General features: G+C 65.1%; 54 protein-coding genes and 3 pseudogenes. 38 read left to right on the top strand and 19 right to left on the bottom strand.

Translation table 11 applies throughout. The features are described 5' to 3' along the window. Positions 1-58: 58 nt before the first annotated feature. From AC5Y7D_RS18910 to AC5Y7D_RS18900, 3 genes are all read left to right on the top strand, one after another. Complete coding sequence (locus tag AC5Y7D_RS18910) at positions 59-679, top strand: DUF5134 domain-containing protein (RefSeq protein WP_499926643.1); 621 nt, start codon at positions 59-61, stop codon at positions 677-679. A gap of 257 nt (positions 680-936) precedes the next feature. Beyond that, positions 937-1,173, top strand: coding sequence for a hypothetical protein (locus AC5Y7D_RS18905; protein WP_499926641.1), 237 nt, complete (start codon positions 937-939; stop codon positions 1,171-1,173). A gap of 108 nt (positions 1,174-1,281) precedes the next feature. After that, complete coding sequence (locus AC5Y7D_RS18900) at positions 1,282-1,686, top strand: DUF4189 domain-containing protein (RefSeq protein WP_499926639.1); 405 nt, start codon at positions 1,282-1,284, stop codon at positions 1,684-1,686. 469 nt (positions 1,687-2,155) lie between these two features. Here AC5Y7D_RS18900 and AC5Y7D_RS18895 read toward each other — a convergent pair whose 3' ends face one another. Further along, the gene (locus AC5Y7D_RS18895; protein ID WP_499926637.1) at positions 2,156-3,742 is read right to left on the bottom strand and encodes a multicopper oxidase family protein; all 1,587 of its coding nucleotides are present in this window, start codon (positions 3,740-3,742) and stop codon (positions 2,156-2,158) included. A gap of 365 nt (positions 3,743-4,107) precedes the next feature. On the opposite strand from AC5Y7D_RS18895, the gene AC5Y7D_RS18890 reads away from it, so the two are divergent. Continuing rightward, the gene (locus tag AC5Y7D_RS18890) at positions 4,108-4,794 is read left to right on the top strand and encodes an Rv0324 family HTH-type transcriptional regulator (RefSeq protein WP_499926635.1); all 687 of its coding nucleotides are present in this window, start codon (positions 4,108-4,110) and stop codon (positions 4,792-4,794) included. Between the two features lie 70 nt (positions 4,795-4,864). On the opposite strand, the gene mddA is transcribed toward AC5Y7D_RS18890, so the two are convergent. Beyond that, positions 4,865-5,626, bottom strand: coding sequence for a methanethiol S-methyltransferase (mddA, locus tag AC5Y7D_RS18885; RefSeq protein WP_499926634.1), 762 nt, complete (start codon positions 5,624-5,626; stop codon positions 4,865-4,867). Continuing rightward, positions 5,623-5,829, bottom strand: coding sequence for a hypothetical protein (locus AC5Y7D_RS18880; RefSeq protein WP_499926633.1), 207 nt, complete (start codon positions 5,827-5,829; stop codon positions 5,623-5,625). Before AC5Y7D_RS18880 ends, mddA begins: the two co-directional genes overlap by 4 nt. Positions 5,830-5,911: 82 nt before the next feature. Here AC5Y7D_RS18880 and AC5Y7D_RS18875 point away from each other — a divergent pair, with 82 nt between their 5' ends. Next, positions 5,912-6,052 carry a hypothetical protein gene (locus AC5Y7D_RS18875; protein WP_499926632.1) on the top strand — a complete coding sequence of 47 codons (141 nt, stop codon included), beginning with the start codon at positions 5,912-5,914 and terminating at the stop codon, positions 6,050-6,052. After that, positions 6,049-6,576, top strand: coding sequence for a class I SAM-dependent methyltransferase (locus tag AC5Y7D_RS18870; protein WP_499926630.1), 528 nt, complete (start codon positions 6,049-6,051; stop codon positions 6,574-6,576). The genes AC5Y7D_RS18875 and AC5Y7D_RS18870 overlap by 4 nt, the downstream gene beginning before the upstream one ends. Before the next feature lie 13 nt (positions 6,577-6,589). Here the strand turns inward: AC5Y7D_RS18870 and AC5Y7D_RS18865 are convergent, their stop codons facing one another. Both AC5Y7D_RS18865 and AC5Y7D_RS18860 read right to left on the bottom strand, forming a co-directional pair. Then, positions 6,590-7,909, bottom strand: a complete 1,320-nt coding sequence (locus AC5Y7D_RS18865) for a cytochrome P450 (RefSeq protein ID WP_499926629.1) — start codon at positions 7,907-7,909, stop codon at positions 6,590-6,592. Further along, positions 7,906-8,328, bottom strand: coding sequence for a hypothetical protein (locus tag AC5Y7D_RS18860; protein ID WP_499926628.1), 423 nt, complete (start codon positions 8,326-8,328; stop codon positions 7,906-7,908). The genes AC5Y7D_RS18865 and AC5Y7D_RS18860 overlap by 4 nt, the downstream gene beginning before the upstream one ends. Positions 8,329-8,394: 66 nt before the next feature. Here AC5Y7D_RS18860 and AC5Y7D_RS18855 point away from each other — a divergent pair, with 66 nt between their 5' ends. Then, complete coding sequence (locus AC5Y7D_RS18855) at positions 8,395-8,991, top strand: TetR/AcrR family transcriptional regulator (RefSeq protein WP_499926626.1); 597 nt, start codon at positions 8,395-8,397, stop codon at positions 8,989-8,991. On the opposite strand, the pseudogene AC5Y7D_RS18850 reads toward AC5Y7D_RS18855, so the two are convergent. Continuing rightward, a pseudogene (locus AC5Y7D_RS18850) lies at positions 8,978-9,599 on the bottom strand (class I SAM-dependent methyltransferase). The gene AC5Y7D_RS18855 and the pseudogene AC5Y7D_RS18850 sit on opposite strands and share 14 nt — an antisense overlap. An 18-nt stretch (positions 9,600-9,617) precedes the next feature. After that, complete coding sequence (locus AC5Y7D_RS18845) at positions 9,618-10,349, bottom strand: TetR/AcrR family transcriptional regulator (protein WP_499926623.1); 732 nt, start codon at positions 10,347-10,349, stop codon at positions 9,618-9,620. Between the two features lie 77 nt (positions 10,350-10,426). Here AC5Y7D_RS18845 and AC5Y7D_RS18840 point away from each other — a divergent pair, with 77 nt between their 5' ends. Next, positions 10,427-11,593, top strand: a complete 1,167-nt coding sequence (locus AC5Y7D_RS18840; RefSeq protein ID WP_499926621.1) for an NAD(P)/FAD-dependent oxidoreductase — start codon at positions 10,427-10,429, stop codon at positions 11,591-11,593. Further along, complete coding sequence (locus AC5Y7D_RS18835) at positions 11,586-12,410, top strand: nucleoside phosphorylase (RefSeq protein ID WP_499926619.1); 825 nt, start codon at positions 11,586-11,588, stop codon at positions 12,408-12,410. The genes AC5Y7D_RS18840 and AC5Y7D_RS18835 overlap by 8 nt, the downstream gene beginning before the upstream one ends. Positions 12,411-12,652: 242 nt before the next feature. Here AC5Y7D_RS18835 and AC5Y7D_RS18830 read toward each other — a convergent pair whose 3' ends face one another. Next, positions 12,653-13,075, bottom strand: coding sequence for a TSUP family transporter (locus tag AC5Y7D_RS18830; RefSeq protein ID WP_499926617.1), 423 nt, complete (start codon positions 13,073-13,075; stop codon positions 12,653-12,655). On the opposite strand from AC5Y7D_RS18830, the gene AC5Y7D_RS18825 reads away from it, so the two are divergent. From AC5Y7D_RS18825 to AC5Y7D_RS18815, 3 genes are all read left to right on the top strand, one after another. Beyond that, complete coding sequence (locus AC5Y7D_RS18825) at positions 13,062-13,238, top strand: hypothetical protein (RefSeq protein ID WP_499926615.1); 177 nt, start codon at positions 13,062-13,064, stop codon at positions 13,236-13,238. The genes AC5Y7D_RS18830 and AC5Y7D_RS18825 overlap by 14 nt on opposite strands. A 287-nt stretch (positions 13,239-13,525) precedes the next feature. Next, entirely contained in the window at positions 13,526-13,879 is a 354-nt protein-coding gene (locus AC5Y7D_RS18820; protein ID WP_499926613.1) for a hypothetical protein, read from the top strand. Then, positions 13,872-14,822, top strand: coding sequence for an alpha/beta fold hydrolase (locus tag AC5Y7D_RS18815; RefSeq protein WP_499926611.1), 951 nt, complete (start codon positions 13,872-13,874; stop codon positions 14,820-14,822). The genes AC5Y7D_RS18820 and AC5Y7D_RS18815 overlap by 8 nt, the downstream gene beginning before the upstream one ends. A gap of 28 nt (positions 14,823-14,850) precedes the next feature. On the opposite strand, the pseudogene AC5Y7D_RS18810 reads toward AC5Y7D_RS18815, so the two are convergent. After that, a pseudogene (locus AC5Y7D_RS18810) lies at positions 14,851-14,990 on the bottom strand (alpha/beta hydrolase); the annotation flags it as partial. A gap of 727 nt (positions 14,991-15,717) precedes the next feature. Between AC5Y7D_RS18810 and AC5Y7D_RS18805 the strand changes: the two are divergent. Continuing rightward, positions 15,718-16,044 (top strand): hypothetical protein, encoded by a 327-nt coding sequence (locus AC5Y7D_RS18805; RefSeq protein WP_499926609.1) that lies wholly within the window; start codon positions 15,718-15,720, stop codon positions 16,042-16,044. Here the strand turns inward: AC5Y7D_RS18805 and AC5Y7D_RS18800 are convergent. The 4 genes and pseudogenes from AC5Y7D_RS18800 to AC5Y7D_RS18785 all read right to left on the bottom strand — a co-directional run bounded on the left by AC5Y7D_RS18800 (position 16,041) and on the right by AC5Y7D_RS18785 (position 20,833). Continuing rightward, entirely contained in the window at positions 16,041-19,007 is a 2,967-nt protein-coding gene (locus tag AC5Y7D_RS18800) for an AfsR/SARP family transcriptional regulator (RefSeq protein WP_499926607.1), read from the bottom strand. The genes AC5Y7D_RS18805 and AC5Y7D_RS18800 overlap by 4 nt on opposite strands. Before the next feature lie 358 nt (positions 19,008-19,365). Next, positions 19,366-19,609 (bottom strand): annotated as a pseudogene (locus AC5Y7D_RS18795) (integrase core domain-containing protein); the annotation flags it as partial. Positions 19,610-19,711: 102 nt separating this feature from the next. Further along, on the bottom strand, positions 19,712-19,906 hold the full coding sequence (locus tag AC5Y7D_RS18790) for a hypothetical protein (protein ID WP_499926605.1): 195 nt from the start codon (positions 19,904-19,906) through the stop codon (positions 19,712-19,714). A gap of 141 nt (positions 19,907-20,047) precedes the next feature. After that, complete coding sequence (locus AC5Y7D_RS18785; RefSeq protein WP_499926764.1) at positions 20,048-20,833, bottom strand: SigB/SigF/SigG family RNA polymerase sigma factor; 786 nt, start codon at positions 20,831-20,833, stop codon at positions 20,048-20,050. 309 nt (positions 20,834-21,142) lie between these two features. On the opposite strand from AC5Y7D_RS18785, the gene AC5Y7D_RS18780 reads away from it, so the two are divergent. The 15 genes from AC5Y7D_RS18780 (at position 21,143) to cysW (ending at position 41,425) form a co-directional block, all read left to right on the top strand. Beyond that, positions 21,143-25,195 carry a SpoIIE family protein phosphatase gene (locus AC5Y7D_RS18780; protein WP_499926603.1) on the top strand — a complete coding sequence of 1,351 codons (4,053 nt, stop codon included), beginning with the start codon at positions 21,143-21,145 and terminating at the stop codon, positions 25,193-25,195. Positions 25,196-25,212: 17 nt separating this feature from the next. Then, positions 25,213-25,527, top strand: coding sequence for an STAS domain-containing protein (locus AC5Y7D_RS18775; protein WP_499926601.1), 315 nt, complete (start codon positions 25,213-25,215; stop codon positions 25,525-25,527). Positions 25,528-25,532: 5 nt separating this feature from the next. Beyond that, on the top strand, positions 25,533-26,456 hold the full coding sequence (locus tag AC5Y7D_RS18770) for an NHL repeat-containing protein (RefSeq protein ID WP_499926598.1): 924 nt from the start codon (positions 25,533-25,535) through the stop codon (positions 26,454-26,456). Between the two features lie 152 nt (positions 26,457-26,608). Further along, positions 26,609-27,859 (top strand): KasA/KasB family beta-ketoacyl-ACP synthase, encoded by a 1,251-nt coding sequence (locus AC5Y7D_RS18765; protein WP_499926597.1) that lies wholly within the window; start codon positions 26,609-26,611, stop codon positions 27,857-27,859. Positions 27,860-27,906: 47 nt separating this feature from the next. Continuing rightward, a complete protein-coding gene (locus AC5Y7D_RS18760; protein ID WP_499926595.1) occupies positions 27,907-28,530 on the top strand; it encodes a mycothiol-dependent nitroreductase Rv2466c family protein in 624 nt (207 codons plus the stop codon). 37 nt (positions 28,531-28,567) lie between these two features. Then, complete coding sequence (locus tag AC5Y7D_RS18755) at positions 28,568-29,989, top strand: phosphatase PAP2 family protein (RefSeq protein WP_499926593.1); 1,422 nt, start codon at positions 28,568-28,570, stop codon at positions 29,987-29,989. Then, complete coding sequence (locus AC5Y7D_RS18750) at positions 29,986-31,410, top strand: WS/DGAT/MGAT family O-acyltransferase (protein ID WP_499926591.1); 1,425 nt, start codon at positions 29,986-29,988, stop codon at positions 31,408-31,410. The genes AC5Y7D_RS18755 and AC5Y7D_RS18750 overlap by 4 nt, the downstream gene beginning before the upstream one ends. Positions 31,411-31,415: 5 nt before the next feature. Then, positions 31,416-32,078: a DUF1345 domain-containing protein gene (locus AC5Y7D_RS18745; RefSeq protein WP_499926589.1), complete on the top strand. Its 663-nt coding sequence runs from the start codon at positions 31,416-31,418 to the stop codon at positions 32,076-32,078. Between the two features lie 19 nt (positions 32,079-32,097). Next, the gene (locus tag AC5Y7D_RS18740) at positions 32,098-32,511 is read left to right on the top strand and encodes a nuclear transport factor 2 family protein (RefSeq protein WP_499926588.1); all 414 of its coding nucleotides are present in this window, start codon (positions 32,098-32,100) and stop codon (positions 32,509-32,511) included. Positions 32,512-32,568: 57 nt separating this feature from the next. After that, positions 32,569-34,047 carry an MFS transporter gene (locus tag AC5Y7D_RS18735; protein WP_499926586.1) on the top strand — a complete coding sequence of 493 codons (1,479 nt, stop codon included), beginning with the start codon at positions 32,569-32,571 and terminating at the stop codon, positions 34,045-34,047. 49 nt (positions 34,048-34,096) lie between these two features. Beyond that, positions 34,097-38,191 carry a SpoIIE family protein phosphatase gene (locus AC5Y7D_RS18730; protein ID WP_499926585.1) on the top strand — a complete coding sequence of 1,365 codons (4,095 nt, stop codon included), beginning with the start codon at positions 34,097-34,099 and terminating at the stop codon, positions 38,189-38,191. After that, positions 38,191-38,514, top strand: coding sequence for an STAS domain-containing protein (locus AC5Y7D_RS18725; RefSeq protein ID WP_499926583.1), 324 nt, complete (start codon positions 38,191-38,193; stop codon positions 38,512-38,514). The genes AC5Y7D_RS18730 and AC5Y7D_RS18725 overlap by 1 nt, the downstream gene beginning before the upstream one ends. Before the next feature lie 210 nt (positions 38,515-38,724). Further along, the gene (locus AC5Y7D_RS18720) at positions 38,725-39,750 is read left to right on the top strand and encodes an extracellular solute-binding protein (RefSeq protein WP_499926581.1); all 1,026 of its coding nucleotides are present in this window, start codon (positions 38,725-38,727) and stop codon (positions 39,748-39,750) included. Further along, positions 39,747-40,604: a sulfate ABC transporter permease subunit CysT gene (gene cysT, locus AC5Y7D_RS18715; protein WP_499926580.1), complete on the top strand. Its 858-nt coding sequence runs from the start codon at positions 39,747-39,749 to the stop codon at positions 40,602-40,604. The genes AC5Y7D_RS18720 and cysT overlap by 4 nt, the downstream gene beginning before the upstream one ends. Further along, positions 40,601-41,425, top strand: a complete 825-nt coding sequence (cysW, locus tag AC5Y7D_RS18710; RefSeq protein WP_499926578.1) for a sulfate ABC transporter permease subunit CysW — start codon at positions 40,601-40,603, stop codon at positions 41,423-41,425. The genes cysT and cysW overlap by 4 nt, the downstream gene beginning before the upstream one ends. On the opposite strand, the gene AC5Y7D_RS18705 is transcribed toward cysW, so the two are convergent. Continuing rightward, complete coding sequence (locus tag AC5Y7D_RS18705) at positions 41,379-42,359, bottom strand: cupin domain-containing protein (protein ID WP_499926576.1); 981 nt, start codon at positions 42,357-42,359, stop codon at positions 41,379-41,381. The two genes, cysW and AC5Y7D_RS18705, sit on opposite strands and share 47 nt — an antisense overlap. Before the next feature lie 97 nt (positions 42,360-42,456). Between AC5Y7D_RS18705 and AC5Y7D_RS18700 the strand changes: the two genes are divergently transcribed. The 4 genes from AC5Y7D_RS18700 to AC5Y7D_RS18685 are packed head-to-tail and all read left to right on the top strand — an operon-like array spanning position 42,457 to position 46,067. Next, positions 42,457-43,134 (top strand): GntR family transcriptional regulator, encoded by a 678-nt coding sequence (locus AC5Y7D_RS18700; protein WP_499926574.1) that lies wholly within the window; start codon positions 42,457-42,459, stop codon positions 43,132-43,134. Beyond that, positions 43,131-44,507, top strand: a complete 1,377-nt coding sequence (gene hpnE, locus AC5Y7D_RS18695) for a hydroxysqualene dehydroxylase HpnE (RefSeq protein ID WP_499926570.1) — start codon at positions 43,131-43,133, stop codon at positions 44,505-44,507. Before AC5Y7D_RS18700 ends, hpnE begins: the two co-directional genes overlap by 4 nt. Before the next feature lie 13 nt (positions 44,508-44,520). Continuing rightward, positions 44,521-45,354, top strand: coding sequence for an SDR family oxidoreductase (locus tag AC5Y7D_RS18690; protein WP_499926569.1), 834 nt, complete (start codon positions 44,521-44,523; stop codon positions 45,352-45,354). A gap of 2 nt (positions 45,355-45,356) precedes the next feature. Next, complete coding sequence (locus tag AC5Y7D_RS18685; RefSeq protein WP_499926567.1) at positions 45,357-46,067, top strand: acetoacetate decarboxylase family protein; 711 nt, start codon at positions 45,357-45,359, stop codon at positions 46,065-46,067. On the opposite strand, the gene AC5Y7D_RS18680 is transcribed toward AC5Y7D_RS18685, so the two are convergent. After that, positions 46,068-47,564, bottom strand: coding sequence for a potassium/proton antiporter (locus AC5Y7D_RS18680; protein WP_499926565.1), 1,497 nt, complete (start codon positions 47,562-47,564; stop codon positions 46,068-46,070). A 104-nt stretch (positions 47,565-47,668) separates the two neighbouring features. On the opposite strand from AC5Y7D_RS18680, the gene AC5Y7D_RS18675 reads away from it, so the two are divergent. Together AC5Y7D_RS18675 and AC5Y7D_RS18670 are read left to right on the top strand one after the other, a co-directional pair. Further along, complete coding sequence (locus AC5Y7D_RS18675) at positions 47,669-48,367, top strand: potassium channel family protein (RefSeq protein WP_499926763.1); 699 nt, start codon at positions 47,669-47,671, stop codon at positions 48,365-48,367. A gap of 9 nt (positions 48,368-48,376) precedes the next feature. Further along, the gene (locus AC5Y7D_RS18670) at positions 48,377-48,754 is read left to right on the top strand and encodes a nuclear transport factor 2 family protein (protein WP_499926563.1); all 378 of its coding nucleotides are present in this window, start codon (positions 48,377-48,379) and stop codon (positions 48,752-48,754) included. 8 nt (positions 48,755-48,762) lie between these two features. Here AC5Y7D_RS18670 and AC5Y7D_RS18665 read toward each other — a convergent pair whose 3' ends face one another. Next, entirely contained in the window at positions 48,763-50,127 is a 1,365-nt protein-coding gene (locus AC5Y7D_RS18665) for a flavin monoamine oxidase family protein (protein WP_499926561.1), read from the bottom strand. Between the two features lie 115 nt (positions 50,128-50,242). On the opposite strand from AC5Y7D_RS18665, the gene AC5Y7D_RS18660 reads away from it, so the two are divergent. Beyond that, on the top strand, positions 50,243-51,229 hold the full coding sequence (locus tag AC5Y7D_RS18660) for an alpha/beta fold hydrolase (RefSeq protein WP_499926559.1): 987 nt from the start codon (positions 50,243-50,245) through the stop codon (positions 51,227-51,229). Here the strand turns inward: AC5Y7D_RS18660 and AC5Y7D_RS18655 are convergent. Beyond that, positions 51,224-52,570, bottom strand: a complete 1,347-nt coding sequence (locus tag AC5Y7D_RS18655) for a flavin monoamine oxidase family protein (protein ID WP_499926558.1) — start codon at positions 52,568-52,570, stop codon at positions 51,224-51,226. The genes AC5Y7D_RS18660 and AC5Y7D_RS18655 overlap by 6 nt on opposite strands. Before the next feature lie 73 nt (positions 52,571-52,643). Between AC5Y7D_RS18655 and AC5Y7D_RS18650 the strand changes: the two genes are divergently transcribed. Next, a complete protein-coding gene (locus AC5Y7D_RS18650) occupies positions 52,644-53,630 on the top strand; it encodes a TIGR03617 family F420-dependent LLM class oxidoreductase (protein WP_499926556.1) in 987 nt (328 codons plus the stop codon). On the opposite strand, the gene AC5Y7D_RS18645 is transcribed toward AC5Y7D_RS18650, so the two are convergent. Beyond that, the gene (locus AC5Y7D_RS18645; protein WP_499926554.1) at positions 53,627-54,742 is read right to left on the bottom strand and encodes an Rv3169 family protein; all 1,116 of its coding nucleotides are present in this window, start codon (positions 54,740-54,742) and stop codon (positions 53,627-53,629) included. The genes AC5Y7D_RS18650 and AC5Y7D_RS18645 overlap by 4 nt on opposite strands. Next, positions 54,742-55,860: a phosphotransferase family protein gene (locus tag AC5Y7D_RS18640; RefSeq protein WP_499926552.1), complete on the bottom strand. Its 1,119-nt coding sequence runs from the start codon at positions 55,858-55,860 to the stop codon at positions 54,742-54,744. Before AC5Y7D_RS18640 ends, AC5Y7D_RS18645 begins: the two co-directional genes overlap by 1 nt. A gap of 44 nt (positions 55,861-55,904) precedes the next feature. Here AC5Y7D_RS18640 and AC5Y7D_RS18635 point away from each other — a divergent pair, with 44 nt between their 5' ends. Both AC5Y7D_RS18635 and AC5Y7D_RS18630 read left to right on the top strand, forming a co-directional pair. Beyond that, positions 55,905-56,507, top strand: coding sequence for a TetR/AcrR family transcriptional regulator C-terminal ligand-binding domain-containing protein (locus AC5Y7D_RS18635; protein WP_499926550.1), 603 nt, complete (start codon positions 55,905-55,907; stop codon positions 56,505-56,507). Further along, positions 56,504-57,295 carry an SDR family NAD(P)-dependent oxidoreductase gene (locus tag AC5Y7D_RS18630; protein WP_499926547.1) on the top strand — a complete coding sequence of 264 codons (792 nt, stop codon included), beginning with the start codon at positions 56,504-56,506 and terminating at the stop codon, positions 57,293-57,295. The genes AC5Y7D_RS18635 and AC5Y7D_RS18630 overlap by 4 nt, the downstream gene beginning before the upstream one ends. Positions 57,296-57,301: the final 6 nt, after the last annotated feature.

Here is a 57,301-nt window from a genome sequence, read left to right as displayed (position 1 = left end):
CTTGTCCCATCGACTCACAACTGCATAATTCCCCCCGATCCACGCGGCCCGCTATCGCATGATCCACGACCTGCTGCTTCGCTGGATCGTCACGGTGTTGTTCGTCGTGGGCGCCATGGAATGTGGTCTGCCGATTCTGACCCAACGTCGCCCGTGGACGGTGGTGATCAATCACAGTGTGCATTTCCTGATGGCCGTGGCCATGGCTGCGATGGCCTGGCCGTGGGGCGCACAATTGCCGACAACCGGACCTGCCGTGTTTTTTCTGCTGGCAGCCATGTGGTTCACGACGATAGGGATCGTTGCGGCCCAATCGCCCGTCTCGCGAGTGCTGTACGGATACCACAGCCTGATGATGCTGGCGACGGCATGGATGTATGCGACCATGGAAGGAACTCTGCGACTGGCACATTCGAGCGACGCGCCGAGCACCTCGATGCCGGGCATGGGCATGGCCGCAATGAACGAACCGGCAAGCAGCGGAGCGCCCACATGGTTGACCACAGTGAACTGGATCGGCGCCATCATCTTCGCGACCGCAGCAGCTTTCTGGGCGTTTAGGCATTTTGTAGAGCGGCAGCACGCCACAACCCGCTTTCGGCTGTTGGGGAGCCTCGCCCAAGCGATGATGGCAGTCGGCATGTCAATCTTGTTCATTGCCAAACTGTTCGAAATCTGAGCTCGCAACCGGCCCGACAGTTGTAACGCCGGGCCACCAGGCCGGGATCCTCGCGCTGCGCACAACTTCCGGATGCGCTACTGGTGCCAGCCGCGCCCAATATTCGGGACTTTAGCCCCTACCCCCTAAGGGTATCAAGTGTGATACTTCATCGCATGACGCAAACACCAGAATCCGTCGAACCGCCAGCCGCAACAGGACTATCTCGTCCCTCGGATCTCTCTGAGTCCAGTCGAGTCGATCGACTCTGGACGATTGTGGCTATCGCCGCCGGTGTCGTCTTCATCGTGGCTGTCCTCTTTTTCTCCGGGTTCTTCTTGGGGCGGGTCACCCACGGCCCGTACGGCGGCCACCAAGTCTCCGGCGGGGGCGAGAGCACCTGCCCGATGATGGGCTCCGGCGGAGGCGTGTCACCCGGGATGATGGGCCCGGGAGGCTCCATGCAGCCGGGGCATACGACGATGCCGAGCACCCAGCCAGCGCCCCACCCCTAGTAGACCGTAAGCGTTGGTGCTCAACATATTTAGCTATATCGGCATCGTGCTAGAGCTCAACCGTCACAGACTTCCGCAATCCAGCGTTTGCAAGAAAGGGAGTTAGAAATGATGAATAGGCGAAAGCATCGAATCGCGTTCGCAATCGGCAGCCTGGCAGCGACAGCAGGATTCATGATCGTGGCGGTTCCGTTGGTCCCGCGGGTAACCGCGGGTGTGAGCGAGGAAATGCCCCCTCCGCATGTGATGCGCTATGGCGCAATCGCTTACGCCCCGAGTGGGGCGTGGGGTACAGCGCGGGGTTACCAAGTCAAGGCACAAGCAGAACGAGTCGCATTGGATCAGTGTGGCGATCAGGACTGCCGAGTAATCATCAGCTTCAACCTGTGCGGTGCGGTCGCTTCTGACGGTTCGAGTTACCAAGGCGGGACTGGCTTGACACGTGCGGCGGCCGAAAGTGCCGCCTTGAACAAGTTGGGCGGCGGGAGGATCGTCAGGTCGGTGTGCAACTAAGCTCGGTGAGACTTCTCCGTCAAGCTCCGGACACTCTTGTTGACAACTGTTCGACCGGCCTCAACGAGCGAAAAATAATGCAGGGCGATCTGCTGTGCTGACAATCTCCGTGAGGGATCAAATACGACACCGGATTTTCCTTCCGTCAACCGATACCCTGGCATGACGACCACCGCATCGGCTGATGACCGCCACAGCTTGGGACAGGTGCGGCTCACACAGGATGCATCCAAGAGTACGGACTGCACCTCAAGAGTGCGTGAGAAACCTAAAGGTTAGTGCACGAGTTCGGAACCAAACTCTGCGAAACCGCCCCAAACCAGCGCAATAGATCGCCGACCCCTCCGCGATTCCGCACTCCGGCGAGATCGTCGAGGTACTGGTCGCCCTCGGCGCGATCACCACCTCGTAGCAACAGTGGGTTATCCCACGCGGGGGATGACCGGCTGCGGTGCGGTGGCATGGGTAGTTAGCGGGTATGCGGGTGGCTCTCGGTGCCGCCCGTGTGCTGGTGACTTGTCAGCGGCGATTCCACCGAGGCTGTGTCGGTGGAATGTTCGACGATCATGTACTGGCCCATCATGCCCATGTCTTCGTGTTCGAGGATGTGGCAGTGGTACATGTACGGCGAATGCCCGTCCGAGTATGTATCGAATTTGGCGATTATCCTTACCCTTTCGAACGGTGCGACATGGACGGTGTCTTTCCAGCCTTGCTCGTAGTCCTGGGGAGGCCTGCCGTTGCGGTCAAGAATTTGGAACTGGATGTGGTGAATGTGGAAGGGGTGGTAGAACAGAGCTTCTTGGTTGTCGATTTCCCAGATCTCGGTGTCGCCTTTGGTGACGACTTCGTCGATCCGGGCGTGATCCATGGGTTTGCCATTAATGCTCATGCGGTCGGTGATGTGGAATGTGCGTGTGCGGGAAGCGTCTTGGGGACGTAGCGGCGTGATGGTGTTGAGCTTGTCAGGGATGGCGCTGCGCGGTGCCGGTGCGCCGGTGGGGCGCAGTTCCAGGATTTTGAAGCGCTGGTATTCGTCGTTGTCGCCGACGGTAAGGGTGCGCATGAGGTGGTAGATGTGGGCGTCGCCGGGCACTTCGTGACTCATCAGGGTGACCGGCGCGCCGGCTTCAGTCATGTCGAGGAGGATCTCGGCGCGTTCTCCGGGGCTCAACAGCATCCTGGTCCGCGGCACGGGTCTGGCAAGCAGACCGCCGTCGGTGGCGATCTGCTGGAAGGGGCGGTCATCGGAGAAGCCGAAGTTGTAGCGTCGGGCGTTGGAGGCGTTCAGGATCCGCAGCCGAACGAGTTTTCTCGGCACCTCGAAGTAGGGGGTGTGGGTGCCATTGACCAGAATGGAGTCGCCTAGCTCTCCGAAATTCTGTTGGGTGCGGTCGTAGTGGTAGGTCATACGTCTACCGGTGTCGAAGTTGCGGTCCTGCACCATCAAGGGAATGTCATCAACCCCGTACTGAGCGGGAAGGCCGGCCGCATCGCTGTTCGGGTCGTCGATGAGGAACATGCCCGCCAGACCCGAATACACCTGCTCGGCAGTCTTGCCAAGGGTGTGGGGGTGATACCACAGGGTGGCCGCCGAGTTCGCGATGGTCCAGTGCGGCGACCACGTCGCCCCTGGGTCGATGGGTTGGTGAGGGCCACCGTCCATTGCGGCGGGCACGTGCATGCCATGCCAGTGTACGGTCGTCGTCTCATCGAGCCGGTTTTTTACCTCGATGCGGACTCGGTCTCCGGTACGGGCCCGCAGGGTGGGGCCCAAGTAGCTGCCGTTGTAGCCCGCGGTGTCTGAGAATGCGCCAGGCAGCAGCTCGGTACGCCCGGAAGCCGCGGTGAGCGTGAACACCTTCTCCCCGTTGATGATCGCCGGTTCCAGCAATGGCGGGATGACGAGCCGGTGTTCTAGGACGGTGTGTTCGTTGACGTACTCAATGCCCCGCACGTGCGGGTAGATGAACGATGCCGTCAGGGCCAGGGCGCCGATGCTCACCAGGGATCCCACAATTATCGCGAGGGTGCGCCAGCGCATCAATCGAGTCATCTTTCCTCCGCAGAGGTTGCTGTCACTGGGGCCGCGCCGGGCATTCACAGGTCTAGGTCACCGTTCGGGGGTCATTGTGTGGCAGTGCTTCTGGCGCGGCCCTAAGTGCATTTCTGCTGCCGCGCCGGCGGATGTGGGTTGTTGTCCGGTGCCCTGGACGCGGAGTTGGCCCATCGCGCCCGAGGAGCATCACGCGGGCGATGCTACCCAAAGATATCGGTTAACGATATCGCTATTCGATACACCATGGCCAAAGCCCGATAGCCCTTGCTCGCTGCGCGCAGGCCAGGGCGCGGGGCAATCAGCGTTTGAAGTGGGCTCGGCTGTATTCTGTAATTACAACGAAAAATGGAATTGAGGACGTAGTGGGAGAACTAGAGGTCGCGCAGTCCAACCGCAAGGCAGCCCTGTTGGATCAGATAGCTCGGGTAGGAAAGGCCCTCGGGAACGGCCGGCGATTACAGATTCTCGATCTACTTGCCCAGGGGGAGCGAACGGTCGAGTCAATAGCGACCGCCACCGGGATGAACCTGACAACAGCATCGGCGAACCTGCAGACACTCAAGAGCGGCGGACTAGTTGAAGCGCGGCGTGACGGGACCCGTCAGTACTACCGGCTGGCCGGAGAAGACGTGGCACGGTTGTTCGCACTCGTGCAGATCGTCGCCGATGAGCATCTGGCTGACGTCGCGGTCGCCGCCGCGCAAGTGCTCGGCTCGCCCGAGGATTCAATTACTCGTGAAGAACTGTTGCGCCGCCGCGATGCCGGAGCGGTCACGCTCGTCGACGTGCGACCGTATGAGGAGTACCAGGCCGGCCACATCCCGGGAGCAATCAACATTCCAGTGGCCGAATTGGCCCAGCGTCTCGCTGAAATACCGGCTGACAGCGACATTGTCGCGTACTGCCGTGGTACCTACTGCGTCATGGCGCCGGATGCCGTCCGAATTGCACGAACCGCCGGTCGTGCAGCGGTGCGACTTGACAATGGGATGCTCGAATGGCGGCTGGCTGGCTTGCCGGTCGACGAGGGCGTGAACATCGGGATCTGAGTCGGGTAAGTCTCGTGTCGAAACCTGCTGGACTCCCCATTGCGCTGGCGATGTAATGGCTGATCAGTAATTAGTGTTGCAGCGCAGAGTTTTTCGGGCTCCTGCGCAGGCGCAGCCCAGGAATAAGCATGGGCACGCGGGTGCGGTATCGGCTGTACTCGTCGCCCAGCGCCTTGCCGAGGTCGCGTTCTTCGATCGGCAGGACGGCCAGAATGTACGCAGTCGTCACTGCCGCGAACAGGAGGTGACCAGCGCTCATCGTCGGTGTCGCCCAGAACGCCACGATGAAGCCGAGCATAAGCGGATGCCGCACCAACCGATACAACATTGTGGTGCGGAACTCGAGATCGGTGTATGCCTTTTTCCGCCACGCCAAATAGGTCTGGCGCAGGCCGAAAAGGTCGAAATGATTGATCATGAAAGTCGATGTGAGCACGATAATCCAGCCTGTCCAGAACAGCGCGTAGAGGCCGATGCGCCCCGGCTCCCAGCTGACGTTCCAGATAATCGCGGGCATCGTTCGCCATTGCCAAAACAAAAGGAACAAAACGAGACTGGACAGGAGCACGTAGGTGCTGCGCTCGACCGCGGACGGTATCAGCCGTGTCCACCGTCGCTTGAACGCCGGTCGTGCCATCACGCTGTGTTGCACCGCGAAGAGGCCTAGCAGAACCACATCGACGATGAGCGCCTCCATGGTGGCAGCGGCGATGCCATTGTCGATGCTGCGCGGCACCAACAGATTTCCGACGAAGCCGACCGAGTAGAGAAACGCGGCCAGGAAGACCACGTAACTGATACCTCCGTACCCGATGATCAGCAACCGTTTCATGATGACCTCCTTATCTGCCGTCCTGTCAGACGCTCCGGAAAACCTCGGTCAGCCGTTGTGCGCGAAGTCCATTCGCGTACAGCAACGAGACCGCTTTGTCCGAGGATGACGAGTCGATGCGGGCTCGAAACGGCTTTGTCGATGCGGAACTCCGCGTCGAGATGGTTCTTGAGGTCGCGCTTGGCGCCGAGAGCGAACGACACGTGGCTACTATAATCCAATAATCGATAAAACAATAGAATATTTGACCAACAGGGATGGACTGTTGCTGATGGAGGTTGGCTGTTGTCCCATGGGCGGCTGGAACTCGTCCGCGAGCAGCGCGAACACTGGCAGGACACCTACCGCGCGAACCCCGCGATGTACGGGTCTGACTCGTCCAAGGCCGCGGTCTACGCAGCGGAGGTGTTCGCGGGCGACGTATGAAGAAAGTTCTGGAACTGGGGGCCGGCCACGGCCGCGATTCCCTTTACTTCGCGCGGCAGGGCTTCGAGGTGGTTGCGAGCGACTTCAGCGACATTGCGGTCGCTCAGATATGCCGAGCGGCCCAGGCTCTGCGTGTGGCCACGCGGGTGGCCGCGATAGTGCACGACATGCGCGACAACCTGCCCCAGGCGAGCGGATCCGTTGATGCCGTATACGCGCATATGGCGCTGTGTATGGCGTTGTCCACGAGGGAAATTCACGCCGCTGTCGCCGAGGTCCGCCGGGTGTTGAGGCCGGGTGGAAAGTTCATCTACACCGTTCGGCACACCGGTGATGCGCACTACGGCACCGGCTGCGAGCACGGCGATGACATCTTCGAATCTGGCGGGTTCGCTGTGCACTTCTTCTCGCGCGAGCTCGTCGAGAGTCTGGCTACCGGGTGGAACCTCGACGATGTGCACGACTTCGACGAAGGGGAGTTGCCCCGTCGGCTGTGGCGCATCACTGTCACTAAGCCAGGCTGAGTGACGCAATCCGTCAGGCCAGGGCCCGGTCGTGCTGCGGTGTAAGCCGCAACCGCGCCCTGTGTTTGGGAACGGTGGTGATGTTGCGCACCGTTGGTTGCTCGACGCGGGCGGGTTCGGCCGGAGCAATGGTGAAGTGGCGGAATATCTCTCGCAAGATCACGACACCTTCGGTGAGTGCGAACCCGGAGCCGATGCATCGACGCGCACCGCCGCCGAACGGAAGCCAGGTATTGGGTGCGACAGGGCCGTCCAGGAACCGGCTGGGGCGGAACTCTGTGGGATTCGGATGTGCCTGCTCCCTGGCATGCGCCAACAAGATCGACGTGTTGACCACTGTCCCCGCGGGCAGCTTCCAACCGCCGATGTTGGCTGCTCTGGTGAGTTTCCTTGCTGTAGAGGCGATTACGGTGTGCCTGCGCATCCCTTCCTTGAACACTGCCTCCAGATAGCTGTCATCACCTCCATCGGCCGCGGACACGACCTGGTCTTGGATGTCGGGTTTCTTGCCAACTTCCCACAGCGTCCAAGACAGCGCCGCCGCGGTTGTCTCGTGGCCGGCCAGCAACAAAGTGATGAGCTGGTCGCGCAGTTCGGCATCGGTGAGTGGACCGTCGGAAGTGTCTTTTGCCTGCAATAGTCGGGACAACACGTCGGTGCGGGCACCGAGATCGGAGATTGTGCGTCGGGAGGCGATTTCGCGGTAGAGGAGGGTGTCGACCGCACTTTGATTCTCCGAGAAACGCTTCCATGGGTTCACCCGTTTCAGGGCGGGATATGGAATACCGGCAAGGATGGCGGGATGGATATTGACGATGTCCTGTAGACGACTGATCAACTCCGCCTTCAGCTTGGGGTCTGTGACGCCGAAAACGACGCGAATGATGACATCAAGAGTCAGTGCGTTCATCGCATCGAGTCCACTGATGCTGGAACGTGTTTGCCATTGTGCGATGTGCTCGCGTGCGACCGAGGCGATCATGTCTCGGTATCCGACCAATGCCGCTCGGGTAAACGCCGGCATCAGCAGCGAGCGCATCCGCGCGTGCTCGCCTTCGTCGGTCAGCAACACCGAGTGCTCGCCCATCACCAATCCGAGGATTTGGTTGCCTTCGCCGGCGTGCAACGCCTTCGGGTCGGCGGCGAAGATTTCTTTGATGTGCTCGGGTCGGGTGTACACCACGAGGTTGTCGGCATATGGAGGCACCCGCAACGAGAACACATCTCCGTACCGGCGATGCATTGCCGGTAGGAACCATGCCCGAAATTTCAGGTACAGCACACTTTGCAGGTACCGGGGAAGCCGCGGTCCGGGAGGCAGGGCGGTGGTCATCGCGTGGCCTTGCCGAGCTCAGCCGCATCGACGCCTGGCCAAGCCAGGCCGGCGTTGATGCAGGCCTGGTGCAGCGCTCGAACGAACTCTTGTGCGTCTCCGGACACACCGGCGAAATCGTTGGGGCTCATGACAAGTCGGTGGCCCACGCTCGTCTCGGCCACCACCGCCGGCGTCTGGTCACCGGTCAGTAGGGTCACGTCGGCAGATCTCTCGTTGCGATGTACGAGATCGAACGGAACTCCTACCGCGCAGGTGACGTCATTCCAGTCCGGATTGGCCCGCAACCCCCGATGGCTGATGTCGCAGAGCGCACAGGATGTCTTGCCACGCAGTTTGCCGAATGCATAGGCCAGCTCGCCGCGCACGCCGCCGTCGCCGTTGAAAACTCCTACGAAGCGAACAACCTCAGTTGCCATGACCACCCTAAATCTGATAAACAAACGTTTGACGTAAACAATTGTTTATCACGATAGGATGTGTCCGTGCAACAGCCGCGCACCAACCGGGACAAACTGCTCGACGGCGCTCTCGCGTGCGTGCGGGAACGGGGCTACGGCAACACCAGCTCACGCGACATCGCCCGGGCCGCTGGGGTCAACGTCGCTTCGATCAACTATCACTTCGGCGGCAAGGACGCGCTGCTCGATGACGCGCTCGGCAGATGCTTCGCGACCTGGAATCAGCGTGTCCAGGACGCCTTCGACCAGGCCGCGGACACCACTCCCTACGGACAAATCCGAGCCGTTTTCGAGGCGACTGTCGATTCCTTCGAGCAGATCCGGCCCGCTGTCTACGCGTGCGTCGAGTCTTACGCGCCGGCGCTGCGTTCGGAAGTTTTGCGGGAACGCCTCGCCGCCGGATATGCCGACGTGCGGCAGCGTTCGGTGGAGTTGGCTCGTGCGGCGCTGGCTGGCACGGACATGGAACCACCCGAAACGTTGTCGAGCGTTGTCTCGGTGCTGATGGCCGTGATCGATGGCCTGATGATTCAGTGGATCGCCGACCCGTCCGCCACGCCGCGCTCGGCCGAGGTGCTGCAAGCGCTCGCCGACATCGGTGCAGTCGTCACGACGCAGTAGCCGTGAACCAGACAGTCTCGGGATTCTCGGCCCTGCGCTCAGTCCGGATGTCGGTGAAGCCGGCGGCGAAGCCACGCCTCAGTGTCTGAGGTGGTCGGCACGTGGTAGATCGTGGGGTCGAATCGGGCAGCTAGCGGTTGATCATCGGCAATCGACGTGAGGACAAGCCGGCCACCGGGGCGCAGGCTCCGCGCGATGTCGGACAGGCTGGCGCGGGGGTCGGGCCAAAAATAGAAGTTGTGCACGCTGAGTACTTTGTCAAGGCTGGCGTCGGCGACCGGTAGCGCTATTCCGTCACCGTGATGCAGCGTGATCGTGCCCGCTGCAATGGGTTTCGCGTTGCGCTTGGCAGCTATCGCCGACATCGTCGCGGAGACCTCGACGCCGACCACGTCGGCACCGGCGGCAGCGAGCAGTCCGAGAGTGAGACCGGGACCGAAGCCGATTTCACAGATCCTTTCGCCCGGCGCCGGAGCGAGAAGCTCGATCGCAACACGGTTGTCGCTGGCCGTCTCCGTCGGCCAGATCCGACCCAACAGATGGCCGAACACGCCCCTTGGCCGAGCGGCCTGGCTGGACAGATAGCGGCGGGCAGGTGCGAGGAGCACGAGCGGTCCTCCAGTGTGTTAATTGCCAGGGATTGCTGTGGTGGCGCGGACGACGAACTGGGAGAGCGTCGAGGCGATGGTCTCGTCAGTGCTTGTTCCTGACCGCGTTGCTAATCGGGCATCCGGCGAGGGGTCGAAGTGCAGATGCACGGCCCATAACGAGCAGAGTTCGACGATCGTCCGGGCGACAATCGGCGCCGGGCCGGGGAGGCTTGCAAGCCCGGCGTCCGCCCGCTGTTGAAGAAAAGTCTGGACTGCGTCGATTTGGGCGTTGCGGCCGGTGACGAACCAAACTTCGGCTAGCTCGGGCAATTCGGGGGCGCAGCGGTCGACCATCTTCAGTGCGATGCGGTGGCGGGCAAGCCGGTGGTAGAGATCGGTGACGACGTTACCGATATCGGCGCCAATTTGCTTGGTGGACAGAGGCTCTCGCAATACCTGAGTAAGGGTCATATCGCGGATTTCGTCAGCCAACCGTTCGGATATCAGGGCTGCGACTTCGCCGTCGGCGGGCTCAGCCACCGGCAGCTCGGAAGGCGGCGGCACCTCCTCCTGAGCGTCGGCGTAACGCACCGCCGCCGCAAACAACGCAGCCTTGCTCTGCGCATAGCCGTACAGAGTGCCCTTGGCCAATCCAAGGGCGCCTGCGACATCCTGCATTTGAGTGCGCTGGTAACCATGGGTGATGAACACCCGCGCCGCAGCGGCAACAACGGAGATGAACCGGTCGGGCGGAATGCTGCGGGGCATTACCGCAGATTATAACTGACCGACTGAGTCAGTCAATTACGAATCGAACCTAGCTTGCCTGAGAAGGGTTCGGAATTATGGGCAAGACAGTCGTCATTCTTGGTGCGGGCGTCGGGGGTCTCACGGCTGCAGGCGACCTGCGCCGGCTGTTACCGCCGGAAGACCGGATCGTATTGGTGGACAAAAGTTTCGACGGGACCTTGGGGTTGTCACTGCTATGGGTGCTCCGAGGCTGGCGTCGGCCGGACCAGGTTCGGGTGCGCGCGACTGCGGCATCGCTACCGGGAGTCGATTTTGTGACCGCGACCGTCCAACGTATTGATGTTCAAGGCCACGCAGTCCATACCGACAACGGAGTTCTCAGCTACGACGCGCTGGTGGTGGCGCTGGGTGCCGCTTTGAACGCCGCTGCCGTCCCTGGCCTGCAGGCGGCGCTGGACAGCGGTGTCGCGGGTCAGTTCTACACTCTCGACGGCGCCGCAGAGCTGCACGCCGAGGTTGACAGGCTTGACCATGGCAGGATCGCGGTGCTTATTGCGGGCGTGCCATTCAAGTGCCCCGCGGCGCCGTTCGAGGCGGCGTTCCTGATCGCCGCTCAGCTTGGCGATCGGTTCGCAAACTCGACTGTTCAAATCGACACCTTCACTCCCGATCCGCTGCCAATGCCGTTGGCGGGCCCGGAGGTCGGTGAGGCGCTGGTGTCGATGCTCAAGGAACGTGGCATCGGTTTCCATCCCCGCAAGGCCATCGACCACGTGGATTCGGCCGGAAAGACGTTGCATTTCCAGGACGACACGGCTGAGCCATTCGACCTGCTCGTTGTGGTTCCACCCCATGCCCCGTCGGCCGCGGCGAGGTCGACCGGGCTCGGCGAGGCTGGTTGGATTCCGGTGGAATCCCGCACCCTGTCTACGAGCGTCGGCAATGTGTGGGCGATTGGCGACGCGACCATACTGACGCTGCCGAATGGCAAGGCGCTGCCCAAGGCTGCCGTGTTCGCCGAGGCCCAGGCCGAAGTCGTCGCCCACGGAGTGGCTCGCCGTCTCGGCTACGACGTGCCAGAGAAACTGTTCACCGGGGAGGGCGCTTGCTACGTCGAGACCGGCGACGGCCTGGCCGCCAAGGGCGAAGGTAACTTTTTCAACCAACCGGCGCCGTCAATGACGTTGCATTTACCCTCAGCGGTGTTTCACGATGAGAAGGTGACGCAGGAGCGGTCTTGGTTAGAACGGTGGAATGTGTGAGCGGCAGATCGTGTCGATGACTTACGATCTGAACGGCTACCCGCTGGTTGGACCCAAGGACTTCAATGCGCCGTCGGTGCTTCGGCCAGACAATCTGCTGCGAGAAGCCCGTCGTCAAAAGTCGTTGCAGGACAAGCCGGTTCCGCAAGTGTGTGTGCTGGACCCGGATGGCGACATAGTTCGGCACTTGGCGCGGACCGGGACGGGCAGTCGCCATCCGGGTTGGGCTTGCTACCACACCGACATGTGGGTCACCCAATTCAATGGACGCGAAGTTGGAGTGGTGGGGATGGCTGTCGGTGCGCCGTTTGCGGTGTTGGTCGCCGAGCAACTCGCTGCCTCAGGTGCCGACCTTGTCGTAAGCATCACTTCCGCAGGCCGTATCAGCGGCACCGAGGCGCCGCCGTATTTCGTGCTCATCGACCGCGCTCTCCGCGATGAAGGAACTAGCGCACACTATTTGGCGCCCGGTGAATGGAGTTATCTGCCAAGGGCCCTCCTTGATCGACTTCGAAGTGCGTTCGACAGCACTGGGATTTCCGTCGTTACCGGTAGCTCCTGGACCACGGACGCGCCGTACCGCGAAACCGAGATTGCGATCAAGGACGCTCAAAGTCGCGGGATAGCCTGCGTCGAGATGGAAGCTGCCGCGCTATACGCCGTTGCCGCCGCTACAGATCAGAACATCGTCTGTCTTGCGCACATCACCAATACGATGGCAGTGGACGGTGACGATTTCGAGAAGGGCGCCGACAACGGCTTCCATGCCTCGCTCGCGGTTGCAACGGCGGTTGCCGGCGCGGTACTGAACGCGTAACTGCACCAACGTTTATCGAACTGGGGTTTCGTCCTCAGGGGCAGGGTTATCCGTAACCGATCCCTATCAGGCTGTGTTGAACTGCGTTGCGGGACGACTTGACCTGGTTTGTGGGTTGGGCGATGCGGAGCTTTAGCGCATGGATTGGGCGACGTAGAGGGTGGGGGTGGCGACGGCTAATGCGCGCACAGGGCGATGCGTAGGACGCGTTCGGGTAGAAGGGATTGCAGCAGTGCGCCCAGTTAGGCGCAGATGAGTCCGCCTGTGCCGGCGAGTATTCCGACCCACCAATGCGGGGCAATGTCGCGGCCAGCGGTGGTGATGGCCAAGACGAGGTAAGTCCGAGCGCCGGCGATGGAGGTGGCGAATGTGGTCAGCAGTGCTGCGGGTGCGACGGTGGCTACCGGCATGCCGCGTCCGACCAAGATCGGGCTGAGCCGTGATCCTCCGCCAATCCCGTAAATGCCGCCGAGGGTCCCCACTACGGCGGCCGTGGTGATAGTGAATCTGGTGGCGGGTCCGGTGGCCGACTGTGCGGGTGGTTTAGCTGGTAGGCAGAGCCAAACGCCGACGGGAAGTAGGAATGCGGCGACGAGCAGTCGGAAGGCTTGGAGTCCGGGAAGCAGGGTGACTCGGACAATTGCGCCGAGGATGATTCCCGGCACGCTGCCGACCAGCAGAGTGGCCGTAGCCGGTTGCGCAGCGGTGGACGGCGACGGGGGCGGTTACCACGGCTACGAGGATGCCAGCGAGAACGCTGAAGATCAGGAGTTCGATGGTGCTCACGTGGGCACTTTGGCCTATGGCTTCGGATTCGGCCAGAGTTGAAATCATGGCTGGCCGACCAGGTTATCTGTAGCGGGGTTTGCGGGCGCGGTTGCGTCATAGGGAGCATGCATATCTGAAACTGGGGTGGCTGACGATGGACGCGCGGTCGGCCTGTCCTGTGCTGGCCCGAGAATCCGTGCCGTTGTCGTAAGTCTGTGCGCAGGGGCGGCTAATCTGCTTGACACAATGCTCAGAGAGACGCTCGACAGCGCGTCCCGTCACCTCGTCACTAATCAAAGAAGCCGCTTGTCTATTGATGACTTGCCTCCCGCGAGCTCGGTATCGCTGTGCACGCCGAGGCGGTGAGGGTTCGTCCATCCACCGACGGGAACGGCCGCACGACCCGTCTGCTCGCTGATCTCGTCTTTACCGCGGCACAGGACCTCCTTGACCCCCTGCAGCAGTACGACTGCAACGTCGACAAGAACCGCTACATCGCGTTGCTACGTGAATACGACCGGCATCGCAACGTTGGTGGGCTCGCCGATTCATTCCGATACGGTCGGTCGACGCCTGATCGGATAGATGCCGGCAGCCGCATCCGCGGCCATCATCAGGTACTTTGCTCGACGGTGCAGTCTCCGAAGGCTTTGCCCAGCCCTCGTTTTGTAGCCCATATTACGATCGCGTTTGATGACTGAAGGAGCTCCTGGACCAGTGTCGGCACAAGCACAGGCCGGCGAGATTGCTGCGCTCGACGTCGTCGGCTCCGGAGTCCTTCCCCCGGTCGCTGCCAGAGTGCGCCGAACTTTTCGGCTGCTCGAGCGGTTTGCGCCCTCTTTGGGATCGCGGTGGGCAGTCGAGTTGTGGTGCACCCCACCGGTTCTCGAGTCGAGTCTGCGCATGCCGCCGGGTGTGTCACCGGGCAGGCCGATAGAAGCGTATTGGGATGGGCATCGGGTCGCTGGTGAGGAATGGGGCAAGGGGCCGCCGATATATCTGGTACACGGTTGGGGCGGCCAGCGCGCGCATTTGGCAGTGTTCGTCAAACCGCTGGTTGAGGCGGGGCATCGAGTCATTGCGTTCGACTTACCCAGCCACAATGAATCCGATCCGGGTGCGCTCGCGCCCGGGCGTACCACTGCCACCGAGTGCGCCGACGCTATTGCGGCAATGATCGAGACCCACGGGGCCGCCCACGCGGTAGTAGCTCATTCACTCGGAGCGAACGCGACTGCATTGGCGGCGGCGCAGGGCGCACACGTAGGGCGCTTGGTCTTATTAGCGCCCATGGGCGATTTTCCCCTCTATCTCGACCTCTTCGCCGCACGCCATGGCTTCGGTCGCCGGATCCGCGCGGGCCTGCACCGTCGTCTGGAAAAACGAATCGCCATGCCGCTGCAAGAGACGAACATGACGCGGATCGGTCGACGAGCCAACTACCCACCATTGCTCCTCATCCACGACCCCGACGACCCGGACAGCCCCTACGCCGCCAGCGAGCGACTGGCCACGGCATGGCAAGGCGCACGGTTACTGACCACACGAGGGCTCGGCCGCTTAGCTCATTACCGAATCCTGCGCCACCGCCCCGCTATTCGCGCCGGGGTGGAATTCATCGGCGTCCAAGCGGCTGAAAGTTGATCGCAGGCAGCGATCATCTGGCGACCATTGTGCCCACTCCGTGGTGAAAGGCAACCTTGGCGGTCGCGTCCGGTCGCGTTAGCGGTCGAGGTGCACGATACTGCCGCGCCAGTCCCATAATTGCTCCTCAGGGGAGTTCCCCTCATCCAGTCGGAGGCGCTCCGGCAGGAACTGCTGTAAGTCGCGCCACGCTTGCTGGTCCCAGTAGTGAGGCGGGTTGGTGCGGGCCGTGGGATCGTCCTTTCCTTGAGTTCTGTCGGCGAACGTCCGGAATCTCGATCCGCGATACCGCTCACCGTTGAACTGGTTCGATCGGAAGCGGCCGGTCTGGGCGACGCAGGCGGCCCTGCCGTGCGGGTGTCGCGGGCCACCGGCGGCAGGCGTCGCGATCTCGGTCGGGAACATATTTGGGAACCAAGCTCCACGAAACCACCCCAAATCAGCGAAACGCGACGCACCACCCGAACACTCAACCCCCGCTGACCTGCACAAATGAGACCCGACGAAAACTCGAAACCCCTGGCCCGTAGGTCATAACCCAGAGGTCGCAGGTTCGAATCCTGTCCCCGCTACTAGCGGAAGCGGCCCTCAGGCGCAAGCCTGGGGGCCGTTCTCATGCCTGTTGGGAACACTTGTGGAGACATTAGCGAAGGTAACGAGTGCGGTCGCAGCCAGGATCGCGTGCGCCCGCCCCGGCGGCAACATGTACCTCTGGAATCACCGGTAGGGAGGTGTGGGTCGTGGCGCGTCGCGTGGTGAAGAAAGACGTAGTGAAGCGAATCGCCGTGCGATCCACCAAAGCCTCGGCGAAGCTGGAGAACCGGACGGTTCCGGCCGGCTGCGTGCGGTCAGCGTAGGTGAAGAAGTTTCTCGCTGAGCGACAGCCTCGGTCCTGATGCCGCTCACGCCGGGATACGGGGACACCCCGCTTCCCGACGACGAGCTTGAGGCACTGCTGCCGCACATCGCCGATCTCCTGGAGAGACCGATCAGCAAGGCCGCGATCTACGACCTCGAGCAGGCTGTGCGCGAGCACGTCGCAGAGGAACGCCTCGCCCCGGTGCTAGACGGCACTCTAGGGCTCGACGAGCTGCTGAATGACTTCTTCCTGCGGGATCTGCCCGCTCGGCTGTATGCCGAGGATTGCTGTTGCAGAACCATCGCGAACTACGTAGTCCACACCGGTGTCAAAGAAACCCGACGACGGTTGCTGGAACACTAGATGGCTTTCAGAGTCCTGCGGTCTTGCTGGTTTCGTAGGCTGCTGCGGGCTCGCGCCATAACCGCGGCATGGCTGGTCGACAGCGGTCGTAGTGCGGCGAGGCCGGCCTGCCCCAAATGGTCGACTAGGGTTTGGAGTTGACCTGCAGTAAGAGGCGACGGCTTACCCGCGTTCAGGAAGGCCCAGTAGAAGAACCCGGCATCCTCGTAAGCTCCAAGCCGGAGAAGTACTCGCGCGACGTAGCGCAGGGTGAGCCACTGTTGAGTCGTGTCACCGAACCGGTCCCAGTGTTCAAGCACTTCGACAAACGTTTGCGCCGCTTCAAGCGGATCACCATACAATGACTGGTTTGCCGCGGTTTCCGTCAGCGCACTGCCGTACACCCAGAAGTTATGCACATCCGCGGCCAGCCGCGCAGCATCGTCGAATAACACCAGCGCACGCTCGGGTTCGGATCTTCTGAGCAGGTAGCCAAGCCCCACAAGCGCCATCGCTCGGGCTGTCGGGTTTCCCGTACTGTCTGCGACGACCACCGCTTCCTCCGCGGCAGGCACACCGACGGCGTCGATGCCCATGGCGCCCTGACAGATAGCTGCCACAAAAAGCGTCCAGGCCAGCCTGATCGGATCGGACTCTTTGCGGGCGCGTGCCGCCTCAGCTTCCCAATATGTCAATGCCTCCACCCCGCGGCCCTCGAATAGTGCAACATCCGCTATGACATCTGCGGGATAGACGACCCGCGCACTACCCCGGTTAGGAACCTGCCCCTGTGCCAGGGCCGCAAGAGATCTCGCACGCCCGTAGTCAGCGTGATTCCAGGCAACCCGGGCGGCCACCCCTACCGCCGCAAGGAACAACGGATGGTCGATATCGGCGACGGCCATGACACGTTCAGCCCACTCGGCCACCTCGTAACCGATGCGCCAGCCCATCAACTCAGGTACCGCCGCCACGAGTCTCAGCGCCAGATCGATCTCTTGCTCGTTCATCGCATGCTCGAACGCCGCTCGCAGGTTGTCGTAGTCGGGCAGCATCCGCTCGACCCATTCCCGCTCCTCGGGGCCTTGCATGCCCGCGCCGGCGCGCTCAGCCAGGTCGGTGAAGTAGGCCGCAAGCTTCAGCTTGACCTGCTTCACCATGCCCCTCTCCGCTAGGCGCTCCCGCCCGTAGGCCCGCAGCGTTTCCAGAAGCGAGTAGCGGGTGTGGTCTTCGGAAGTTTGCGCCACCACCATCGACTTGTCGACCAACCCGGTCAACAACTCGAGGGTGTCCTCTTCGCGCCCAGCCTCGGTCAAGCACACTTCATGCGCGGCTTCCCACTCGAAACTACCTGCGAATAAAGACAGTTGGTCGAAGAACAATTGTTCAGCTTCAGTGAGCAGCCGGTACGACCACGCGATCGTCTCAGCCAGGCTGCGCTGGCGTGGCAATGCTCCACGCGTACCACCACGGACGAGCCCCAGGTAGTCCGGCCGCCGAGCGATGTCACCGCTGCTCATCACCCGCATTCGCGCCGCTGCTAGTTCGACCCCCAGCGGTAAACAGTCCACCCGCCGACATATCTCGGCCACCGCACCCGCTGGCTGATCGTCGACTGCGAAGTTTGGTTCAATGGCTCTTGCTCGATCAGCGAACAGGCGAATCGCATCTTCTAGACGCAGCGGCCGAACCCCGACGATTCGTTCTCCCGCAACTCCGAGCGGTTGCCTGCTAGTCGCCAATACCGATACCCGCTGGCAGTGCTGCACAATTTGGTCGATCAAGCCCGCAGCAGCCTCCAGCACATGTTCGCAGTTGTCGAACAAAAGTAGGACCTCGCGCTCGCGCAAATATTCAATGACACTTACCTCGATGTCCATGCCCTGTTGCTGTCGCAGCCACACGCTGGCAGCAACCGTGTGGATCACCGCGTCGCCGTGATCCAACGGTGCCAGTTCGCAGATCCACACACCGTCGGAGAAGAGTTTCTGCTGTCTGCGTGCGACCTCAAAAGCCAGCCGCGTCTTGCCGACCCCGCCAACTCCGGTCAGCGTTACCAATGGACCTGCCCGCAGCGCATCGGTTGCCAGCCCTAATTCGTGCTCATTCCCGATAAAGCTGGTGGGGCGCCGCAACAGTGCCGGGTGGGGTCGGCCGAATGCCGTCGATGGAACCGGCACTGCGGGGCCGTGCGATTCCGCAACCGGCTCGGCCACTGCTCCGACAACTGGGCCGACGGCCGTTCCCTCCTCGGCTTCGCCGGTGAGGATCTGCTGGTAAACCTGGCGTAACGCCAATCCGGGGTCAACGCCAAGTTCTTCGACAAGTCGTTCACGTATCTGGCAGTAGGCTTCCAACGCGTCGGCCTGCCGACCGTTGCGGTAGAGGGCCAGCATCAACTGGCCCGCCAGACGTTCGTCCAGGGGATGGGCGGTCTGTGCCGCGGCAATCTCAATGAGCAATTCAGCGTGTCTACCGACCCGCAGTGCGACATCGTTGCGATCCAACTCGGCCGCAAACCGCTCGGCCTGGATAGCATTGCGGATGCTGTTCACCCAGGGCGTGTCCAGGGATGCAAACGGTTCGCCGGTCCACATTTTCAACGCACGGTCGAACAAGCCGACAGCTTCCAATGGATCAGATGCAGCCCGCGCCGTAGAAACAACCGACCGAAAGCGGTGCAAATCCACCGCCAGCGGGTCCACCGAAAGAACATAACCGCCCGGTTCCCGCGAGATCGCCGCATCCTCTGTGTCGGAAAGCAGATTCCGCAGGCGAGAAACGTAGCCAGCAACCGAGTTGCGGCTATGGTGCGGCGGATGATCCGACCATACGCGATCAACTAACTGCTCCGCGGTAATCGGACGGTTCACATCGATCAGAAATGCGGCGAGGACACAACGTTGGCGGGCATGACCAATATCCAGACGCCGCCCGTCCACCCGGGCTTCAATGTCGCCAAGCAGGCAAAACGCGACCGTCATTCAGCAAACCTCTCCGCGGAGCGAAGCGAGCATAGCGTACCTGCTGGTCGGCAGCATACGTCCGGCGAAGCCACCGTGCAGCCCGGACCGCTTGAATTCTGGCTGCTAGCAGAGGCACTCCGCCAAGCTTTTGCGACGTGTTTCAGCGACACATCCGGGGACTGAATCAGTTCAGTGACCGAAGGGTTCAGGCTTCCGCGAACCTACGGTGATCCGCAGCGGCAGCTCCACCACGTCGTTATTCTTTGGGCCACCAGGCCAGGGGACTTACCCTGGATGAGTCCATTGGGTGGTCAGGCGGCTGTCGGGCGCGGGCCTGGGTGGGTGTTGTGCGCCAGTCGGCGGCTTTGTCGATGGCCAACCCGAAGTGGACGTCGGCGGGTGTGTGTAGCCCGATCCCGGTGTGACGATGCTCACGGTTGTACCAGGTGGTGAAGGTGTCCATGAATTGCCCTGTCTCCGAGGGCGTTCCGAATCGTTCAGGAAATTCCGGCCCGTACTTCAAGGTCTTGAACACGACTCTGAGTACGGGTTGTCGTTGGACACCCGGGGCCGCAAAGTGACCGGGGGACCTTGAGATCGGCGAGTAGCGCAGCAACGGTCCTGCCGCAGATCTGCTCCATCAGTTCGGTTGCCAGAACACCGGATTGGTGGGTCGGGACGTGGACACCGGCGATGGAGCGGGGGTAGATCTCGATGATGACCTACGCATCGGAGGAGGTGCCCTTCACCGCGCCCGCGAGCTTGGTGATGTCCCACGAACACTCCTGCCGCAGCGCGGTCGCGACCGACTCCGGACACACGTGGGCCGGGTGCCGCGCCAGCCGGCGGCGTTCGGCGAAAGCATGTGCTCTCCCGGCACTCGGTACATCGTGGACACCGATCGACGAACCGGTCACTGGTGAGCACCTCAAGGACCCGGCACCGGATCGGTGAGCTTGTTGGCCGGCTCGCCCGCAGGCTCGGTGCAGACTTATTGATACAAAAGGCGCAAGCCTGGGGGCCGTTCTCATGCCCTCGATGACACGCTTGGGCTCGCGTCAGCCGGCCGCGGCCAAGTCTGGACGGTCCGCGCCGCTGCGCAACGTCTGCAACGCCTTGGCGAGCAGGCGCGAAACGTGCATCTGCGAGCAGCCGACGCGTTCGGCGATTTCCGTCTGCGTCAGCTCGTCGAAGAATCGCAGCTTGATGACGGTGCGTTCGCGCTCCGGCAGAGCCGCGATCAACGGACGCACGGTCTGCGCATTGAGGACTTCGTCCAGACGCGAATCGACGCTGCCCACCGTTTCTGCCGGTGAACTGTGTGTGTCGCCGTCCCTTGCTGGAATATCGAGGGACAGGACCGAATAGTTGCTGCCGGCTATCATCGCATCGACTACCAGCGCACGGTCGATACTCAGATATTCTGCGATCTCCGAAGCGTTGGGGGCGCGGTGCAGCTGCCGTGACAGATCCTGTGTTGCAGCCTTCAACTGCACCTGCAGATCCTTGATTCTGCGCGGTACCTTGACCGCCCATCCATGGTCACGGAAATGGCGGCGAATTTCGCCGGTAATGGTAGGCACGGCGAACGCCAAGAATTCTGAGCCGGTATCGACATCGAAGCGGTTGACCGCATTGATCAGCCCCAACCGCGCGACCTGAACAAGGTCTTCGAGGCACTCGCCGCGATCCCGGTACCGACGGGCAATATGGTCGGCCAACGGCAAGCAGCGTTCTATGATCTTGCTCCGCTGGTTTTCGTAGGCACGAGATGATGGATCGAGCGTCTGCAAACGACGAAACAAACCCGCAACATCTGCATACTCATCGGTGGTTCCCACGATCAGTCCTCCGGCCACAAAACTCGGTGTTTGCGGGCTCTGGTCTGAACTCGACGCGTTTATTTACCCTGCGAACGGCCGAGCGAAACGTGACGACGCCAGTTCAATAACCAAGGGCGCGGGCGGGGCCCGGTCGGCGACCGCCGAAGTCCAGTCTCGTTTTCACCATTCCGCTACTTGATGGCGGGATACACTGCAGCCAGCGCCTCGTGGCCCTGGTGGGTGTCGCAGGTAAAGGTGGTGGTGGCGATTACGGCGGACGCCGAGTCTGGCATTTCACCGTTCGTCGGTGACAGCGAGATGGCGCGGCGTATGTCCGAATTCGATTGGGCCACGTCGTCATTGGGACCCGTTCACACCTGGTCGCAAAGTCTGCGGGCCGCGGTGGGCATCTGCCTCAGTTCGCGTTATCCGATGGTCATCTGGTGGGGACCCGATCTCGTTCTTCTCTACAACGATGCGTGGATTCCGATTCTCGGCCCCGAGAAACACCCCGCATTGGGACGACCAGGCCAGCAGGTTTGGCCGGAAACCTGGTACATCATCGGCCAGCAGCTCAGCGGTGTACTGGCCACCGGAGATGCCACGTGGTCAGACGACCAGTTGCTGCCGGCGATGCGATTCGGGTATCTCGAGGAAGCGTATTTCACTTACTCCTACAGCGCGATTCGTGACGAGTTCGGTTCGGTCGGCGGGGCGTTCACCGCCGTCACCGAGACGACTCAGCGGGTGCTCAGTGAGCGGCGGTTGAGCATGTTGAGTGCGTTGGGCGCGGCCACGGGGCTTGCCTCCAGCGAAAGTGGCGCCACGGTTGAGGGGGTGTACGCCGCCGCGATGACGGTGTTGTCCCGCAACCGGGCCGATATCCCGTTCGCCGCGGTTTACGTACGTGGTCTCTCCGGCGCGACGGACCGGCTCTCGGCCACGATGGGTGTCGCCGATCCCGGCTTGCTCGAACACGGTGTCGCGTTGTGGCCCGAATTGTGGTCGGTCACTGCGCCCGCCACCGCTGCGGTGTCGCCCGAATGCGCGCGAGCCGTCGCTCCCGACGCCAGCCCCGTCGGCGACTCGAGTCCGCACTGCGCATGGTTGTTTCCCATACAGAGTGCCGCACAGGATGTGCCCGACGCTGTACTGGTCTTGGGAATAACTCCGTACCGGGAATTCGACGAGCAATTTCGGGGCTTCTTCGATTTGGCGGCTGCTCAAATCAGCAGGGCGGTAAGCGACATCGTGTCCTATCAAGCCGAGAGGCATCGCGCCCAAGCCCTGGCAGAGCTTGATCGCACCAAGAGCGAGTTCTTCGCTAATGTCAGTCACGAGTTCCGGACGCCTCTGGCGCTGATCGCCGGCCCCAGCGAAGACGGGCTTTCCGATCAGGGTGAGCCACTGGGGCCGAGGCAACGGGAGCGGTTTGAAATCGTCAGGCGAAACGCCGGACGCCTGCGGCGCCTTGTCGACGATTTATTGGATTTTTCACAGATCGAGGCCGGCCACCGGCAACCCGAATGCGACTGGATCGACCTGGCCGCCGTCACGAAGGAATTGGTCGTTTCATTCGAGCCGGTCGCCGATCGCGCCGGGCTGGCGCTGGGCAGTCGTATCTCGACGATGAGCCGCTTGGTCTCGGTGGACATCGGTATGTGGGAGAAGATCGTCCTCAACCTGCTGTCCAACGCGGTCAAGTACACACTGAGCGGACATATCGACGTCGAATTGCGGGAAACGGCGGATCTGGTCATTCTCTCGGTGAGCGATACCGGAATCGGAATTCCGCCCGACGAACAGCCCAAAATCTTCCAGCGTTTCCACCGCGTCCGCGGCCACGGCGGGCGCAGCCACGAAGGGGCCGGCATCGGGCTCGCCCTGGTCGCGGAGCTGGTGCGGCTGCACGGGGGCGAGGTGTCCGTGGAGTCCCGGGAACGGGTCGGTTCGACCTTCACCGTCCAGTTGCCGATCGGATCCGGCGCCGGCGACGTCGGACCCGGCTCCAACTTGATGGAACACCGGCACTCGGCCTACATCGACGAAGCGCTGCGGTGGTCAGCGGGCGTGGAGGGCACGGCGGGCCACGGCGGCGATGACGAAGAGGCAACCAAAGACGCATGCGTACTCGTCGTAGAGGACAACACCGACATGCGCGCGTTTGTCAGCAACGCGCTGAACGCACATTGGCGCGTTGTACAGGCCGTCGATGGTCGCGAGGGCTTACGCCTCGCGCGCGCCCAGCGACCCGATCTGGTCCTGACCGACATCATGATGCCCGGTCTCGACGGGCTCGGATTGCTGGCAGCGCTGCGGGCAGACTCACGCACGGCGTCGGTCCCAGTGATATTTCTGTCGGCTCGCGCCGGGGAAGAAGCAGCGGTCGGCGGTTTAGAGGCCGGCGCCGACGATTATCTGGTGAAGCCGTTCTCGACGGCCGAGCTGCTTGCCAGAGTCCGGTCCAACTTGGAGATGAGCCGTTTTCGCAATCGGGAGTCGGATTTCCGTCGGGCGCTGATCGACTCGATGCAGGAGGGCTTCTTCGTCGCCGATGGCCACGGCACCATCATCGAGGCCAACGGAGCCTTCCTGGCTCTCAGCGGCTATTCCGCGGACGATGCGCCATATCAGTGGCCACACCCCTGGGTTCCCTCTCCCGAGCTGGATGCTGAGGGTTGGGCCATCAACCAAGAGGCATACCGCCGCTGCCTGGACGAAGGTGGCGGTGACTACACCGTCCCGCTGCGACGCGTCGACGGACAGCGGGCCTGGATCGCCTGTTCGATCGCGAAGGTGACTGAACCTCACACGCTGCGAACGCTGTTCGTCGGCACCGCGCGCGATGTCACCGCGGAGCGGCGCGCGCGCCACCGCGACGCCACCCTCGCGCGATTCGCGGGCAACCTGAGCGGACATGGTTCCAGCACCGCGTTGTTGCGGGTGGGCACGCAGCAATTGGCGCAAGAACTCAACGCCGAGCGGGTGATCGCCGGACTCTGGGCGGCAAAGGAATCCGCGCCGCAACTGTTCGTCTGGCCCGATACCGAACTGTCGTACGAGCAGTTTCAGCGCTTGTCCTCGGCAGCCGATGAATCGCGGCACCATCTGGGTGCGCTGGTGAGCGAGCGGCGCGGCCGCGACGATGACACCGTCGTGTACTCGGTGCCGCTGGCGGGTGTCGCCGCGGCCGTCGCGATGGAAGTCGCTGTCTACCAAGCCGGTACCGACCTCCGGGACCTGTTCGGACTATTGAGCAGCCACCTCGCGCAGGCCCTGGCCACCGCACGAGAACTCGAGCAGGCCCGCGCGGTGGCCATTACCTTGCAGCATGCAATCCTGGGCCCGACGCAACTACCGCACGGGTTTGCCATGCGGTATCTACCCGCGGTCGAGCCACTCGAGGTCGGCGGCGACTGGTACGACGTGATCCCGATCAACGCGACCCAGATCGGCATCGTCGTGGGGGACTGCGTCGGGCGGGGGCTGTCGGCCGCGGCGGTAATGGGTCAGCTCAGATCGGCTGCGCGAGCGGTGCTGCTGCAAACCGCCGACCCGGCCCGTGCCCTCGACGGCCTCGATCACTTTGCCCTCAGCCTGCCCGATGCGCGCTGTACCACCGTGTTCTGCGCCGTGATCGACCTGGCGTCGTGCACGGTCAAATACAGCAGTGCGGGACATCCCTACGGGCTGGTCGTCGGCGACGCACCTGAGCCCGTCCTCCTCGACCTGGCGCAACACGTCCCGTTAGCCGGCCAGGTAGCGAGCCAGCTACGTCCTCATGCCACCACCTGCCTGCCGCCGGGCTGCACCCTGATGGTCTATACCGACGGACTCGTCGAGCGACGAGGGGAATCGCTGACCGAGGGAATTCAGCGCGCCACCGCGGTGATGCGGCTCATGCACGGTCAGCACCCGGAGGCCGTCGCCGACCGGGTGATATCGGAGCTGCGGCCTTCTCACGGCTACGACGACGACGTCGCATTGCTGCTGTTCCGTACGCCGCCGCCGCCACTTGCAGTCACGGTGCCGGCCGCACCGGAAAACCTGGCGGAGATCCGCGCTCAGCTTCGCCGGTGGTTGTCGGCGGCGGCTATCGACAATGCCCGCGCGGCGAATATATTGCTGGCGGTGGGCGAAGCCACCGCCAACGCGGTCGAGCACGCCACCGGGCCGGCCGACCGCGCGGTTGAGCTGACGGTGACGGCTCAAGTCTGGGTGAACCTGCTCACCGTGACCATTCAAGACGACGGCCACTGGCATCCCCCCGCCGTGACCAGAAACCGGGGGCATGGGATGCGCGTGATAGAGGCCATGGTCGACAGCATGCAGCTGCATCAGAGCGCCACTGGAACGAGTCTCGAATTGGGTGTCCGGCTATGAACGATGGGCAGTTTCGCTTGACGGAGGCCGAGGGCGGCACCCCGACGGTGGTATCCGCCTCCGGGGAAATCGATTTGGCGAATGTCGGCAAACTCAAAGAACTGATAGCTTGCGCCGTCGCGGCATCTCCCACCATCACCCTCGACCTGGCCGCGGTGACCTATTGCGACAGCAGCACCGTGCGGGCTCTATTCGACGTTGCGGCGGCGACCAAACTCACCGTTGTCATCAGAGAGACCGGTCCGTTGAAGAAGCTGCTCTCCATCTCGGGACTTGACCGGGTCAGTGACATCGTCACTGTCGGGCATCCCCCCACGGCCACCGATTCCTAGGTCCAGTGCACCCCCATCAGCCGCCGCGCCGGCGCAGCCGCACGCCGTGGATCATCGCCGGCATCGCAATTGTGGTCGTGGTGGCAGCCCTCGTCGCCGCGGTTGTCCTGTTCCACAACGCGTTCCAGAAATCGCCGCGGGGGCAGGTGGTGCTGCCCTTCAGCGCCCTGGACGGCCTGGGCGACGTGGCAGTCGACAGCTCCGGCGCGGTGTATGTCACCGACCCCGAAGCCGGCCGGGTGTGGAAGCTGGCGCGCGGCTCGACGACCGCTGTCGAGCTGCCCTTCACCGGCCTGAAGCACCCCACGGGTGTGGCCGTCGACACATCCGGCGCGGTGTATGTCGCCGACCCCGGCACCGACCGCGTTCTCAAATTGGCCGCGGGTGCCAACAGCCCGACCCAATTGCCCTTCACAGGTTTCAACAGCGGCAACCACCCCACCCACATAGCGGTGGACCGGGCGGGCAACGTGTATTGCCTCGACTCCGTGCAGCTGCTGAAGCTGCCGGCAGGCTCAAGCACCATGATGTACGTGCACAGCGGGGACGACTGGATCAGGAGCGACGCCGGTGTGGCTGTCGATCGCAAAGGCGCTGTCTACCTGGTCGCTGTGAACATCGTCTACTACGGCAAGTCCACCACCAGCGTGCTGAAGATGGATGCCGACAGGACCCAGCCGAGCAAGCTGGAACCGCCCATCACCGGGCTCAAAGAACCCGCCGGCCTGGCCGTCGACGCCGCCGGCGCGCTCTACATCGCCGACGAGGAGAACAACCGGGTCCTGAAGCTGGCCCCGGGCGCGAAAAGCACGGTCGACTTGGCGTTCACCGGCCTCATCACGCCTCAGGGGGTAGCGGTGGACAGCGCCGGCAACGTCTATGTCGCCGATACCGGTAACAAACGGGTGCTCGAACTGCCGGCGCGTTAGCGGAAGGTGATTTTTCGGTTCCGGCGAGGCTGCTTATCATGAGCGATTGACGATGCTGGGTTTTGATCGTCACTTGTCGGGACGTTGGTATTCGGACTGGCGTGGCTCCTGGAGGGGGATGTGGCGTCGATATTTGACACGGGGCGACGGTCATGGCGGGACTGAGGACCGGTGAGGGTTTCCCGGATGTAGTCGTCACCGCGGTGGAGTCCACGACCTCGCTCGCACCGGATGCCGAGGAGACCTGGCAGCAGCTGCTGCAGGGCGGCAGCGGGATTCGCAAGCTGGACAAACCGTTCGTCACCGAGTTCAACTCCCCGGTGTGCATCGGCGGCACACTGCAGGAGGACCTGGACGAGCAGTTCGGCCGCGTCGAACTGCGCCGGTTCGCATTCATGCAGAAACTGTCGGCGGTGGTGAGCCGGCGGCTGTGGGAGCGGGCCGGCTCTCCCGACATCGACACCAATCGGCTGATGGTGTCGGTCGGCCTGGGCTTGGGCAGTACCGAGGACATGCCCATCTGGCACAACATCTGGAAGGTCAAGGGCCTGCGCGCGATCTCCCCGATCTCGGTGCAGAAGTACATGCCGAATGCACCCGCCGCCGTGGTCGGGCTCGATCGCGCCGCGAAGGCGGGCGTGGAGACACCCGTGATGGGTGACGCGTCGGGTACCGCGGCGATTGCGCAAGCCTGGCAGAGCATCGTCCTCGGCGAGGCCGACATGGCGATCTGCGGCGGCGTCGAGACCGTGATCGAGGCGGTGCCCGTCGCCACGTTCTGTCAACTGGGCATCCTCTCCACTGACAACGACGACCCGACCGGCGCCTGCCGCCCGTTCGACAAGCACCGCGACGGCATGGTTCTTGCCGAGGGTGGCGCGATGATGGTGATCGAAACCGAGGAGCACGCGAAGGCGCGGGGCGCGACCGTCCTGGCCCGACTGATGGGTGCCGCCATCACATCGGATGGGTTTGACATCGTGTTGCCGGACCCCACCGGCAGGCGCGCCGGTGACGCCATCGCCCGCGCAGTCGACTTGGCCGGACTCGCGCCGGCCGACATCGACCTGGTCAAGGCGCACGCGACCGGCACGACGTTCGGGGATGTGGCCGAGGCACGCGCCATCCGCCGGGCGCTGGGTAACCACACCCCGGCGGTCTACGCGCCGAAGGCGGCGCTGGGCAATTCGATCGGAGCGGCGGGCGCCGTCGAAGCGGTGCTGACGGTTCAGGCCCTGCGGGATGGCGTCGTACCGCCCACCTTGAATTTCGTCGAGGCCGACCCCGAAATCGACCTCGACGTTGTCGCCGGTGAGCCTCGCCGCGGCGACTACCGCTATGCCGTCGCAGAGTCGTTCGGACTGGGCGGGCATAACGTCGCGGTGGTGTTCGGCGCGGCGTGATCCGCCCCGGCGGGTTTGAATTCCGACGCAACGGCTAGGCCGATCTGGTGGACACAGTCGATCTCTACCTTGACCCGGTATGTCCGTTCTCTTGGGTGACTTCCCGTTGGCTGCTCGATGCCGCGGCCCACACCCAACGGCCGGTGCGCCTGAAACAGATGAATCTGGCGGTCCTCAACGAGAATCAGGACGCCGACGAGGCGCACCAGCAGATGTTCGAGCAGTCACGACGACTGGGTCGCTTGTTCGCCGCCGTCACCGACCGCTACGGGTCGGAGGCTTTCGCGCGCCTCTACGAATCCATCGGCTACCACATACATATCCGGCAGGAAGTCGTCACCTCCGCCGTGGCCGCCGATGTGCTGGCGGGTCTGGGATTCGAACAGTCGCTGCACCAGGCTCTGGACGATTCCGGATACGACGATGCCGTCAGGAGTGCACACCAGGGCAGCCAGAAGGCGCTGGGAGATGAGGCCGGCAGCCCGATCATCGTGATCGACGGCCGCGCATTCTTCGGACCGGTTCTGACCGAGATGCCCGACCCGCAGGATCGCGTCGTCCTGCTCGACGCGGTCATCAGTGCCGCGGGAATTCCCGCGTTCGCCGCGCTGCAACGCCCGCACAGCGGGAAGCCGAATATCGAACACGCCGCCTCGGCAATCCGCAAGTAATACCGCTGGCGCCTACCCGCCACCTATTATTCGTCGGGTGTTCACCGGCGACGAGCGACGGGCGCAATGGCGCTGTCGGGCTGGCCGCCTCGCGGTGCCGGCCGCGGTCGCGACGATCGCCGTTGTGCTCGTCGTGCTGGAAGTGATCGCCACCGGCTCGGGCTTCGCCGGTCCGCTGCGCAGCCTGCTCACCGATTACGCCGGCACACCGAAGTCGATCACCGTGCCGTGGGTGGGCCTCGGGGTGGCGATGGTGGGCCTGTCCCGCCGCAGCCGGATCTGGGCGCTGTCGGTGGCCGTGGCGCTCGATGTCGTTTTCGCGGCGTTCAGGCTTGCGCGTGGGGGGCCTTTGACCGTCGGGAATGGGCCGCTGATCGTGCTGACCGCTCTGGCGGTGGCCGTGGCCTGGCGCCGCTGGGCGCGAGCGGAGCAGAGTACGGCGCTACGGGGCATCGCGTTCGGCCTGTTGCTCATCATCGCCACCAAAGTTGGCGATACCTGGTTGAGCATGACCGCAATCGTGCGGCCGACGGTCTTCGACGAATATGCGTTGTTGGCAGACCATGCCCTTGCGCAACCTTCCTGGTTGTTGGGTCGGCTCGTGCATGCGGGTGGCCCGGTTCTCAGCGCCGCATTCCACTGGGTGTATATCGAGCTGCCCCTCGCGGCCATGGTGGTCGCCGTCTACCAGCTGCGCCATGTCAGCACCCGTGGCTGGCCGCGTCATTTTCTGGTTCCGACATTCTTGGCGCTCGGCCTGATCGGCCCGCTGATCTACGTGATGTTTCCGCTGGTCGGACCGGATTTCGCGTTCGGCAGTGCCGGCCGGGGGTTCGAAGTCGGCGACTTCTGGCCGCAGGCGGTGCCACGAATCCCCCTGTCGCCGACGGCAATCGCCTTCGACCTCGCCACCCCGCGAAACTGCATGCCGTCGATGCACACCGCCTGGGCGCTGGCGGTGTTCATCCACTCGCTTTCGGGGCCGCGCTGGCTGCGAGCGGGCGGCGCGGTGTGGCTGGTGTGCACCGTCGCGGCGACGCTCGGCTTCGGCTACCACTACGGCGTCGATCTGCTGGCGGGTGGGGTGTTGTGCCTGACCGTGGAGTCTGCGCTGCGGGAGCCGGTGGCCGACCGGACCCGGTGGCGAATCGGCCTGACGGGTTTCGGGGCGGCCTGCCTGGCCGCACTGCTGATCTGTTGCCGCTATTTCGCGGAGGCCATGGCCCGCCACCCCGTTCCGTTCGGCGTGCTCATCATCGGGGCGATGGTGACCTTGAGCACCGCCTTCTACGCGACCTACTTCGCCCGGCCGGCCGCACCGGCGCTCGCGCGCGCCGTTCGGCACACGAATTGGCCGGTACGGCAAGGGAAATGCCTGCCCGATCCGTCCCCGGCACAGCCTGCCCCCGCGACCGGGGTCTGGCGTAGCAGTGTGCGAAGGGGTGGAATAGGCGTGTGAAGCGACTCAACGGTGTGGACGCCCTGATGCTGTACAGCGAGACACCCGAGATCCACATGCACACGCTGAAGATCGGCATACTCGACGTCTCGAACATGCCAATCGACTTCAGTTTCGAGATGTTCCGCGCGGTCGGCTATGAGCGGCTGATGGCGTTGGAGCCGCTGCGCTACCAGCTGCTCGACATTCCGTTGAAGCTGCACCACCCGATGTGGGTCGTCAACGACGACATCGACCTCGACTATCACGTCCGGCGCGCCCGGGTGCCGGCGCCGGGCGGTCGCCGGGAGCTCGACCAGCTGATCGGCCAGATCGCCAGCACCCCGCTGCGCCGCGACCACCCATTGTGGGAGATGTATGTCGCCGAGGGGCTCGCCGACAACCGGGTCGCGGTCATCCACAAGGTCCACCATGTGTTGGCCGACGGCATGGCCTCGGCGAACCAGATGGCGCAGGCGCTGGCGCCGTACCAGCCCGAGCCACACCGCGCGCCGCGCGAGGAGCCCACCCGTTCACATCTGGTCAAGGCGGCGGCCCGAGACCATGTCGGTCTGATCCGCAAACTGCCGCGGCTGGTCAACGAGACGGCCTCCGGGGTCGCGCGGGTGCGGCGGCGGTCCAAGGAGCGGGGTATCCATCATGACCTGGCCCGTAATTTCGCCCCGCCGCCGTCGTTCATCAACCACCGCGTCAGTCCCGGGCGCCGGTTCGCGACCGCGCCGCTGGCGTTGTCCGACGTCAAGGAGACCAGCAAGCATCTGGGCGTGACGCTCAACGACGTGGTGCTGGCCACGGTGGCCGGCGCGTTGCGGCGACTGTTGCTGCGCTACGACGGCCACGCCGACGCGCCGCTGATCGCCGGGGTGCCGGTGAGTTACAACCCCTCTCCGAACCGGTTGGCGGGCAACGAATTCACCTACATGACGCCATCGTTGCCGGTGCACATCGATGACCCGATGCAGCGGTTGGCGCTGACCTCGATGGCCACCAAGATCGCCAAGGAGAACCATCAGTTGCTCGGTCCCACGGTGCTGCCGGCGTGGATGTCCTACCTGCCGACAGCGCTGGCGCCGGGCATGTTTCGGATGCAGGCCCGACGAGTGGAGTCGGCCAGCGTGATGAATCTGACCGTGTCCAACGTGCCGGGGCCCCGCGAACGAGGCTGCATCGAGGGGGCGACGGTCACCGAAATCTATTCCGTTGGACCGATCGTCGCCGGCAGCGGCATGAACATCACGGTGTGGAGCTACGTTGATCAATTGGCCGTCTCCGTGCTGACCGACGACCTGACCCTGCGCGATCCGCATGAGGCCACCGACGAGCTGGTCCAAGCGTTCCGCGAATTGCGGAGCGCTGCGGGTCTTTCCGATGCCCTCACACCGGTAGCCGCCGCCCTGCCGCTGGCCGCGGCGCTGAGTTGACCGCAATGGCACACAAAGTCCGCCGGGGGTGGCGCCGGCACGTGGTCCTTCGGCTGATGGTGGCGGCATCGATCGGCGTGGGCGCCCTGCTACTGATCGGCACCACCACGGGTTGGGCATACGGGCCCAGCGTCGGCTGGACCGCTGCGGCGCTGACTTATCTGGTGTGGACCTGGGTCGTCGTGCTGCCGATGGACGCCGAGCAGACCTGTGCGCACGTGATACCGGAAGACCCGCCTAGTGGCTGGATTATCGACGTCGCGATCCTGTCGGCCAGTGTGGCGAGCCTGGCCGGCGTGGCGCATCTGCTGACCGCCGGCGGGAAGTCGGGGACGGAGAAGGACATCGCCGCCGCGGTCGGGGTGGTCAGCATCGCCGTCGCATGGTGCGTCGTCCACACCGTCTTCAGTGTCCGCTATGCCGATATCTACTACTCGAATTCGGCCACCGGCATCGAGTTCAACGGTACGGAAGCCCCGCGATTCCTGGACTTCTTCTACGTCGGGTTCACCATCGGTATGACTTACCAGGTGTCCGACACCACGCTGCAGACCGGTCAGCTGCGCCGCATTGCGCTGTGTCAGGCGTTGCTCTCCTACCTGTTCGGTGCGGTTATTCTGGCTGTCACCATCAATCTGGTTGTCGGACTGAGTAACTCGATTGCCTAGCCTCAGGAGAGGACCGTCCATGGCCGATGCGGCCCAGCGTGTGCACCAACAGGCACGGGAAGCTCGTGTCATCGAGCACATGCGCAGTGAGAACGTGCAGGAATGGGATCGGACCCTGGCGACGTTCAGTCACGCCCGCTATGAGCTGCCCGACGGGACGGTGTTCGACGGCGCCGACGAGGTGATGCGGTACTGGGTTGACGGCCGCAAACTGGTGCCGGACCAGACCAACGAGCTGATCGAGCTCACCCATCTCGACGATGGACAGGTCCAGATTGAGTTCTGGCTGCGGGGAACCCCGGCGACGGCGCCGGGGCCGTTCGAGGTCCGGCTGTGGGCCCTTTTCGGATTCGACGACGCCGACCTGATCACGGGCGAACGGGTATTCGTCGAGCCGCCGACGCCGGAGCAGGTCGCGGGAGGACCCGGGTGACAGCCGGGCGTGCGACAACCGATGTTTCTCAATTCCATCTGACGGGAACGAGGACGTGTGCCGAATCCTGAGGAGCAGACCGCGCCGACGTCCGGTGAGCGCGGCGGTGTCATCCGCAGCCTGATTCCCGCCCGGATCGACCGGCTGCCGTGGTCGCCGTTTCATACCCGCATGGTGGTGGCGCTGGGTGTGGCCTGGATCCTCGACGGTCTGGAGATCACGGTGGCCAGCGCCGTGGCCGAGACGCTCACCGAGCCGCAGACGCTGCATCTGTCGTCGGCCGCCGTCGGGTTCGTCGCCTCCGTCTACCTGGCGGGCGAGGTGGCCGGGGCGCTGTTCTTCGGTCGGATGTCGGACAAACTCGGCCGGCGCAACCTGTTCATGGTCACCCTGGGCGTGTATCTGCTGGGGAGTGCACTCACCGCGTTCACGCTGGGCAACAACGCGGCCTGGATAACGTTCCTCTACTTCACCCGATTCATTGCGGGCACGGGCATCGGCGGGGAATACGCGGCGATCAACTCGGCGATCGACGAGCTGATCCCGGCCCGGTTCCGGGGCCGCGTCGACATCGCGGTCAACGGCACTTATTGGGCCGGAGCGGTGCTCGGCACGCTCGGCACGTTCGTCTTCCTGCGGGTGATCGATGTGAGCCTGGGCTGGCGCCTGGCCTTCCTGCTCGGCCCGGTCCTGGCCGTGGTGATTCTGCTGGTCCGTCGCAATCTGCCGGAAAGCCCGCGCTGGCAGGTGATGAACGGCCGCATCGAGGAAGCCGAGCGCACTATCTCCCATATCGAGCAGGAGGTGCAGGCCACCGGTGCCACGCTGCCGCCGCTCGACGAATCCACCGCCATCGAGCTGAGGCCCACCCAGAAGATCGGCTACTTCGCGTTGACGCGCGTGCTGTTCCGCGACTACCCCAGCCGTGCCGTGTTGGGTGCCGTCCTGATGATCAGCCAGTCGTTTCTCTACAACGCGATCTTCTTCACCTACACCCTGGTGCTGGGCAAGTTCTACGGTGTGCCTTCCGCCTCGACGCCGCTCTACCTGATCGCGTTCGCGGTGGGAAATCTGCTGGGGCCGCTGACCATCGGGCACTTCTTCGACACCATCGGCCGCCGAAAGATGATCTCCGGAACCTACCTGCTGTCGGGGCTGCTGCTGGCGGTCAGCGCGGGACTGTTCCAGGCCGGCGTGCTCAACGCGATCACTCAGACCATCGCGTGGTGCGTGATCTTCTACGTCGCATCGGCGGGGGCGAGCGCGGCCTACCTGACGGTCAGCGAGATCTTTCCGCTGGAGGTCCGGGCCAAGGCGATCGCGGTGTTCTTCGCCATCGCCCAGTGTTTCGGCGCGCTCGGGCCGGTCATCTACGGCGCGCTCATCGGTGACGGCTCCAGGCCGCTGTTGTTGTGCCTGGGTTATCTGCTGGGTGCCGCGGTGATGGTGGCCGGTGGGCTGGTCGCCTGGTTCCTCGCGGTCGACGCCGAAGGCCGATCACTGGAAGACATCGCCGCCCCGCTGGCGGCGCGGTGAAAGAATACTGGGCGGCGGTGCTGGTTCCGAAGACTGGAGAGGGACGTCAGTGGTCTTTCGCGCAGACCAAGAGCTAGGCCGCGATCTGGCTGCCGTTGACTGGTCGTCCACTCCGCTTGGGCCAGTCCATGATTGGCCGCAAAGCCTGCGCACCGCCGTCGACATCTTGCTGTCGTCGCAGTTCTCCATGTGGATGGGCTGGGGGCCGGACCTCACCTTCTTCTGTAACGCCGCCTACCGGCGGGACACCCTGGGACGAAAATATCCCTGGGCGCTGGGCCGGCCGGCCGGCGAAGTCTGGGCCGAGATCTGGACCGACATCGGATCACGGGTCGAGCATGTTCTCGAGACCGGCGAGGCCACCTGGGATGAGGCTCTTCGGCTCATTCTGGAGCGGTCGGGCTATCCCGAGGAGACCTACCACACCTTCTCCTACAGCCCGCTGCGTGACGATGACGTCAACGTGGTGGGACTGCTCTGCGTGGTCAGCGAGGACACCGAACGGGTGATCGCCCAGCGGCGCATCGCGACCCTGCGAGACCTGGGTTCGGATCCCAGCGTCATTCGCACCGAGCGGCAAATGCTCGACTTCGCAGCCGGCCAACTCAGCAAGAACCCCTACGACCTCCCGTTCACCCTGACCTACTTGTTCGACGAGCAGGGCGCCGCCCATCTCGCCGGCCTCAGCGGGATCGCGCACGGGCACCCGGCGGCCCCGGCAGCGTTACCGAGCAGCGGTGATCCGCTCTGGCCCGCCGAGATGGCCGCCCGAGGTGACTCTGCACTCATCGAGCTCGACGGCGCTGCACCGCAGCTGCCTACCGGCGCATGGCGCGAGCCGCCGAAACAGGCGCTGCTGGTGCCGCTCCTGCAGCAGGGTGGCGCGCCGGTCGGGTTCCTGGTGGCGGGCCTGAACCGGTATCGGGAACTCGACGACGGTTACCGGGGCTTCGTCGAGCTGGTGGCCGGGTATCTCGCGGCGGGTGTGAGTAGCGCCCGCAGTTATCAGGCTCAGCAGCAGCGCGCGGAGGAACTCGCCGAACTGGATCGCGCGAAGACCACCTTCTTTTCGAACATCAGCCACGAATTCCGCACGCCGCTGACACTGATTCTGGGACCCGTCGACGAACTGCGTGGCCGCGTCGACGAGACCGCCCGCCAAGAGCTGGAGTTGGTGCACCGCAACGCCTTGCGGCTGGCAAAGCTGGTCAATACCCTGCTCGATTTCTCTCGCATCGAGGCCGGCCGGATGCGGGCCCGCTTCGAGCCGGTGGACCTGGCGTCCGTCACGGCCGATCTGGCCAGCGTGTTTCGTTCGGCGATCGGTCAGGCCGGCCTGACGTTCACGGTGGATTGCCCGCCACTGGACGAACCGGTTTACCTGGACCGGGAGATGTGGGAGAAGGTGATGCTCAACCTGCTCTCGAACGCCTTGAAGTTCACCTTCGAGGGCGCAATCGCCGTGCGGGTGGCCCGCGACGACGGCCGGGCGGTAGTCACCGTCAGCGACACCGGGATCGGCGTGCCCGCGGCCGAAACCCCGCGGCTGTTCGAACGTTTCCACCGCATCGAGACCGCGCGGGCACGCTCCACCGAGGGCAGTGGCATCGGGTTGGCGTTGGTGCGGGAGTTGGTGAATCTGCACGGCGGCAGCATCACCGCCGAGAGCCGGGAGAACCACGGAACCACCTTCACCATCCGGTTGCCCTTCGGCGCCGCGCATCTGCCGCCCGACGAACTGGCCGAGCCGCAGGGCGCCCGCACCAGCGCCGGCGCGAGCTCCGAGGCCTATGTGCAGGAGGCCTTGCGCTGGCTGCCTGGCGAGTCCGGGATGACGGCACCCATCCTGGCCGCCGTACCCGCGCAGGCGGGGGGCAGCGGTGTGCAGGCACGGGTGCTGGTGGCCGACGACAACGCCGACATGCGCGGCTACCTGACCAATCTGCTGACAGCGTCCGGCTACCAGGCCAGTGGCGTCGGCGATGGGGAGCAGGCACTGGAGGCCATCCGGACCCAGCTCCCGGATCTGGTGATCAGCGATGTGATGATGCCCAAACTGGGCGGTCTGCAATTGCTGGCCGCGCTGCGCGCCGACCCGCGCACCGCGGCATTGCCCGTGCTGCTGCTCTCCGCCCGGGCGGGCCAGGAAGCGTCCATCGAGGGATTATTGGCGGGCGCCGACGACTATCTGGTCAAACCCTTCGCCGCCGCCGAACTGCTTGCCCGGGTGCGCGCCAACGTCGAGTTGGCGCGCATGCGCAACTATCACGCCCGCTGGCGTACCGCGCTGGTGGACTCGTTGCAGGAGGCTTTCTTCGTCATCGACGAACGCGGCTCCGTCATCGAGGTCAACGCAGCATTCCTCGAGATCCTCGGCTACGGTCCCGAAGGGCTGCCCTATCCAGTCCCGCATCCCTGGTGGCCGGACCCGGGCATCGATATTGCGGCGCGTCAGCTGGTCGAAGCCGAGTTCACCGCGTCGCTCGGCGAATCCCACGGCGCCTTGGTGCTGCCCGTAACCCACCGCGACGGGCACCGGCTGTGGATCGCGGTCAACTTCAACCACGCTTATGACCCCGACTCCGGACGCCGTGTCATGGTCGGCACGTTCCGCGACGTGACGGCCGAACACTACGCCGTGCAGAGCCAGAGCGCGCTCGATGAGCTCAATCAACAACTCGTGCAAGCAGATTCGATCACTGATGCGCTGCAAGGCGCCGCGGAGGTGCTGCGCCGGGTGTGGCAGGCCCGGCGGGTGCTGGCGGTGACGTTTCGGGGTGGATCCGCACCCGACGTCGTCTGCGCGGGGGAGCGGGCCGGGTGGGCCGACCTGTCACCGCACCAACGACAGCAAATCGCGTCGCTACGCGAAAAGGATTTGCTGAACACGGTCACCGCCGGAGCGGGTGCGGCCGGTATCGCCTCCCAGCACCCCCGCGGCCTGTTGGTGATCTGGGTCGAGCTGGCCGAGCACCGCCGGTTCACCCGGGAAGATCAGACGCTGCTCACGGTGCTGGCCGGCCGGCTCGGACAGGGACTGCAGCGCGTCCATCAACTGGACGAGCAACGGGAAACCGCTGTGGCGCTCCAGCATGCGATGTTGGGCCCGGCGACCCTGCCGGAGGGCTTCGCCGTGCGGTATCTGCCGGCGAGTCACCCGCTGCAGGTCGGCGGCGACTGGTACGACGTGGTCGAGCTCGACAAGGACCGGGTGGCGTTGATCGTCGGTGACTGTGTCGGCCACGGTCTGGGGGCGGCCACCGTGATGGGACAACTGCGCAGCGCCTGTCGCGCGCTACTGCTCGAGCAGCCCGCGCCCGGTGCGGTGCTGACCGCACTGGACCGCTTCGCCGAACGTCTTCCCGGGGCCCGGTGCACCACCGCATTCTGCGCGGTACTGACGCTGGAAACCGGTGAACTGGTGTACTCGAACGCCGGACATCCGCCGCCCATCATGGTGCACGCGGACGGTACAACCGCGCCGCTGGGCGGTGAACACGGCCTTCCTCTCGCGTTGCGCCCGCATTGGCAGCGACCCGAGGGCCGCGCCACGATGCCGCCGCGCGCGACGTTGCTGCTCTACACCGACGGTCTGGTCGAACGACGCGGGGCCTCCCTGGACGATGGCATGACCCGCGCCGCCGAGCTGGTGCAGATTGGCCGCTCGGTAGCGATCGAAGAACTGGCTGACCGGCTGATGGCCGACCTGGAGCCCAGCGGGGGGTACCCCGACGACGTGGCCATGTTGCTCTACCGGCAACCCGCACCGTTTTCGCTCGAGTTCACCGCCGACGCCGGAAACCTAGCCGAGAGCCGAAATGCGTTGCGGGGCTGGCTAACCCGAGCTGGAGTGGAGCCAGACCAGATTCAAGACGTGCTCATCGCCACGGGCGAGGCCGTGTCCAATGCGATCGAACACGGCCATCGTGATCAGCGGGCGGGCACCGTGTCGCTGCGGGCAACCGCAATCTTCGACCGGCTGCAGGTGACCGTCACCGACACCGGCGCCTGGAAGACGCCGACCGAAATCGCCGACTTCAGTCGCGGTCGCGGTATTTCCCTGATGCGGGTGTTGATGGAGGATTGCAGCATCCAGTCCGGCGCAGCCGGCACGATCGTTTCCATGCAGGCGAGGATCACGTAATGCCCACACCGCTCACCTTGACCACCGAGCCCGGCGCCGACGGGACGCCGCGGTTGACCGCGGCCGGTGAGATCGATCTGAGCAACATCGAAGCGTTCAAGCAGGCTCTGGTCGACGCCAACCCCAGTGCCCGTGAGCCGTTCACCATCGATCTCAGCGCGGTCAGATACGTGGACAGTGCGGGCATCAATGCCTTGTTCGATCAGGCCGACGTGGTCGACCATTTGCACGTCATCGTCCATCCGCTGCTGGTGCGCGTGCTCACGGTCAGCGGGTTCAGCAAGATCGCGAACGTGCAGGCCGCCGCGGTGCCGCCTGCCTGAGAAGCCCCAGTGTTCCGATCACAGTGACTTTTTCGGCGGTGCTGATCCGCGCGCTCTGTTAACTTTTCGCGCATGTACTGGGCGTACGGCATGGGGGGCTTCCGCACCGTCGTGAGCTGTTGTCGCTGATCTCGCCACCTCCGTTGTCAGCGACGCCCGAGCTTTCCGCGGCAACGGGATTCGTGTGTCCAAGTCCTGGAAGGCCGTCCAATGTCCATCGACAGTCGCTGGCGCCACGTCATCGGACTGACGCTGATCGTCGCCGTCGTCGCGGCGTGCCACGGCGGCGCCAGCGACGCCGCGGACGGCGGTGCACTGCACGACGTGGACACCGATATCACCCTGGTCGCCTACTCGGTACCCGAACCGGGCTGGACCAAGGTTATTTCGGCGTTCAACGCCTCCGACGAGGGCCGGAGCATTCAGGTGATCACCTCCTACGGTGCGTCTGGCGACCAGTCACGCGGTGTCGTAGCGGGCAAGCCTGCCGACATCGTGAACTTCTCGGTGCAGCCCGACATCACCCGACTGGTCAAGGCCGGCAAGGTGGACCCGGACTGGGACAAGGAGGCGTCCAAGGGCATCCCGTTCGGATCGGTGGTGACGCTGGTGGTGCGCAAGGGCAATCCCAAGCACATCAGGGACTGGGACGATTTGCTGCAGCCCGGCGTGGAGATCATCACGCCCAGCCCGCTTAGTTCCGGCTCGGCTAAGTGGAATCTGTTGGCTCCGTACACAGTCAAGAGCGGCGGCGGCCGCAACGGCCAAGCGGGTGTGGACTTCATCGCCGACCTGGTGCGTGAGCATGTCAAGCTGCGTCCCGGATCGGGCCGGATCGCCACCGACGTATTCATCGAGGGCAGCGGTGATGTGTTGATCAGCTACGAGAACGAAGCCATTGCCGCTGAGCGGCAGGGCCATCCAGTCGAACACATCAACCCGCCACAGACTTTCAAGATCGAGAATCCGGTCGCCGTGCTGACCACCAGCCCGAACCTGGACGCCGCCGTCCTGTTCAAGAACTTTCAGTACACCGCTGTGGCACAAAGGCTTTGGGCTGAAGCCGGGTTCCGTCCGGTCGATCCGGCTGTTGCGGCGGAATTCCGCAACCAGTTCCCGACACCGGTGAAACTCTGGACCGTCGCCGACCTCGGCGGCTGGGCCAGTGTGGACCCCGAGCTTTTCGACCGCAAGACCGGTGCCATCACCAAGGTGTACCTGGAGGCAACCGGATGACGGCCGCCCTCCTCGCCCCGGACCGGGAGTCGGCTCCGGCGCCGAAGGTCGCGATCCCCGAAGCTCCGGGCGGCACGTCGCTTCGGGTCGGCGTGGTAACGCTGTGGCTGTCGGTGATCGTGCTGCTGCCGCTGGCCGCGATCGCCTGGCAGGCCGTCGGAGGCGGTTGGCAGCACTTCTGGCTGGCGGTCACCTCGCATGCCGCACTGGAGTCGTTCAAGGTGACGTTGATCATCTCGGTGGTGGTCACCGCCCTGGACGTGGTGTTCGGAGTGCTGGTCGCGTGGATGCTGGTGCGCGACGACTTCCTGTGGAAGGGCATGTTGGACGCGGTCATCGACCTGCCGTTCGCGCTGCCGACAATCGTGACCAGCCTGGTGATGCTGGCCCTCTACGGCCCGAGCAGCCCGATCGGTCTGCACCTGCAGCACACGCCGCCGGGGGTGGCGATGGCGCTGGCGTTCGTGACGCTGCCGTTCGTGGTGCGCGCGGTCCAGCCCGTGCTTCACGAGATCGACCGCGAGGTCGAAGAGGCGGCCGCATCGCTGGGCGCCGGCAGCGGGAAGGTCTTCACCGCCATTGTTCTGCCCTCACTGTTACCCGCGGTGTTGTCCGGGGCGGGCCTGGCATTCTCCCGGTGCATCGGCGAATTCGGCTCGGTGGTGACGATCGGCGGCGCCGTCCCGGGCAGCACCGAAGTCTCATCCCAGTGGATACGGTCGCTGATCGAGAACGATGACCGTCCAGCTGCGGCCGCGATATCCGTTGTCTTGCTGTTCATTTCGTTCAGTGTCTTGTTCACGCTGCGGATCATCGGAGGGCGCACGGCCAACCGCGAGGAGCGGGCCGGGTGACTTCGGCGACGTCTTCGCCCCCGGTGCGCTACCTGATCCGCTATCTGGCGTCCGGCTACATCGTGGTGATGCTGATCGTGCCGGTGTCGCTGATCTTGTGGCGGACCTTCCGGCCGGGCTTTCACCAGTTCTACATCTGGATCACCACGCCCGCGGCGATCTCGGCGCTGCACCTCTCGCTGCTGGTGTTGGCGATTGTCGTGCCACTGAACGTCCTGTTCGGTATACCCACGGCATTGCTGTTGGCGCGTAACCGATTTCGTGGGAAAGGCGTGCTGCAGGCGATCATCGATCTGCCCTTCGCGGTCTCGCCAATCATCGTCGGCGTCGCGCTGATCTCGGCCTGGGGTTCGGCTGGTGCGCTGGGGTTCATCGAGCGAGACACGGGGGTGAGGATCATCTTCGGCGTCCCCGGTATCGTGCTGGCCAGCATCTTCGTCACGCTGCCGTTCGTGGTCCGCGAGGTGCAGCTGGTGCTCAGTGAGGTAGGCACCGAGCAGGAGCAGGCGGCGGCGACCCTGGGCTCGAGCTGGTGGCAGACCTTCTGGCGGATCACATTGCCGTCGATGAGGTGGGGCCTGACCTATGGCGTCGTGCTGACGGTCGCCAGGACGCTCGGCGAGTTCGGCGGCGTCATCATGGTGTCATCCAACCTGCCGGGGAGCACGCAAACCCTCACGCTGCTGGTCAACGACCGGTACAACCGCGGCCACGTCTACGGCGCTTACGCTCTTTCGTCGCTGATGATGGCGGTGGCCATCGCATTTCTGATCGTCAAAGTGATGCTGCATGTGCGGCGGGCGCGGAAGGCCGAGGGCTGAACTGCATGTCGAGGCTGCGCAGGTAGGTCTGCAGCCCGGCGTCCTGCACCGGGATCAGATGTGCCGGGGCGCCGGACTCGTTGTAGTGGGCATGCCACATGCCCGGCGGGGTGGTGAAGGCTCCGCCGGCCTGCCAGTCCACCCGAATCGGGTCGGCGATCTGACCGCCGTCGTCGAGGCGGGTGCCCAGCAGGGTGTAGCACCCGGGCTGGGCGTCGAGGATCAGATCCAGCGCGACGGACTGGTGGCGGTGCGGGCGCTGCTCCTGCCCGGGCGGCAGCACGCCGAACATCGCCCACAACACGTGCGTCAGGGTCAGGGTCTGCTCCTGGCCGGCGTTGGCCAGCAGCACGCTGACCCGGTTCTTGTCGTTGGCGCCCGGTCGCGAAGCGATGTGCTCGAGCTCGGCGACCACGTCCGCGCCGCGAAACTTGGTCGGCCGGAATCTTTGCTCGCACGCCGAGACGCCCAGGTAACGCATCAGCGGCTCGTCGTGCACCCAATACATCGCCGCGTCGACCTCGGCATGGAACACTGCCCCGGTACCGGCCGGCAGGGTCAGGACGTCGCCTTTCTCCCACCGAACCGGTCGTCCGTCAAGCGCGACGATGCCGCGTCCGGACAGCACGTAGTACAGCTGCGAGCTGGCGTTGGGGCTGGTGTCGATCTGCTCGCCCGCGCGAATTCGCACGAAGTTCGCCAACAGTGCCGGACTCGTCGCCGCGCCGGTGCTGATGCCGAGGTCGGCCGAGAGGTCCAGCGGGACCACTCCGGTGGGCCCGTCCCGGTAGATCTCCGGGCTGAACTGCGCGATCGGCACCCGTGGGGTGTGGCCCGAACCGATGGGATCGGCGGCCTGGGTGTACTCGAAGTACCGGGCATCGTCGGAACACTCGAGGAACACCGGACTCATCGACGGAGCGGTCAGCGTCATATTCATATAGTATCTATCTTGTATCTATGATGCAAGCTCAGTTGCTCGCGGCGGCCGCCGAATAGAGTCGGGATACCACTGGACCCCGAGGAGGGCTATGGCGTTGGAGGTGACCAACGGTCCGGGCCCGGCCAAAGACCGTGCGCTCGACTACGTCAAGGCCAAGGTGTTGACCGGAGAGTTTCCGGGCGGCGACCTGATCAGCGAGGGCGAGGTGGCCACCGCGCTGGGCATGTCGCGCACCCCGGTCCGCGAGGCGTTCCTACAACTGGAGGCCGCCGGGCTGTTGCGCCTATACCCCAAGCGCGGAGCGCTGGTGGTGCCGGTGTCAGCGGATGAGGTGCGTGCCGTCCTGGAGGCCAGGGTGGTGCTGGAAGAATTTGCGGCGCGATCCGTGATCCAACGCGGTCCCGATGCTTGTGCGGCCGTGTACGAACGACTTTCGGCTCAGTTGCAGCGGCAGCGCGCGTCGGTCGCCGCCTCCCGGCTTCATGAATTTCTCGAATCCGACCGCGCCTTTCACAACGTCACGCTCGAAGCTGCCGGAAACGCCATCCTGGCCGGCTTCTACGCCACCCTGCGCGACCGTCAGATGCGGATGATCGGCGAATCGGCACGCAATCCGCAACGCCTGGCGACCATCATCGAGGAACACGAACGCATCGCCCGGGCGCTTCGTGACGGGGACGGCGACGCGGCCCGCGCGGCGGTTCGGGCGCACTTGGCGGGCACCATGCGGGCGCTGGGGATGTCCGTCGGCGAGGAGGCACCGTGAGGCAGCGTGTCGTCGTGGTGGGCGGTGGCCTGGCGGGCCTGGCCGCCACGATATGGCTGGCCGAGCTGGGTTACGCGGTCACCCTGGTAGAGGGCAACGGCAAGCTGGGCGGGCGCACCATCGGCCTGACCTCCGGCTACGGCGACCCGATCGAAAACGGTCAGCACGTGCTCGCCGGTTCCTACGACTGCATCTTCCGCTACCTGGATTCGGTTGGGACCCGCCATCTTCTCCGATTTCCCGACGAGTTCGGCGTGCGTTATCCGGGCGGGCACGTCGAGACGTTCGGTCTCCGGGCGCGTCACGCGCGCCGCGTGTTCCTCGGCCAGGTGCGGGGACTGGGTTTTTCGGCGCTGGTGCGTGCCACCCCGGCGTGGGCCCGGTTGATCCGTGACGTCATCCGGTTCGATGACGCGCTGGACCACATCACCGTCGACGAGTGGTTCGACCGTCTCGGTCTCCCCGCCGCGGTGCGCCGAATCATGCTGAATTCCATGGTGATCGGCCTACTCAATGAGCTGCCGCACCTGGCCTCCGCCCACGCGTTCGCCGCCCTGCTGCGCACCGGTGCCGACCGGGTACGCCGCGGCGGCCCGGCCGCCATGCGCATCGGGTATCCCACGGTCGACCTGGAAACGTTGTACCTCAACGGTGCTCGGCGCGTGATGGCCGAACGAGGGGTTCAGGTAAGGCTGCGCACCCGCGCGGTGGCGGTCGCGGTGGACGACGGTCGTGCGTCCGGAGTTCGGCTGGCTGACGGGTCGACGATCGAAGCCGACGCCGTGGTGCTCGCCGTGCCGTCGTGGAACCTGCGCTCACTGCTGGACGACGTCGCGGGTTCCGAGGACATCCGTTTGGCGGCCAAACAACTCGAGCCCGTCCCGATCATGAACGCCTACGTGCTGCTGGACCGGCCACTGGGCACCGTGGCGCCGTGGGAATCGTTGTTGGACAGCGATATTGGCTGGGTTTTCGACCGGGACCGGATGCACGGTCCGCGTGCGGACGGCAATCACCTGTATGCGCTGACCACCTGCGCGGCCTATGACCTGATGGAATTGAAGAACCGGGAGGTGGCCGACCGCCTTGTCGATGCGCTGCGCGCCAGCTACCCGGCAGCGCGCGAGGCACGGGTCCTCGACGTCACCGTGGTGCCCTGGCCCAAGGCCACGTTCTCCTCCCGCGTCGGGATGTCCACAATCCGGCCCGGCAACCACACGTCCTTGCCGAATCTGGTGCTGGCCGGTGACTGGACGCACAATGACTGGCCCACCACCATGGAGGGTGCCGCGCAAAGTGCCTCCCGTGCAGTCGATCTCGTCCACGTGGCGCTCTCGGGGGGAGTGGCGGGCAGCCGCGCGACCACGGTATGAGATTCTGGGCCACGTGGCGAAGCTGAGGGGGCGACGGGTTGCCATCACCGGCGGGGCCCAAGGCATCGGCCGCGCGATCGGTGAGTCGCTGATTGCCGCCGGCGCCGCGGTGGCCCTCGGTGACGTGCAGGAGGTTGCCGTCAAACAGACCGCCACCGACATCGGCGCGACGGGCCACCCGCTCGACGTGACCGACACGGCGAGCTTCGAGACCTTTCTGGACCAGGCCACTCGGGAGCTCGGCGGCCTCGATGTCCTGGTCAACAACGCGGGCATCATGCCGATCGGGCCGTTCCTGCAGGAAAACCCCCGCGTCACCCGGCGCACCATCGAGATCGACGTGCTGGGGGTGCTGACCGGCACCCGGTTGGCGGGCGCCCGCTTCGCCGCACGTGGAGCGGGCCACATCGTCAACATCGCCTCGGTCATGGGCACCCTCGCGTCGCCCAATGCCGCCACCTACTGCGCGTCCAAGTACGCCGTCGTCGGGTTCAGCGAGGCGCTGCGTCAGGAGTGGCGGGGCAGTGGAGTCAAGATCTCGGTGATCTGCCCGGGCTTCGTCCGCACCGAGCTGATCGCGGGAATGTCGGCACCCGGGCCACTGGAGAGATTCCTGGTGGTCAATCCGGAGGATGTCGCCACCGCTGTGGTGGCCGAGTTGGCCAAAGGGGCCTCTCGCACCGTGTTCGTACCCAAATTGGTTGGTCTGGTCTCCCGCGGGACCGCCACCCTGCCGGCCGCAGTCGTCGATACGGCTTTCCGGTTGTCGGGTGGCTACAAAGTCACCGCGGAACTGGACCGCGAGCAGCGTGCCGGTTACCAGGCGCGCATCGAGAACCAGGAGTAGTCGTGGGAGACAACGAGAGTCGCATCGAGTTGACCGGACTGCGGGGCGTGCCCGAAAGCGCACTGAGTCAGGCGCTGGTTGCCACCCTGCCGCGTAACCAGGCGCCCGCGCCGTGGGAGTGCCGCTGCTCGGCGCTGCTGTGGCTGGGCCGCGGCGGCCGCGCCGCGGCGGGCGCCCTGCCGCCGGCGCTGGCCGGCAGCCCGGCGCTGGTCACCCTCGGCGCCTTCGTCCGCTACACGGACACCCCCGTCGGCGCCTATGACGAAGTGCTCGGCATCGTCGGCTCCCGGACCGGCCTGCGGCCCTGGGGCAACGTGGCGTTCATGTCGGTGGATTCGGAATCCAGCCTGGTCGGCGGCCGCACCAACTGGGCGATGCCCAAGACACTGGCCCGCTTCGACGGCGAGTTGGCCGACGGCCACCTCATCACCGGCAGCAGCAGCTCCGAGCCGTCCTGGACGGTCAGCGCGACGCCGCGGATCAAGGGGCCGGCCATTCCGCTGAAAACCAAGGGCAGCGCTCGCCAGCAGTTCGCCGACGGTCGCGTCGGAGACTCGCTGCTCACCTTCGCCGGTCGGATCCGTCCGGCGCTGGTGACGGTCGGCGTCTCCTCGTCGGGTCCGCTGCCGACGTGGCTGCGGCCCGGCCTGCATGTGGGCGCGTTCGTCGAGGAGGCCACCTTCACTTTGGGCGAGCCGAGGTTCGCGGGCTAGTCAGTCCAGCTCCCCGTATTCGTCGAACCAGTGCGCGAGCTTGCCACGCCGGCTGACGGCGCGCAGCCTGGCCTCGGCCGCAGCCCGGGTGTTGCTGGTGGTGACGATCAGCAGTTCGTCGCCGCTCTCGATGCGGGTGTCGGACTCGGGGACGAAAGTGTGGCCGTCCCGAATGATCAGCGTGATGACGGCGGGGTCGGGCAGGCGCAGTTCCAGGATGGTGACGTTGTGCAGCCGCGACGGCCGTTGCACCGTCATGGTGAGCAGTTCGGCGTCCAGCATGTCCAGTGGAGCCGCTTCGACCTGTATTTCACGGGTCGCTTCGCGTGATATCAGGCCCAGCATCCGGGCGATCGGCCGCAGGCTGGGGCCCTGAACCAGCGTGAACACCACCACCAGTACGAAGACGATGTTCAGCAGTCGAGAACTGCCGGGCACGCCTTCGACGATGGGAAAGGTCGCCAGCACGATCGGTACCGCGCCGCGCAGCCCCGCCCAGGACAGGAACGCCTGATCGCGCCACGGCACCCGGAACCAGATCAGCGTTCCCACCACCGACAGCGGCCGCGCGACCAGCAGCAACACCAGCCCGACCACAATCGCGGGTATCACGTCGACCAACAGTTCGCTGGGGTCGACCAAGAGCCCGAGCAGCACGAACAGGCCGATCTGGGCCAGCCAGCCGACTCCTTCAGCGAAGGAGCGGGTGGCCGAACGGTGCGGCAGCCCCGAGTTTGCCAGCACCACCGCCGAAAGGTAGGCGGCGATGAATCCACTCGTGTGGGCATCCCCGGCGGCGGCGAACGCGACCAGGCCCAGCCCGAACGTCGCGATCGGGTACAGGCCGGATGCCGGCAACGCGATGCGCCGCAACCCGAACGCCCCCAGGTAGCCGATGACCAATCCGATCGCCGAACCGCCGATCAGTTCATACAGCAGGTCGGTGACGGCACCCTCCGGGCGGAACACGAAGGGCACCACGCTGAACATCAGCACCAGGATCACGCCCGGCGCGTCGTTGAAGCCGGACTCGGCTTCCAGCAGCCCGGCGAGCCGGCGCGGCAACGGCAGCACGCGAAGGACGGAGAAGACTGCCGCCGCGTCGGTGGAGGCGATGATGGCGCCGAGCAGGAGGGCCAGCTGCCAGTCGAAGTGCAGCAGCAGCCGCGCGGACACCGCGGTGATGACGGTACTGATGATCACGCCGATGGTCCCCAGGGTGACCGCGGGCGCCAGTACCTTGCGGATGTCGCTGAACCGGGTGGTCAGGCCGCCCTCGACGAGGATGACGGCCAGCGCCGCGGTTCCTACGTTGCGGGCCAGGACCACGTCGTCGAACTGCAGACCCAGCCCGTCCTCGCCGATCGCGACACCGACCAGCAGGAACAGCAGCAGACTGGGGAATCCCACCACCGTGGCCACGCGGGTGCCGACGATGCTGGCGAGCAGCACTAGGCCGCCGATCGACACAGTCAGGTACAGCTGTTCCAGCGTCATTGGTTTGTCAGTAAATCAGCCCGCGCGCGCCGGCCGCTCATTGCACAGCGCGAAGTGCCGGGCCACTTGGCATACGCAAAGATGGTCGGGTGGCCAAGCGAAAGTTGCGGATCGGGATTGCCGGTGCCGGCAACGTCGGCCGCTCGGTCGCACAGGAATTGCTCGACGCCGGGCACAAGATCCTGCTGATCGAGCGGCAACGGCGCAACTTCGAGCCGAACCAGGTGCCGGAGGCGGATTGGTTCAATGCCGATGCATGCGAAATGTCAGCGCTGCAGGAGGCCGGCGTGCAGACGTGCGACGTCGTGATCGCGGCAACCGGCGACGACAAGGCCAACCTGGTGGTGGGTCTGCTGGCCAAGTCCGAGTTCGGGGTGCCCAGGGTGGTGGCCCGGATCAACGATGTCCGCAACGAGTGGCTGTTCGGGCAGGCGTGGGGGATTGACGTATCGGTCTCCACACCGGGTGCCATGGTTGCGGGGATCGAGGGCGCAATCGATGTGGGTCACCTGGTCCGGCTGATGGGGTTGCAGGAAGGCCGCACCGCGCTGACGAAACTGACGCTGCCCGAAGACAACCCGGTGGTGGGCACGCAGGTGGGTGACTTGGGTCTGCCGAAGAACACCGCCCTGGTCAGTGTGGTGCGCCGCGGCACCGTGATCGTTCCGCGGCACGAAGAGGTGCTCGAGGCCGGTGATGAGATGCTGTTCGTCGCCGACAACGCCCGCGAGCGGGCCCTGTGGGCCGCGATCAACAGAATCAAGCCGAAGCCCCGGATGCCGATGCGTCCCGACGCCTGGTGAGGTGGCCGCATGTCCGTCGCGTTACTGCGTGAGATGTTCGAGCGCATGGTTGTCGGCAAGAACGGTGACCTGATCGAGCACTACTACGACGCCGACTTCGTGATGACCTCCGACGGGCTGACGCAGGGCTTCACCGAGTTCCGCGACAGTCACCTCAAGCTGTACGCCACCCCCATCGCCTACTCGGTGGAGTACGACGACGAGGCTTGGGTGGAGGCCGGGGACAAGGTCGCCGGCCGGGTATGGATCACCACCTCGCGCCCCGGCGAGCGGCCGACCCGCATCGAGGTGATGCTGATCGCCGCCTACCGTGACGGGCGGATTTACCGGGTGTGGGAAACCACCTGGCCGAGTTGGCGCGGCGTCGACGCGCTGGAAAACTATTGAGCGCAGCCCTATCCGGGTAGGCGGCGCATCAGCTCGGCGGCCGCGTGGCGGCCGCTCAGCAGGGCGCCGTGGACGGTGGCCGGGTTGTCGGTTCCAACGGCCTCGCCCGCGAGGTACAGCCGGTCGCTCACCGGTTCCTGCAGCCGGCGGCGGTCGTCCGGTCCCGAGTCTGGCGCGTGGAAGGAGTACGAACCCAGCGCGTAGGGATCGGTGGTCCAACTCGAGGTGCGCACCGCCACGATGTCCGTCCCGAACAGTTGGCTGGCGACGGGCCGGGCGCCGGCCATCAGATCGGCTGGGGCGGTGGCCTCGACGCTACGGCCGCGGGATCCGGGATTGAAGGCCAACGCGATCGGGCCGGCAGCGGCGGGCAACGTGAGCCATTGGGCCCACATGCCTTTCTCGGAGCCCAGGTACTCGTAGAAGGCGTTCTCGTCGTCCCAGGTTCGCTGCTGAAAACGGAAGTAGCTCTTGGCCAGGACACCGAATCCCAGCGCGTTCACCGCATGGGCGTGCCCTTCGGGCAGCGGCGGGTCGAAGGTGATGCTCGCCGCCTTCAGCACGCCCAGCGGCACCGTGACGATCGCCGCGGCACCGGCGAAGGTACGCTCGCCGGCTCGGACGGTTACTGAATTCTGTTTGTAGGCAATGGAATTGACGGGAGCGTTCAGCTCGATCGGAATTCCGTCGGCCAGTAGGCGCGGCAGCGCGTCGTACCCGCTGGTGATCACCGACTGGGAGCCGCTGGTGTACTTGCCGACGTCGAACGCCGTCGCCGAAAGCTGGCCCGCGTCGGCGGCGTACTCGTCTTCGATCGCTGTGGTGACGTAGTAGGCAAGGGCGGCGCGGTCGCGGTCGGTGAGTTCCTCGCGGTCGGCCGCCGCGGTGATTGCGGCGCCCAGAGTCCCGCCGGTGACCTCATCACGCGCCTCGGTGACCAGGTCGCGCCAGGTGCGGGAGTTGAACGTCATCGGTCGCAGCCGGGGATCGATCACCAGCTTGGCCGGGTCGTCGTAGTCGGTGGGTACGACGTCGGCATGAACCTGCGCAGCCAATTCGGTCAGCGGATTGTCCTTGGTGCCGTGGATCCAGGACGCGCCCATCTCCAACGGCACACCCCAGTCGCGGGTGGTGTGCACCCGCCCACCGATGCGGTCGCGGGCTTCGATCACCCGTACCGGCCGGCCCGCGTCGGCCAGGCTGCGCGCAGCGGCCAGCCCGGCCATTCCGGCACCGATGACCAAGACCACTGTGGTGTCCGCGGACGTCGTAGTCGGTGCCGGGGGAGGCCGCGCCGCCGGAGGGTGCGTCGCGCAGCCGCCGGCGAGCAGGGTCGTTGCCGCCAAAAACCCTCGGCGGGATAACTCTGGCACGGTTTCGCCGTTATCTGATCGTTTTCTGGTTTGTGACGAAGCGCACATTACGGTCAGGTAAAGTCGCGAGCAACTGGACGGCGGCAACGGTGCCGCGACCAACGGCGGGAGCGGCATGATTCCTGACAAGAGTGCTCGGACGACCACCCGTGAGAGATCGATTCGGCAGTTGCCTGCCGATTTGCCCCCGAGTCGTACCGTCAACGTTCGCGCGGCGGATGGCACCGCACTGCATGCCGAGGTGTTCGGCCCGCCGGACGGTTATCCCATCGTCCTGACGCACGGCTTCGTCTGCGCCATCCGGGCGTGGTCGCACCAGATCGCCGACCTGGCCACCGATTACCGGGTGATCGCGTTCGACCACCGCGGGCACGGCCGCAGCGGTGTGCCACGCCGCAGCGGTTACAGCCTCAAGCACCTGGCGTCCGACCTTGATTGCGTGCTCGACGCGACGCTGGCCCCGCACGAACGGGCGCTGATTGCCGGCCATTCGATGGGCGGCATGACCATCCAGGCCTGGTCGTCGCGCTACGGACACAAGGTTCGCCGCCGCGCCGATGCGGTCGCGCTGATCAACACGGCCAGCGGTGACCTGCTGAGCAAGATCAAATTGTTGTCGGTGCCGCGCGGCCTGGGACCGGCCCGGATGGTGGCCGGGCGGACCCTGATCAATGCGGTCGGCGGGTTTCCGCTGCCGGGAGCTGTCCGGATTCCCAGTCGGTATCTGGTGGCGATGATGGCGGTCGGCGCGGGCGCGGACCCGGCCGTCGTCCAGCTCGTCTACGAACTGTTCGCACAGACCTCGCCGGTGGGTCGCGGCGGCTGCGCGCGGATGCTCATCGACGAAATCGGTTCGCGACACCTCAACCTCGAAGGTCTGACGGTGCCGACCCTGGTGATCGGCAGCGAACACGACCGGCTGACGCCGATCAGCCAGGCGCGCTTGCTGGCGCGCACCGCGCCCAACGTCGTCGACCTGGTCGAGCTGCCCGGCGGGCACTGCTCCATGCTGGAACATCCCGACGAGGTGAACAGGCAGCTGCGCGGTCTTGCCGACGCGTCGATCGACCGCCAGACCCGGGTCACGCTGATCAGTTCATAGCAGCGCGGCGACTTCGGCTGCGGCCCGCTGGCCGGACCTGACCGCGCCGTCGAAGTATCCGGTCCATTCGTCGGCCGTCTCGGTGCCGGCCCAGTGGATTGGGCCGACCGGTTGGCGCAGCAACTTGCCGTACCTGGTCCACGACCCCGGCGGCACCGCGGCCGTTGGTCCTCCTGGCGCGAATTGCTCTGTGCCCCAACGGAAATCGGTGTAGTCGAGCGGCTTGAGGGCTTCCTCGCCGTACAGCGACGCAAAGCAGCGCAGCGCGGCGGCGCGACGCTGGTCGGCCGGCAGCGAGTCGAAGGAGCGGGGGTCGACGAAGCCCAGCAGAATCCCCGGACCGTCCTGGTGCGGACTGACATCGAAGGTGATGAACACCGGGCCCTTATCCAGCAACGCCTGACCGGAGAAGCCTTTGGCCCGCCAGAACGGCGTTTCGTACGCGGCATACGCCTTGGTCAACCTGCCCTGCGGCCAGTGCCTGGTGAGTTCGGTGTACTCGGGCGGCAATGGGGGATTGAACTCGATGCCGGCGCGGTGGGCGGGCGGAATGGCGACGATGACGAATCCGGCCTCGGCCTGGCCCTGATCGGAGGTGACCGTCACCCCCGACCCGTGCCGGTCGATGCGACGAACGCACGCGTCCAGTATCACCCGGTCGCCGAGTTCGGCTGCCGCGCGATCGGCGATCTGCTGGGTGCCCCCGGGAATCAGGTCCTGCTGGGCGCCGTTCTCGGTGTCCAGCAGCCGGTCGAGTCCGCCCGCCGCCCGCACATAGCGCGCGGCGTGCAACATCGAGACGTCCTCGGGTTCACAGCCCCAGGTCACCCGGGTCATGATCGCCATCAGATCCCGCGAGGACGCGGTGGCCCGCACCGTGCTCAACCACTGACCGAGCGAGACGTCGTCGAGTTGGCGCGCCCGCTTGGCGTGCCAGGGCGCTGCGATCGGAACGGCGCGTGAAATTCGCTCGAACTGCCACTGCAGCCGCCCGATGTCGAGCAGTCCGATCAGCGAGAGCCGGGGGATCGTGCCGCTGTAGGCGCGAGCCGCGCCGCGCCAGTGGATCACGTTCTTGCCTGTGTGGTAGGTCGGAACGGTGGGAAGCCCGAGCTCGGCGATCAACGCCAGCACGGCGTCTTGGGTAGGGCCGACGAACGAGCCACCCCGGTCGATGGGCAGTCCGGCGACGCTGCCGCTGTACGAGCGGCCGCCGACGCGGTCCCGTCCTTCCAGGACCAGCACGTCATGACCCTGTCGCGTCAGCTCCCGGGCTGCGGCGAGGCCGGCCAAGCCGGCGCCCACCACGACGACGTCGACACTCCACGGCGGGTTTGGCACGTGCTCCAGTGAACAGCATTGCCGGTCTGTTCCGTAGGGTGACTTCCGTGCCGGATCAGCAGGTGGGCGTGCGTTGAAGGTATTCACCGCTTTGTATGGCCTGGCAGACGCGGCGCAGCGGGCCCGGGAGCTGCGCGACGCCGGGGCCAGTGGCGTAGCCACGTTCGAAGGCCCGCACGACGTGTTCGCCCCGCTGACCCTGGCCGCCACGGTGGGTGGCCTGGATCTGATGACCAACGTGGCGATCGCGTTTCCCCGCAACCCGATCCACCTCGCCCATCAGGCCAACGACCACCAGCTCCTCAGTGGCGGTCGGTTCCACCTGGGGCTCGGAACGCAGATTCGTCCGCAGATCGAGAAGCGGTTCGGTGCTCAGTTCGATCATCCGGTGGCGCGGATGACGGAGCTGATCGCGGCGCTGCGCGCGATCTTCGAGGCCTGGAATACCGGCGGCCGACTGGACTTTCGGGGCGACTTCTACCGGCACACGCTGATGACGCCCACCTTCAATCCCGGCCCGAACCCGTACGGGCCGCCGCCGATCTACGTGGGCGCTCTCGGGCCGCGGCTGACCCGGGCGACCGCCGAGCACGCCGACGGTCTGCTGGTGATGCCGTTCGGTTCCAAACGCTTCCTGCACGACAGCACCATGCCCGCGGTGCGGGCGGGTCTGCAGGCCGGCGGCCGGCGCGCGGAGGACTTCACGATCATTCCGGAAGTCATCGTCTCGGCCGGCGACTCCGACGAGGCGGTGGCGGGCACCCGGCGGCTGCTGTCGTTCTACGGGTCCACCCCGGCATACCGGCCGGTGCTGGCCGCACACGGCTGGGAGGATCTGCAGCCCGAACTCAACGCGATGTCCAAGCAGGGCCGCTGGCAGGAGATGGCGTTGCTGATCTCCGACGAGATCATGCACACGATCGCCGCGTGCGGCACGCCCGCCGAGATCGCCGCCCACATCAGGGACCGTCTCGACGGGGTGTCGGACAGTGTGTTCCTCTATCAGGCGGCGCCGATCGGCCTGTCCACCCTGACCGAGATCATCGACGCGCTGAGTTAGGGCGCCACGGTCAACCAGTCGGCGAATCCCGACGGGTCATGCCGTCCCAGGGCGCCGTGCTCGTAGAGCCCCCAGCCCTCCACCGGATCGCCGTCGCCGTCGCGGCATACCGCGCGCCCGACGTGGTCGATGACGCCGAAGCCCGAACGGGCGACGATGCCGGGGTCGGTCATGTCGTAGGTCAGCCGTTCGGTGAACTTCGCGCCCTTCCACAGACCGTGCGTCCAGTCCGAATCGCCGCCGTAGCCACCGCCCACGTGGATCGGCACCGGCAGCTTGGATTCGACGTCGAGATGCACCGGCGTGCCGTCGGGAGTGGTGGCATCGATGGTCGCGCCGGTCGGGATCCGGGTGCCGGAGCGGTAGTGGATCTTGACCCGCGGCCAGCCCAGCTGCTCGACCCTGCCGTTGCGCCACACGCGGGTGCAGTCGTTGAGCGAGCGGAACCCGTCGGGCTCCTCCTGGATGATCAGCACGATGGCGAACTCGTCGAACGCGACCGGCACATACAGCCACCACATGCCTTCGAACGGCGGGTCTGCCGGCCGGCCGGCCGGTTCCGGCTCGCCGACCGGGCGGATGCCCCACGACCGGTCGCGGCTGCCGATCCAGACGGCCGGGTCGACGACGATCTCGTCGCCGTCGACGACGAGGTGCCCGCTCCAGCTGCCGAGTTGGGCGAACCGTTGCGCGTTGAGGGTGACTCGGTTGCCCGCTCGCAGGACATGCGGCTGCTCCCGGACCACGTCGAACAGGCCTTCCCAGGTGAGATCGGCTGCGATTCCTTCGGTTTCGTCGAGCACGATGCGCAGCTTGCGCAGCGGTTCGATGACCTCGACGCGGTAGCCGTTGACGTGCTGGTTCAGCCGGTCCTGATCAATGGCATCCGAAACGTGCACAGCCGTCTGGGTTTCCCCGCGCCGGATGAGCAGAAAAGCGTCCTTGACACCGAGGTTGGGGTAATAGCCGATGCCGGTTATGACGAAGATATCTCCGGTCCGGTCATGGGCGTTGAAGTACGAGCGGTCGTAGAAGTTGCGGTCGGAAGAGCCGGGCCAGGCGATCGGCTGGGGAATCTGGTGTACCGGGTACTCGTCGAGCGGTCCGAGCATTAACTTTCCTCTCCGATAAGACGTTTCATCAATCCACCGTGGTAGAACAGCGTCTCCACGTCGTCGGGCCGCTCTATCTCACCGAAGTGCACGCGCCGCGCACCGGTGCGCATGAACACGCATGCCCACATCACGCCGGAGTACACGTAAAACCAATTCAGGTCGCTCAGTTCGATGCCGGTGAGCTCCCGGTAGGTGGCCCGCACGTCGTCTTCGCGCATCACATCGGGCAGGCCGGGCAGGGTGGCCAGCCCGGCGAGTTCTTGAAAGACCTTGTGTGCGAATATCATCCAGGCCACGTCGAGTTCCCGCGGGCCGAGGGTCACCATCTCCCAGTCCAGCACGGCCACCGGCTCGAAATCCCGGTACAGCACATTGCCCACCCGGGCGTCGCCCCAGTTGAGCACCGGCGGGCGCGCGTCGGCTTCGGTGGGCCAATTGTCTTGCAGCCACTGCAAAGTCCGTTCCACCAACGGGGACCGGCCTATGCCGGGGACCGCGAAGTCGTACCACGACTTGACCCAGCCGAAGTGTTTGCGCAACGCGGTGTCGCCGGTCAGGTCCTCGGTCAGGAAGCCGAATGTATTCTCGGCGTTGGGGATCGAATGCAACGAGGCCAGGACCTTGACCGAGGCGTCCTGCAGCTTGCGCTGCTGGTCGGCCGGCGCGTCGGCGAACCAGTTGCCGCCGAAGGTGTACGGCATGACGTCCGGCGGCACCACGCCGTCGACGTAGTCCATCAGGAAGAATGGCGCTCCCAGCACCTCCCCGGTGTTCTCGATCCAGCGCACCCGGGGTACCGGCACGTCGGTCAGTTCACCCACCTGTCGGATGACCTCGAATTGGTGGTCGAGGCGATAGGTCGGGAAAACCGGCACATCCTGGCTGGTGGGTGCCACCCGGGCGACCAGTTTCTGCGCGTTGCCCTGCCAGCGCGCGGTCAGGATGATCGTCTCCGACGACATGCCGGTGGAGTCCACGCCGCTTTCGACGGTGATTTCGGGAGCTACCGGTAGCACCGTCGACAACCACTGCGACAGCAACGTCGGAACGGTGCTGGTGTCGCGGCTCGAGCGTTGCATGCGGCCCACATCTTCGAGCGCCGGTTCATTGGCCACGGGTGCTTCCTTTGCGGGGTAATTACGATACGGTAGGTAGCGTTATGAAAGCAGACCCGTCAACCCTTGACAAGGTCCCCGGTGCCGGGCGGCCCCGGGACCCGCGTATCGATGCTGCGATCCTGGCGGCGACCGCGGAACTGCTTGTCAACATCGGCTATTCGAACCTCAGCCTGGCCGCAGTCGCCGAACGGGCCGGAACCACGAAGTCGGCGCTCTACCGCAGGTGGTCCAGCAAGGCCGAGCTGGTGCACGAGGCCGCCTTCCCGGTGGCGCCCACGGCGCTGGAGGCCCCGGCCGGCGATTTCGCGGCCGACATCCGGATGATGATCGAGGCGACCCGCGACGTCTTCACGACTCCCGTGGTGCGCGCCGCATTGCCGGGCCTGGTTGCCGACATGACCGCCGATGCCGAACTGAACGCGCGGGTCATGTCGCGCTTCGCCGGTCTGTTCGCTGCGGTGCGGATACGTCTGTGTGAGGCAATCGACCGGGGCGAGGCGCATCCCGACGTCGACCCGGACCGGCTGATCGAATTGATCGGAGGCGCCACGATGCTGCGGATGATGTTGTATCCGGACCAGAAGCTCGACGACACCTGGGTGGAGCAGACCGCTGCCATCGTGGTGCACGGGGTGACCCGGTGACCGCCATCGTCACCGGCGCCAGTCGGGGGCTGGGGCGGGCGATTGCGCTGGCACTTGCGGCCGACGGCGAGGCGGTGGCCGTCGTCGGACGCACCGAGACCGTCTGGGACGAGCGGCTGCCCGGAACGATCGGCGAGACGGTCGCCGACATTCAGGCTGCCGGCGGGCGGGCGGTGGCGATTCGAGCCGACCTGACTGAGCGTGCCGATATCGTCCGGCTGGTCCACGAAGCGCGAGAAGCGTTGGGGCCCATCAATATTCTGATCAACAATGCCGCGTTCACGGCACCCGGACGGCCCGGTGCCACGCCGCGCGCCAAACCGGCGGACAAGCCTCGCTGGCCCGGGTTCGTCAGCATCCCGCTCACCGCATACCGCAGGCATTTCGAGATCTCCCTTTTCGCCGCATACGAGCTGATGCAGCTGGTCTGCCCGGACATGATCACCGGTGGCGGCGGTTCGATCGTCAACATCACCTCTATCGCCTCGCGGCTGGGCGGGGGATTGCCCGGATATGGCGGGTCCAAAGCGGCGCTGGAACACCTGACCGGTTGCGCGGCGCTCGATCTCGCCGACCACAACATCGCGGTCAATGCGCTGGCACCGTCCAAGCCGATCATGACCCCGGGGCTCTCCTACTACGCCCACGGCTTCGACGACGTGAGCTCCGCCGAGGAATTCGCGCAGGCGGCACTGCAACTCACACGGGTGAGCCCCGGCGTGGTGACCGGTCGCACGATCGGCCACCTGCAGGTGCTCGACGGCAGCTTTACGCCATTCACGGTGTGAGTCGTC

The organism is Mycobacterium sp. NGS49 (assembly GCF_059812565.1).
The sequence above is the reverse complement of the archived record's forward strand: the minus strand, read 5'-3'. Positions and strand labels throughout refer to the sequence as shown.

Coding starts and splice junctions, on each gene's coding strand:
- AC5Y7D_RS18720 (WP_499926581.1), top strand. CDS start 38,725: ATGTCCATCGACAGTCGCTGGCGCCACGTCATCGGACTGACGCTGATC.
- AC5Y7D_RS18865 (WP_499926629.1), bottom strand. CDS start 7,909: ATGACCACCGCCCTGCCTCCCGGACCGCGGCTTCCCCGGTACCTGCAA.
- AC5Y7D_RS18725 (WP_499926583.1), top strand. CDS start 38,191: ATGCCCACACCGCTCACCTTGACCACCGAGCCCGGCGCCGACGGGACG.
- AC5Y7D_RS18765 (WP_499926597.1), top strand. CDS start 26,609: ATGGCGGGACTGAGGACCGGTGAGGGTTTCCCGGATGTAGTCGTCACC.
- AC5Y7D_RS18670 (WP_499926563.1), top strand. CDS start 48,377: ATGTCCGTCGCGTTACTGCGTGAGATGTTCGAGCGCATGGTTGTCGGC.
- AC5Y7D_RS18800 (WP_499926607.1), bottom strand. CDS start 19,007: ATGACGGTCGCGTTTTGCCTGCTTGGCGACATTGAAGCCCGGGTGGAC.
- AC5Y7D_RS18910 (WP_499926643.1), top strand. CDS start 59: ATGATCCACGACCTGCTGCTTCGCTGGATCGTCACGGTGTTGTTCGTC.
- AC5Y7D_RS18895 (WP_499926637.1), bottom strand. CDS start 3,742: ATGACTCGATTGATGCGCTGGCGCACCCTCGCGATAATTGTGGGATCC.
- AC5Y7D_RS18840 (WP_499926621.1), top strand. CDS start 10,427: ATGGGCAAGACAGTCGTCATTCTTGGTGCGGGCGTCGGGGGTCTCACG.
- AC5Y7D_RS18780 (WP_499926603.1), top strand. CDS start 21,143: ATGTCCGAATTCGATTGGGCCACGTCGTCATTGGGACCCGTTCACACC.
- AC5Y7D_RS18860 (WP_499926628.1), bottom strand. CDS start 8,328: ATGGCAACTGAGGTTGTTCGCTTCGTAGGAGTTTTCAACGGCGACGGC.
- AC5Y7D_RS18835 (WP_499926619.1), top strand. CDS start 11,586: ATGTGTGAGCGGCAGATCGTGTCGATGACTTACGATCTGAACGGCTAC.
- AC5Y7D_RS18700 (WP_499926574.1), top strand. CDS start 42,457: ATGGCGTTGGAGGTGACCAACGGTCCGGGCCCGGCCAAAGACCGTGCG.
- mddA (WP_499926634.1), bottom strand. CDS start 5,626: ATGAAACGGTTGCTGATCATCGGGTACGGAGGTATCAGTTACGTGGTC.
- AC5Y7D_RS18635 (WP_499926550.1), top strand. CDS start 55,905: ATGAAAGCAGACCCGTCAACCCTTGACAAGGTCCCCGGTGCCGGGCGG.
- AC5Y7D_RS18825 (WP_499926615.1), top strand. CDS start 13,062: ATGATTCCCGGCACGCTGCCGACCAGCAGAGTGGCCGTAGCCGGTTGC.
- AC5Y7D_RS18815 (WP_499926611.1), top strand. CDS start 13,872: ATGACTGAAGGAGCTCCTGGACCAGTGTCGGCACAAGCACAGGCCGGC.
- cysT (WP_499926580.1), top strand. CDS start 39,747: ATGACGGCCGCCCTCCTCGCCCCGGACCGGGAGTCGGCTCCGGCGCCG.
- AC5Y7D_RS18845 (WP_499926623.1), bottom strand. CDS start 10,349: ATGCCCCGCAGCATTCCGCCCGACCGGTTCATCTCCGTTGTTGCCGCT.
- AC5Y7D_RS18740 (WP_499926588.1), top strand. CDS start 32,098: ATGGCCGATGCGGCCCAGCGTGTGCACCAACAGGCACGGGAAGCTCGT.
- AC5Y7D_RS18660 (WP_499926559.1), top strand. CDS start 50,243: ATGATTCCTGACAAGAGTGCTCGGACGACCACCCGTGAGAGATCGATT.
- AC5Y7D_RS18745 (WP_499926589.1), top strand. CDS start 31,416: ATGGCACACAAAGTCCGCCGGGGGTGGCGCCGGCACGTGGTCCTTCGG.
- AC5Y7D_RS18645 (WP_499926554.1), bottom strand. CDS start 54,742: ATGCTCGGACCGCTCGACGAGTACCCGGTACACCAGATTCCCCAGCCG.
- AC5Y7D_RS18680 (WP_499926565.1), bottom strand. CDS start 47,564: ATGACGCTGGAACAGCTGTACCTGACTGTGTCGATCGGCGGCCTAGTG.
- AC5Y7D_RS18870 (WP_499926630.1), top strand. CDS start 6,049: ATGAAGAAAGTTCTGGAACTGGGGGCCGGCCACGGCCGCGATTCCCTT.
- AC5Y7D_RS18805 (WP_499926609.1), top strand. CDS start 15,718: ATGCCGCTCACGCCGGGATACGGGGACACCCCGCTTCCCGACGACGAG.
- AC5Y7D_RS18900 (WP_499926639.1), top strand. CDS start 1,282: ATGATGAATAGGCGAAAGCATCGAATCGCGTTCGCAATCGGCAGCCTG.
- AC5Y7D_RS18705 (WP_499926576.1), bottom strand. CDS start 42,359: ATGACGCTGACCGCTCCGTCGATGAGTCCGGTGTTCCTCGAGTGTTCC.